The organism is Rhodococcus sp. MPR-R1B, from assembly GCF_058793255.1.
In genome coordinates this window covers 57,672-104,919 of record NZ_JBXAFO010000020.1, presented here as the reverse complement: position 1 = coordinate 104,919, position 47,248 = coordinate 57,672, and the positions used below count along the sequence as shown (strand labels likewise).

Below are 47,248 nucleotides of genomic sequence, written 5' to 3'. Positions count from 1 at the left end.
GGGCTCGGTGCGGTTGCTGCGGTGCAGTTGGCTGATCCGGCGGAGGCGTTGCCGTTTGTGAAGACGCTTCGTGAGCACGGTATTTCGGGTCGCGCGGCGGGTCAGGGTGCGATGCAGATTTCGCCGACGTTCGTCATGACCGATGATCAGGTCGCGGAGATGGCAGCAGGGATCCTCGCAGCCCTCGGCTGAAGTCAGCTGCGGCGCCGGAAGAATTTCTCGATTCGGCGCCGCACAGCGTTGGGTGCAGGTTCGAGTTCCAGAACCTCTTGTTCCGACTGCTTGGCGTACGCCTGGGTGTACCGCTCGTGTAGCACCGAGCGAATCTCGTCCGGAGAGTAGGCCCGACGCTGGCGTTCGCCGCGCGCAACGAGAACCCCGGTGGCGGCAACGCCCATTGCACCGGCGAGGCCGACCAGTTTCCAAACATGCGAGGCGCGCAGAGGAGTACGGAGTTTCATCCCTCTACGCTAGAGGCATGGACCGACGATTGCTTTCGCAGGTGAGTCTCGACGAGGCCGCCGCCGCCACCCGCACGGGCGACATCTGGATCTTTCGCGGAGAGTCGACGGCCGATCGAGCCATCCAGACGCTGACCAACAGCCCCGTCAACCACGTCGGAATGTCGGTCGTGATCGACGACCTCCCACCGCTGATGTGGCATGCGGAACTCGGTCACTCGCTGCAGGACATGTGGACCGGACGCTTCCAGCGTGGTGTCCAACTGCACGATCTGCGATCGGCCGTTCAGGTTTGGGGCGCCAAGTACGGGCAGCGTGGATGGTTGCGCCAGCTCGACCACGAAGTCACCCGGGAGCAGGAAGACGCTCTGCTCCAGACGATCGCGCGGCTGGACGGTACGCCTTTCCCGTCGACGGCCAAGCTTGCTTCGCGCTGGTTCGGCGGCCGAATCCCGAAGCTGCGCAAGAAGTCCGACGTATCGGCAGTGGCCGTCGAGAGCGCCTACTGCGCCGAAGTGGTTGCCAAGACCTATGAAGCGATGGGTCTGCTCGTCGGCAATCGTCGTGTCAACTGGTTCGACCCGGGCAAGTTCTGGAGTGGAGATCAGTTGCCCCTCGCGCCGGGAGTTGCGCTCGGTGACGAGATCTCGGTATCACTGAGTGCACGTGACCTCGAGGCCGGACGCAATCCCGCCGGGTACTCACAAGGTTCGTGACGGCTCGGCGACGACGCGGCCGCCGACTTCGAGCCAACCTTCCGGAGAGAAGGTCGTGTGAAGGACCGATCCGCGTCCCTGGGTGATGAGCAATGATTTCCTCAATCGGTCCGTGATGCGCAGCGCTGCAGATCCGGTCGCCTCGTCCTCGGCGATTCCCATCACCGGTGCGAACATGCGTGCGCGGATGGCAGCTTCGAGCTTGTCCTGCCATGCCCACAGATACGAATGATCCGCCTCGTAGTCGGACGGATCTGCGTCGATGACGTCGTCCACCGTGTCCATCGGATAGATCGCGAATTCCGGTGCCCATTCGGCACGCGCGCGTACCCACGTCAAAGCGCCGGATTGGCGGACGTCGACACTGCCGGCAGGAACGTCGAGGGCGCTCACGCGACGGCCCTGTTCGCCCAGCCACCACGTGGCACCGACGGTCGGGTGTCCGGCGAAGGGGAGTTCTGCTGCCGGAGTGAAGATCTGGACCCGCGCACGCGAGGCGCCGTCATCCGGAACGTCGATGAAGATGGTCTCGCTGTAGTCGAGTTCCTTCGCGACGGCTTGTCGATCCGATTCTGCAACCGTGGACGCGTCGACGATTCCCAACGGATTCCCGTGCTTGCCGTTCTCGTCCGTGAAGACCCGGACCACACTCACCTCGATACCCATCGGTCCACCCTAGCGCGCGAAAAGCCCTCCCCACCTTCACGGTGGGGAGGGCTCGTCGAACTGCACTCAGGTCCGAGTGATCAGACCTGTGCGGCAGAGAGGATCTCGTTGGCTTCGACAGCCTGTGCGACGCCCGCGACGATGGAACCGGCGCGGATCGCTTCGAAGATGACCTCGCGGTCGACACCTTCCTGGCGGAGGGTGTTCTCGTGAGCTTCGAGGCAGTGGTTGCAGCCGTTGATCGCGGACACTGCAAGCGACCACAATTCGAAGTCGGCCTTGTCGACGCCCGGGTTGCCGATGATGTTCATCCGCAGGCCGGCACGAAGGTCGTCGTACTTACCGTCGAGGTAGCCCTTGGTGCGGTAGAAGACGTTGTTCATGCCCATGATCGACGCTGCGCCGAGAGCGGCGTTGTATGCCTCTGCCGACAGGTTGTCGGCAGCCTCGGAAGCAATCTCCTTGAGCGTGGACGCAGACTTGGTGGCTGCGGCCGTTGCGAGGAGCGTTCCCCACAACTGCTGCTCGTTCAGGACCGTCGTGCGCGCAATGGAACTCAGGTTGAGCTTGAGGTCCTTCGCGTACTCCGGAAGCGAGTTCTTGAGGTTCTCGACGCTCATACTCAGACGCTCGCAGTCAGGAGCTCGCCGGCGTTGATGGTCGGGTCGCCCTTCTTCCAGTTGCATGCGCACAGCTCGTCGCTCTGGAGAGCGTCGAGGACGCGGAGAACCTCGTCGACGTTACGGCCGACGGAACCGGCTGTGACGGAGACGAACTGGATCTCGTTGTTGGGGTCGACGATGAACGTCGCGCGGTCTGCAACGCCGTCGGCGTTGAGGACGCCGGTGGCCTCGGCAAGCTCGCGCTTGAGGTCCGAGAGCATCGGGAAGGGGAGGGTCTTGAGCTCTTCGTGCTGTGCACGCCACTGGAAGTGCACGAACTCGTTGTCGACGGAAGCGCCGAGAACCTGAGCGTCACGGTCTGCGAACTCTTCGTTGAGCTTGCCGAATGCAGCAATCTCGGTGGGGCACACGAAGGTGAAGTCCTTGGGCCAGAAGAAGACGATGCGCCACTTGCCTGCGTAGTCGTCACTGGTGACGGTGGTGAAGTAGTCATCGGGCTGCTGGGCATCGACCTTGGACAGGTCGCCGCCGATGACAGCCGTGAGGTTGTAAGCGGGGAACTGGTCGCCGATTGTGAGCAGAGCCATGTGTCTCATTCTCCTACGTGTCTCGTGAACAGGAATTTCTTGCGCACACGATCCGGCTGTTCGGACTGTGACGGCCGAACGTGCTGGATCGAGAGGGTTTGTCACCGTCAGCGGGTCGGACGGTTTCGACTGGAGTGTCGAGGTTGTGACCGGCGCTTTTTGGTATGAGTCCATTCTGCATCAAACCGTTCAAAAGGTAAAGGTGATGGGTGGCACTACACTGATAGGCATGTCTGATCAGACTTATCAACCTTCCTTGTCACAGCTGCGTGCCTTCGTGTCGGTCGCCGAGTATCGGCATTTCGGTACTGCCGCAGCGCGTTCCGGTGTGAGCCAACCCACACTGTCGCAGGCGCTGGCAGCTCTCGAGGCGGGACTAGGGGTCAAACTGATCGAACGCAGTACGCGGCGCGTGCTCGTGACCGCGGACGGACAGCGCTTGCTCGGTCAGGCCAAGCAAATCCTCGAGGCTGCCGACGGTTTCGTCGCGAGCGCGGCCGGCTCCGGCGACTCTCTGACCGGACCGCTACGCATCGGGTTGATCCCGACCGTTGCGCCCTACATTCTTCCGGGGTTGTTGCCGGAGCTGCGCGAGAAGCTGCCGTCGTTGGCGCCGCAAATAGTCGAGGATCAAACGGCGCGCTTGCTTGATGCCCTGCGATCGGGAGCGCTCGACGTCGCGGTGTTGGCGCTTCCTGCCGGAACACCTGGCCTGGTGGAAGTTCCTGTGTACGAAGAGGATTTTGTGATGGTCGTGCCGAACGATCATTCCTTGGCGGGACGTGTCGATCTCACGGCGGACGTGCTCGACGCGCTGCCGTTGCTCTTGCTCGACGACGGCCACTGCCTGCGCGACCAGACGTTGGATCTGTGCCGTTCGGTAGACGCCCATCCGCTTGCCGGCGACACGCGGGCTACCTCTCTTGCGACAGTCGTGCAATGTGTGGCCGGGGGACTCGGGGTGACTTTGGTCCCGGAATCGGCTGTTGCAGTGGAGGTTCGACGCGGGGACTTGTCGACGGCGCGTTTCGCTTCGCCGGCTCCAGGTCGCACGATCGGCGTCGTGTTCCGCTCGTCGAGTGGCCGAGCAGAAGGATTCCGTCAGCTGGCCGAGCTGGTCCGTTCGGTCAGCCCGACGGTTCCTCGATGACGTGACTCGTTCGACGTCGACGTGAAAGCTAGTCGAGAGAGCCTTCTTTCACGGCAATGACGGCTCCGGGATTGAGAATCCCCAGCGGGTCGAGCGCATCCTTGACCTTGCGATTGAGGGCCATGACGTCTTCACCCAACTGTGACGGCAGCCAGTCGCGCTTGAGTCGACCCACCCCGTGTTCGCCGGTGATCGTGCCGCCGAGCGCGATGGCGAGATCCATCACCCGTCCGAATGCGATCTGTGCGCGTTCGGACATGTCCGGGTCTGCGGGGTCGAAGACGATGAGCGGGTGTGTGTTTCCGTCTCCGGCGTGCGCCACCGTGCAGATCAGGACGTCGAGGTCGTCGGCGATGGCTTCGACCCCGGTTACCAGCTGGGGGAGTGCGCGCATGGGAACGCCCACGTCTTCGAGAAGCAGACTTCCCATCGCGAGCACTGCGGGGAACACCGCTCGCCGTGCCGCCGCAAAAGCGTCACCTTCGGCCTGGTCATCGGTGGCGAATACTTCGGTGGCTCCGTTGTTTTCGCACGCCTGAACAATCGTCTCGATTTCCAGCACGCCTGCCGCGCCGGGTGCGTCGGACTGCGCGAGCAGTAGTGCGTGAGCCTTGCGGTTGAGACCCATGCGTACCGAATCCTCGACAGCATTGATACTGGCGTGATCCATGAACTCGAGCATCGCCGGACGCATGTTGCTGGTGATCGCCAAGACCGCGTCGGCAGCTTCTTGTACCGAGTCGAACGACGCGACGACGGTTGATGCGGGCGGCTGCGCGGGAATCAAACGCAACGTGATTTCCGTGATGATGCCGAGAGTGCCCTCGCTGCCCACGAACAGTTTGGTGAGTGAGAGTCCGGCGACGTCCTTGAGAAGGGGACCTCCGAGGCTGACAGCTGTACCGTCCGCCAGCACGACCCGGAGTCCGAGAACGTAGTCGGTGGTAACTCCGTACTTGACGCAGCAGAGTCCGCCGGCGTTGGTGGCTGCATTGCCGCCGATGGAACAGATCTCGAAGGACGACGGGTCAGGTGGGTACCAGAGTCCGTGCTCTGCGGCGGCTTTCTTGACCTCCGCATTCATCAAGCCGGGCTGAGTAACCGCCACCCGGGCGACCGGGTCGATCGTGATCTGTCGCATTCGCTCGGTGCTGACCACGATGCAACCGTCGACGGCGCTGGATCCACCGGAAAGGCCCGAGCCGGCACCTCTGGGAACCACCGGAACGCGGTGGGCGGTTGCCCATCGCATCACGGTTTGGATGTCTTCGGTGCACGTAGCGCGAACCACGGCAGCGGGATGGCCGGCGGTCGGGTCGGCGGCCCAGTCCTGGCGGTAGCCCGCGGTCACATCCGGATCCAGCAGGACGGCTCCCTCGGGGAGTGCCGCTACCAATTCGTCGAGGGCTGAAGAACTCGCGGGAGTCATACTCTCATCATGCTCGACGGAGTTCGACGATGCGCCAATTCGCGAGACCACAGCCCGAGTCTGTCGCGCCTGATCAGTTCAGCATTGTCCGGCAGCGATCCTCCGAGTTGCCAGTTGAAGCCCTAGCGGCCCTTCTGCTTTCCGGAGAACCGGCCACCCGAACTCTTGGTCCCACCGGACTTGCCGCTGCCTGATTTGCCGCCCGCCTTGGCCTTACCGGAACCGGCGTTGCGTCCGGATATGTTCTTTGCGGTGCCGGCGCCCTTAGCTTTCTGCCCGTTCTTGGCAGCTTCTGCGCGACGCTCGCGGGCCGCGATCTTGGCCTTGACGGAGCCCTTGATCTTCTCCGCCGGCTCACCGTTTCGGCCGCGGGAACTCTGCGCCGTTCGGCCCCGCACGATGCCGATCAGTTCCTCGACCAGATCTGTGGTCTTGGACTCCATCCATGCCAAAGCCACAGGAGCCTCGGGCGCACCGTCCACCGGACGGAAGGTCAGGTCCTTGCGATGGTGGAACCGCGCCAGCGAATGGGGAACCACGACAACTCCGACGCCGGCGGCCACCAACTCGATGGCGTCGGCGATGGTCGCGGGTCGCTCGGCGGCGGTCTTTCCGGGACGGGTCGGCCAGTCGAGTCTGTCGTCGAGAGGATCGAGCACTATCTCGTCGGCCAGATCGTCGACGGAAATCTGATCGACAGTAGTGAATACGTGATCTTTCGGTACCACCACCACCGGGGTTTCCGCGTACAGCGAGATGGCGCTGATGCCGGTCCGGTCGATCGGCAGTCGAACCAAACCTGCATCTGCTTCACCGGCGCGAAGTGCAGCTTCGAGTTCGAGAACCGGGAACTGAACAAGTTCCAGACGCACCTCGGGGAGCCGCTCGTGCCACACCCGGACCCACTTGGTGGGCGTCACCCCCGGGGCGTACGCGAGTCGAAAAATTGCCTGACTATCCGCGTCTGTCACCAGGCAAGGCTACCGCCTTGGTAAAAGCACCCGTATCGGCTGGTTACTCTTGTTGCATGACGTCGAACAAAACTCCCCAGACGATGAAGCCGACGACGGCTGCCAAGAAGCTGGGTGTGTACCTGGAAGCAACACCTGCGCAGTTCCAGGAAGGCGACGTGACTCGTGACGAGCTGACCGCTCTGCAGACCGATCCGCCGGAGTGGCTGCTGGAGCTGCGACGCACCGGACCGCATCCTCGCCCGGTCATCGCAGCCAAGCTGGGCGTATCGATCGCCGGGCTGGCCCGCGGCGGCGTCGAAGAAGCACTCACCACGGATCAGATCGCCGCACTCCTCGAAGAGAAGCCCGAATGGCTCGAAAAGGAACGCGCTGTTCAGGCCGAGGTGCGGGCCGAGAACGTTCGCATCAAGGAAAAGCGCGCTGCTCGCCGCAACCAGCCGCGGAAGGCTCGAAGGGGCTGACGCCCCCTGTGCGCCTTTTTGGTAGCGCCGACTACCAGAAAGGCGCACAGGCGCTAGCCTTCTACGACGCTCAGCTCGTCGAACACGATTTCACCCGCGGCATCCGATTCCGGGATGTCGACGACGGCAAGCAGTGCCCATCCGTGATCGCCCTCCGGATCCTCGAGCACCTGCCGCACCCGCCAGAACTCACCCTCTTCGGTGACCTGGAAGAGCGCCGGCCCGCGCGCCGATGGCCCGGTTCCGATTGTTGCGTACTCCTCGAAGTACGGGAGTAGTTGCTCCTCCCACTCGGCGGCGTCGATACCGTCCTCGAGGTTTTCCAGCTCGTTCCACTGCCGACGCGACGCGAGGTCGATGCGTCGGAACATCGCATTGCGCACCATGACGCGGAATGCGCGCGGGTTCGCCGAGATGGGACGGGGAATGTCGGCGCCGAACGCAACCTCTTCCGTGTCTGCCTCGGCTCCGGGGTCGGTGAGTGACTCCCATTCGTCGAGCAGGCTCGAGTCGACCTGACGGATCAGCTCGCCCAACCACTCGATGATGTCTTCGAGTTCCTCGGTGCGCGCTTCCGTCGGGACGGTCTGTCGCAGCGCGCGGTAGGCGTCGGCGAGGTAGCGCAGGACGAGGCCCTCGGACCGGGTGAGTCCGTAATGGCTGATCAACTCGGCAAACGTCATGGCGCGTTCGATCATGTCGCGCACCACGGACTTGGGGGAGAGGGCGAACTCGGTGATCCACGGGTGGCCACCCCGGTACATTTCGAAAGCCGGGAACAGCAAGTCCGACAACGGTTTCGGCCACGTAACCTCTTCGAGGAGTTCCATGCGCTCCTCGTACTCGATGCCGTCGGCCTTCATCTGCGCAACCGCTTCGCCACGAGCGAAGTGCTGCTGCGCCATCAGAACCTGACGCGGATCGTCGAGCGTCGACTCGATGATCGAGACGACATCGAGTGCGTAACTGTCGGATTCGACGTCGAGAAGTTCGAATGCCGCCAAGGCGAACGGTGAGAGTGGCTGGTTCAAGGCGAAGTCGCGTTGCAGGTCCATCGTCAACCGAGCCATGCGGCCGTACTCGTCGGGTTCGTCGAGGCGTTCCACGATGCCGGCGCTGAGCAATCCGCGATACAGCGAGATCGCTTTGAGGATGTGCTTGCGCTGCGCCGGACGCGATTCGTGGTTGTCCTCCAACAGGTGCCGCATCGCGTCGAAGCAGTTACCCGGGCGGGCAATGACATTGAGCAGCATCGAGTTGCTGACCGAGAATCGCGACACCAACGGTTCGGGCGATGCGGCGACCAAGCGATCGAACGTCGCTTCGCTCCAGGACACAAACCCCTCGGGAGCCTTCTTGCGTTGAATCTTCTTGATCTTCTTCGGATCGTCGCCGGCCTTGGCGACTGCCCGCAGATTCTCTACTTCGTGTTCGGGTGCCTGGACGACGACGGTGCCCATCGTGTCGTAGCCTGCACGACCCGCGCGACCGGCGATCTGATGGAACTCGCGGGCTTTCAGATGCCGAGTGCGGACGCCGTCGTACTTGGCCAGACCCGTGAGCAGCACCGTGCGGATCGGGACGTTGATGCCGACGCCGAGGGTGTCGGTACCACAAATCACCTTGAGAAGCCCGTCCTGTGCGAGAACTTCGATGAGCCGTCGGTACTTGGGCAGCATGCCCGCATGGTGAACGCCGATGCCGTGCCGGACCAGGCGGGAGAGTGTTTTTCCGAACCCGGTGGTGAAGCGGAAACCACCCAGCGCCTCGGCGATCGCTTCCTTCTCTTCTTTGGAACAGAAATTGACGCTCGTCAGTGCCTGGGCGCGTTCGAGGGCGGCGGCCTGCGTGAAATGCACGATGTAGACGGGGGACTGGTTGGTGGTCACCAGATCTTCGATGGTTTCGCCGACCGGCGTGGTCGCGTACGAGAACATCAAAGGCACGGGGCGTTCTGTGCCGGAGACGACGGTGGTGGGTTTCCCGGTACGGCGCGTCAGATCTTCGGAGAAGAAGTCGACCTCACCGAGAGTTGCCGACATCAACAGGAACTGGGCGTGCGGCAACTCGATGAGCGGAACCTGCCACGCCCAACCTCGATCGGGTTCGGAGTAGAAGTGGAACTCGTCCATCACGACCTGGCCGATATCGGAGTTCGGGCCCTCGCGCAGTGCAAGATTCGCGACGATTTCGGCCGTCGCACAAATGATCGGCGCCGACGAGTTCACGGCGGCGTCGCCAGTCATCATGCCGACGTTCTCGGCACCGAAGACCTCACACAGTGCAAAGAACTTCTCGCTCACCAAGGCCTTGATCGGCGCTGTGTAGTACGTGCGCTTGCCGAGCGACATCGCATAGAAATGCGCGCCGATCGCCACCATCGATTTGCCTGACCCGGTCGGCGTCGCAAGGATCACGTTTGCACCCGAGACCAACTCCATGACGGCCTCTTCTTGGGCCGGGTAGAGCGTCAAACCTCGTTCGATGGTCCACGAAGAGAAGGCGTCGAAAACGGAATCAGGATCCGCGTTGTCGGGGAGAAGTTCCGTCAGCAGCACTCGTACAGGCTAGCCGCAACCGTGGATCAGGTTGCGCTTCGCTCGTCCGAGCCCATGGCGTCGAGCACCGCCATGCGGGTGGACGACGTTCCGGTGATGGTGTTCTCGCCGACCCCGGAGATCAGCATGTGGCGCCAGCGAGCCTCGTCGAAGACGAGTGGTGCGGTGCTGGAAAGAAAATCTTCGACGATCTGCAGGAAACGCATCGGATCGTCGCGGAACGGGAAGTGGCCCGAGCCGCGGAAGACTTCGAGGCGTGAGTTCGGCATCGCCGCGTGCGCGAGATGAGCGTGGGAGACGGGAATGACGGAGTCGTCGTCGCCCCAGATCAGTTGAACCGGCAGATTCTCGGTCAGATAACAGCGGTCGAGCATCGTGACGACCTGTCCGCGCCAGTCCACGACGGCCCGCAGCGTACGAAGGTAGGCCTCGTAGGCAGTGGGGTCGGGGAGATCAGCGAGCACGCGAATCAGGTCCGGTGTGTCATGCAACATGGTGCCGGGACGCAGATTTGAACCGTGAACTACGCCGGCAAGGTTCCCGGCCATCCGGACGAGCGGCATCGCACCAGGTATCCGGAGCAGCTTTACCACCTCGTTGACCACCGGAACGGACATGAGGCGCAGCAGCGGATGGACGTCCTTGGTGACGCCACCGGCCGAGACCAGCACGAGGCGATCCACCATGTGTGGGAATTGGTAGGAGAACTGCATCGCTACGCCGCCGCCGAGCGAGTGCCCGATGACGGTGACGTGCTCGATGCCGAGCGTCGACAGAAGATCCCGCATGCCGTTGGCGTACGCGGCTACCGAGTAATCCGCGCGTGGCTTGTCGGAACGGCCGTGACCCAACAGGTCAGGTGCGATGACCGTGTACTTCTTGGCGAGGTGGGGAATGATCTCGGTCCACGTCGACGAGTTGTCGCCGATTCCGTGCAGGAGCAGTACTGCCGGACCCTCGCCGGCTATCCGAAATGCGCGTCGGTAGCCGTGAATCGTCCGGAACATCATCCGCGGTTCCTCGTCGGGGACCGGTCGGAGCTGACGGTTCCGTGGTCTGCTCATGTCGCCTCCTGGCTCGGCGTGTGACCACGTTGACTGTCTGCTCCAGTTGTTGAGCCGTCAACGAAAATCACACAGAGTTTGAGGCTATCCGACGGATGTGTCCTGAACAACAGCCCAGGTAACGGAGGGGTTGCGGAATGCGCACAATGTCGAATTATGCGCCCCGCCCGTCACATTTTCGTCAGTTGTCGCCTCGATCGAGGTCTCCAGCTGAGCCGAAGTCGTCATTTCCTGCCTGTTCGGCCAGGAACTTTTCGAACTCTGCGCCGATCTCGTCGCCGCTGGGAAGGTCGGCCTCGCCGGCCAGAAGGGACGACTGTTGTTCTTGAGCGGCGACAAAAGTGTCGTATTGACGCTCCAAAGCGTGGACTACAGTCTGAACTTCTTCGTTCCCGGCTATGTGCTCGTTAACCTGTTCCCGAACGCGCGCCGCGGCCTCACCCAGCGCAACCAAGGGCAACTCCAGATCCGAAACCTCGGAAACGTTTTCGAGCAAAGTTTCTGCGGCGCCCGGGTAGTCCGTTTGCGCGAGGTAGTGGGGGACATGCACCGAAAAGCCCATCGCCTCGTGCCCGTGCTGAGACATACGAAGCTCGAGCAGTGATGATGCGCTGCCGGGAACCTGCAGTTCACCTGACCAACGCTGATGGTCCTGGATCAGGTCCTTGTTGGTCGAATGTGCTGTCACACCCAGCGGTCGGGTGTGCGGGATTGCCATCGGAATGGCGTTGAGCCCGATGGTTCGACGCACTCCCAACTGTTCGGACAACAGACGAACGGCTGTGGTGAACCGCTCCCACTTGAGGTCCGGTTCCATCCCCGCGAGCAGCAGGAACGGCGTGCCGGCCGTATCGCGCAGTGCGTACAGATTGAGCGCCGGAGCGTCGTAATCGGAGAAATGATCGGCCTTGAACGTCATCGTCGGTCGACGCGAGCGGTAGTCGATCAGCTCGTCGACAGCAAACGACGCGACAAGCTCGGTCTCGAGGCTTTCGCGCAGATGCGTCGTCGCCAACTTCACGGCGTGACCGGCGTCGGAGTAACCCTCGAGTCCGTGAATCAGGATCGGTCCCTGGCCGTCGGCAGCCGCCAACTGGGGCGCCGGAAATTCCAGCTCGTACATCCTCGACTGTTCGTCCATCGCAGTCCCCTTCGCTCTTCGGTCTTGATCTCAAGTGTCCACTATCGGCGCACGCGCGACAGCATCGGAGTCAGGTGCCCGACAGCACTGGATCAGACGTTCATCGGTAAGAACACCGAGTCGGTGACCGATCATTCCCGATCCGACGAGACGGGCGTTCGCCGAGAGCGAAGCTGAGCGGTATCTTTCGACACTTGGCCTGGGCGTTCGTTAGATGTCGGGTGCGCGGCTTCGGACATGGCAGAGTGGAACACAAGGTCGGCACGGCCGATTTGTCCGAAATGGATTGGTCGATTGTCGGGATCGGTCGAGTGCGGAGGCTTACATGCGGGTGTGTCCACGATCGTCCAGGCGAGTGGCCGCATGCTCACTTGCTGCGGTGGCCGCCGTTGCATTACTCGCGGGCTGCTCCGGGTCTGTCCAAGGAGCACCCGTTCCGGACTCCGCGCCGGCGACTGCCGGTGCGACCGACAGCGGCACGGCGGCGCCGAGTACGACGGCTGCACCCAAATCCTCGACGCCGAAATCCACCTCTCCGAAAACGGCGGCACCGCTGTCCGAACTGCTGCTGACTCCCGAGGAATTCCCCGAGCCCTTCGGCGCTGTTGTGCTGCCCCCGCAAGCCGTTCCGATGGCAGCGCCGGATCTAGTCGGCGTCCCGCGCGGTGCTACCGTCGATCCGTCCGAATGTGAGCCACCGGAACAGGATTACGGTCCGAACGGGACCGTGATGGCGGTCGGGACCGACAACGCGACGAGGGCAACGATTTCGGTTGAACTCACGAAGGTCGATGCACCACTGGACGAGTTGGAAGCGCAAACTCGGCAGTGCCCGTCCATGACTGTCACTGCGAACGGCGTCACTACGACAGTGACGACGGAAATTCTTCCGCCGTCGCCGATCGATGCCGACAAGACGATGTCACTTCGCCGCACTGTCGTGTCCCCCAAGGCCACAGCCGGTGATCAGACGATGCTGACCTTGATCGCGCAGGTCGGCGACGTACGGGTGGCGACAACACTGATGACGTTCGGTTCTGCGACGCCCTCGACGGCACCGCTGGATCAAGCGTTCACCGCAGCCGTACAGAAGGTCAAAGCAGGCAAGTGATTTCGCAGCACACAGGTCCGACAAGTAGCGGAACTGCTCGGTGCGGCGCGGTACTTGGTCCCCAACAAATGCGGTAATCCACAGACGACTTGGACGCAGCTGTTTTCCCTGGTCGAGCAGACGGCCGGGTCAGGGTGATCAGCGACGGTGTGTGCATGACGACATCACCTCTTCCGGGAGAATTCGAATTCTCCGACGACGACCTTGCCGCCCTTCTCGGATGCGTCGAACGCGTCTCCGATCCAGGCGAATTGATCGCGGCAATACCCGCACTCCTGGGCTTCCATCCGTCCAACTCTGTGGTTGCGCTGTCTCTGATGGGCGCCTCCGCCTCGACGCTCGGACCAGTGATGCGGCACGACTACTTTCCCAGTGTCAGGGGGAAGCCCGCGAGGCAGATGAGCGCGGCGCTGCGCCAGTTCGCCGCCGTCTGTGACGGGGAAGGCGCGCGTGCGGTCGTTCTCGTGGTGATCACCGATTGCTCGGCAGCTGAAACTCTGATCGATGAAACCATCGAGCTGGCCGAGGTATTCGAAGACATGCTCGGCGGAACCTGCGTCGAGCTGGCCGACGTATTGTGCACGGCCGCAATAGAATCTGGCCAGCCGTGGACGAGCGTCATGCGTTCGATTCACCGCGGCACCCTGCCAGACCCGGCATCTTCGTCGGTTGCAGCAGCACAGGTGTTGGGCGGGAGGGTCATTCGCCGTTCGCGTGAGGAACTGGTCCGGTGGGTACACGGCGCCGCTCGCAATCACGACACGATTGCCCGACTGATCGCGAGCCGACGAGAGTCGAGCGCGCACAGAGGGGGACCGAGCGGTGAAACCGCAGTTCAGCGCCGGATCGATCTGGTGTTGGAACATGTCCGCCGTGTCGAGGCAGGCGCTCACCGCCCTGACCCGCAGGAATGCGCCGATCTGGTGGTCGCATTGACGGACGTACGCGTGCGCGACGTGGTGCTGGGATTGGCGATCACGTCCGTTGCGGCACATGCTGAGCAATTGTGGCTCGTGCTCACCCATGAAGTACCGTCGCCCGAACGAGCTTGGCCGGCAACACTTCTCGGCTTCTTTGCATACGTGCGTGGCGACGGCCCTCTGGCAGGCGTTGCGCTGTCGGCCGCACTGTCGGCCGATTCGGAACACACCTTGGCGGGATTGCTGGATCTATCGCTGCAATCCGGTGTGCGCCCCGACGGAATCCGTGACCTCGCGGCCGTCGGATTGTCCATCGGGGAATCGCTCGGAATCACCGGCTTGCCGCCGGCACTGCCGAGTGGAAGCTAGCGAGCAGCGTGTGAGCGGTCGCCCAGATCCTGGAGGAACTGCCATGCGTCGGCGACGATGACGTCGAGATCGGTACGCGTGGGCGTCCAACCTAGCTCGGCAATCGCCTTGTCGCTCGATGCGATCAGTACTGCCGGATCACCCAGCCGTCGTGACGCGTCCTCGACGTTGATCGGCAGGCCGGTGACCCGCGCACAGGCGGCGATCACCTCGCGCACGCTGAAGCCGGCACCGCTTCCGAGGTTGTAGATGCGGTGCTCGCCGGGAACCGAAGATTCGAGCGCCAGTAGATGTGCTTCGGCGAGGTCCAGCACGTGGATGTAGTCGCGTACCGCGGTTCCGTCCGGCGTGGGCCAGTCGGTTCCGAAGACCGAGATCTTGTCCCGCTGTTCGAGCGCGACCTGCAGGACGAGTGGAATCAGGTGGGTTTCGATCACCCGGTTCTCGCCGGCGGACTTGTACGCACCTGCGACGTTGAAGTAGCGCAAGCTCGTCGCACCGAGGCCGTGAGCGATCGAGTACGAGGTGATCGCATGATCGATCGCGAGCTTGGTCGCGCCGTACGGATTGGTGGGGCGGGTCGGAGCGGTCTCCACGATCGGGGACTGCTCCGGTTCGCCGTACGTTGCTGCGGTGGACGAGAACACGAGGCGCGGAGTACCGGAGACACGGATCGCCTCGAGCAACTCGATGGTCGTGACGACGTTTCCGCGCCAGTACTTTTCGGGGTGCAGCACCGATTCGCCGACTAGCGACTGCGCCGCGAAGTGAAGCACACCGTCGAAAATCGGTGAACCCGCACTGCCGAGGACGTCGGTGGCAAGCGCTCCCACGTCCCCTTCGATGAACTCGGCACCGGCAGGCACCGCGTCGGCATTTCCGGTGGAGAGGTCGTCGATGACGACAACCTCGTGTCCACGCTCGAGCAACACAGTGCTGCACACACTGCCGACGTAACCGGCGCCGCCGGTGACCAGGAGTTTCATCTACTTCCTCAGACCTGCTTGACCTGAACGGCGTGAGCCATTTCCTCGGACAGGTCGAACCCGCTGTGACCCGGCACGATGATCGTCACCGAGCCCGGACGGGTTTCGACCGTCACCCTGGCGTCGGGAACGACGCCGGCGTCACGCAGCTGCGCGATCACCTCGGGATCGGACTGCACGTGCTCGGCCAGTCGCCGAACGACCACAGCTGTCTGTGCGCCGTGCGGAATATCGGTCAGGCGCACCAATGTTTCGGTGGTGGCAACCGGGCCGTCGAGTCCCAACTGGTCCAAGCCCGGAATCGGGTTGCCGTAGGGCGACGTCGTGGGGTTGTTCAGAACGACGACGAGCCGACGCTCGACCTCCTCGCTCATCACGTGCTCCCAACGGCATGCCTCGGCATGTACGTCTTCCCATTTGAGACCGATGACGTCCACCAGCAGGCGCTCTGCCAACCGGTGCTTACGCATGACAGAGATCGCGAGATCGCGACCCTTGTCGGTGAGTTCCAGATGTCGATCGCCGGCGACCATCAGCAAGCCGTCACGCTCCATACGCGCAACAGTCTGGCTGACGGTGGGTCCGCTCTGTTCGAGCCGTTCGGCGATCCGCGCCCGGAGTGGGACTACGCCCTCTTCTTCCAAGTCGTAGATCGTCCGGAGATACATCTCCGTGGTGTCGACTAGATCCTTCACACTCAACCCCTTCGTCAGTTGATCATTCTACCGTTCAGTTCGTGGTTCCGGTGCCGCCTCCACCGCGGCGAGTCCAGCGCGTGTCCGAATTGGATTCGTGTCACTCGATCTCGGTCTCCGAAGCGGGCCACGAGTGTGGTGTGCAGCACGAAACGAGAAGGAAGTAGCGTGATCCCATGACCGCGTCGATCAGATCTGACGGGGACCCCGCGGCGTCTCGAGCGAATCGAGTCGTGGTGTGGAGTCCGGAGTACCTGAGCTATCGGTGGAGCGCCGATCACCCGATGAATCCCACTCGCCTCGATCTCACGATGGCACTCTCGCGAAGCCTCGGACTTCTCGAGGGCATCGAATTTCTCGAACCGAGTGCCGCGTCCGATGCCGACCTCCTCAGAATCCACACACCGGCATATCTTGCAGCGGTCAAAGACGCGGGTAACTCTGCGAACAACGGTGTGAGCGGCCAGGATGTTCCCCACGGGCTCGGTACCGAGGACAACCCGGTCTTCCCGCACATGCACGAAGCCAGTGCGATCCTCGCCGGCGGCTCGCTGGCCGCAGCGCAGGAAATCGCTTCGGGACGTACGAGGCGCGCGGTCAGCATCGGCGGCGGCATGCACCACGCGATGGCGGATTGGGCCTCTGGATTCTGCGTCTACAACGATGCGGCGGTTGCGATTTCGTGGCTGCTCGACAACGGCTACGACCGCATCGCCTACATCGACGTCGACGCTCACCACGGCGACGGAGTGCAACATGCGTTCCTCGGGGACCCTCGGGTGCTCACGGTCTCGCTGCATCAGCACCCGGCAACCTTGTGGCCGAACACCGGATGGTCGAGCGAAGTCGGCGACGGGGCCGCCGAAGGTACGGCGGTGAACATCCCGGTGCTGCCCGGAACCGTCGACGCGTTGTGGCTGCGTGCATTTCACGCCGTCGTCCCGGGAGCCATTGCAGCCTTCCGCCCGCAGATCATCATCAGCCAGTGCGGAGTCGACTCGCACCGCGAGGACCCGCTCGCGGATCTCGCCCTCACCGTCGACGGTCAGCGCGCCGCGTTTTTGGCGATGCGTGACCTCGCCGACCGCTACTCCGAGGGGCGGTGGCTGGCAGTCGGAGGCGGGGGATACGGACTGGTGCGCGTCGTGCCGAGGGCATGGACTCACTTGATCGCTGCAGCGCTCGATCGCGAGATCGACGTCGACATCGCTGTCCCCGAAGACTGGAAGGAATCGACGAAGCTGCGAGCGCCGAGCGTCGACCTCCCGCCGACCATGGGGGACGGCGGTGATGTCGCCTACACGCCGTGGGACGGCCCGGGTGGTACACCGGAGACAGGTGTCGCCTCGGTGGACCGTGCACTCACCCGCATCGACTCGGCGATCATCGCGACACGTCGCGCTTCGTTCCCGCTACTCGGACTCGACCCGGAGGATCCCCGTGACTGAACAGTCCGATACCGAAGCTGCAGGCGGCGAGGCGAGCGGCCAGGCGCCGAAGACCGACCCCGCTCACACCTATCCCCATTCCTGGGTAGTCGATGTTCTCGCCTCCGACGGCGGAGCGGTGGCGTTGCGACCCATCGTTCCCGAAGACGCGGACAAGCTCGTCGAATTCCACGGCAAACTCTCCGAGCGCACCCGGTATCTGCGCTACTTCGGCCCGTACCCCACGATGTCGGCGCGCGACGTCAAGAACTTCACGACGGTCGACCACCACAACCGTGTGGCGTTCGTGATGATGCTCGGCGACGAGATCATCGCGGTGGGTCGATACGAGCGACTGCTCGACGTCGGTGACGGAAAGTCTGCCGAGGTCGCCTTCGTCGTCGCCGACGCACACCAGGGGCGCGGCCTCGGCCCGATCCTGCTCGAGTACCTGGCAGCGGCAGCGGCCGAGAACGGTCTGACGATGTTCGTCGCCGAGGTCCTCTCCGAGAACCGCAACATGGTGACGGTGTTCCGTGAGGCGGGGTATCAGGTGAGCCGCTCTTTCGACGGTGGCGTGCTGAGACTCGAATTCGCGATCGACCCGACGGAAGCGCTTGTTTCAGTACGCAATTCGCGTGAGCGGGCAGCTGAGGCCCGCAGCATGGGAAACGTGCTCAGCCCGCGATCGGTGGCGGTGATCGGCGCATCAGCGGACCCGGCCAAAGTGGGTAACGCGGTGTTGACCAACCTGCTGCGCGGCGGATTCACCGGACCGGTCTATCCCGTCAACGCGGAGCATCGTTCGGTACACGGCGTTCGGGCATATCCGACGGTTCGTGACATCCCCGACGACGTCGATCTCGCCGTCGTGGCTGTACCTGCAGAATCGATCAATTCGGTACTCGACGACTGCCTCGACAAGGGCGTCAAAGCGCTGGTGGTCGTCTCGTCGGGCTTCAGTGAGAGTGGTCCGGACGGGCGCTCGTCCGAACGCAAACTGGTCCATGCAGCGCGCGCTCACGGTATGCGCCTCATCGGCCCGAATGCGCTGGGTGTCGCGAACAACGACCCGGCGATTTCGTTGAATGCGACGCTCGCGCCGGTCTTGCCGGTGGCAGGCAACGTCGGCTTCTTCTGTCAGTCCGGCGCGCTCGGTATCGCCATTCTCGACGAAGCCGCTCGCAGCCGAATCGGATTGTCCGCCTTCGTTTCCGCCGGTAACCGTGCGGACGTCTCGGGTAACGACCTTCTGCAGTACTGGGATTCCGACCAGTCCACCGAAGTGGTCCTTCTCTATCTGGAGAGCTTCGGCAACCCACGGAAGTTCTCTCGCATCGCGCGTCGAGTTGCGCGGAAGAAGCCGATCGTCGCGGTGAAGAGCGGTCGGCACGCGGTTCCGCCGGTGCTCGCCGCCACCGGAGTCGAGATCGACGATTCGATCGTCCGCGCCCTCTTCGAACAGGCGGGCGTCATTCAGGTCGGGTCCATTTCACAATTGTTCGACTGCGCCTTGCTCTTCGGATACCAACCGTTGCCCGCCGGCCCACGGCTTGCGGTCATCGGCAACTCGACCGCGCTCGGTGTCCTTGCTGCGGACGCGGCCCGCAGTGAAGGTCTGCAGGTCAGCGACCCGGTCGACCTCGGCGCCCAGGCGAGTCCGGAACTGTTCGCCACTGCCGTGCGCGACGCTTTGGCGTCGTTCGACGTCGATGCCGTCATCGCCGTCTTCGTTCCTCCGGTAGCCATTCCGGTCGAGCCGTTCGCGAAAGCACTCAAGGACGCCGTCGCAGGCTCGGACAAGCCGATTCTCACCACGTTCCTCGCAGCTGAGGGTGTGCCGGACGTCCTGGCAGTTCGTGACGAAGTCGGTAACCCGACCCGCGGTTCGGTGCCGTCCTACCCGGGGCCGGAGCGTGCCGCCCTGGCGTTGGCGAGGGCTTGGCGATATGCGGAGTGGCGCAGCAAGCCTGCGTCGAAGGTGGTTCGTCCCGTGGGTATCGACTCCGAGCGAGCCCAGAAGATGGTGGCAGATTGGCTTGAAAACTCTCCTGGCCGTTGGCTTTCAGATGTGGAAGCGGCGGCGCTGCTCGAGTGTTACGGGGTCGCCGTCGTCGAATTCCGTTCGGTCCTGAGCGAAGACGAAGCAGTAGAGGCAGCGGATGCTGTCGGCTACCCGGTCGCGGTCAAGGCAACCGGCGAAATGTGGCGACACCGACCGGATCTGGGCGGCGTCAGGCTGGATCTGAGTGGACCGGAATCGGTGCGCCTCGCTTACCGAGATCTTGCGGCCGCGTCGGGTGAACCGCTGCTGCACGTGCAGAAAATGGCAACCAAGGGCATCGGATGTGTGGTTGGTGTCCAAGACGACCCGTCGTTCGGTTCGCTGATCTCGTTCGGGCTTGCCGGCGTGATCTCCGATCTCCTCGGTGACCGTGCCTATCGCGTACTGCCTCTCACCGAGGACGCTGCTACGGAATTGATCGACGCGCCCAAGGCCGCGCCGCTTCTCTCCGGATACCGCAACGCCGTTCCGGTCAACAAGGGTGCGTTGGTTGATCTGGTCCAGCGCATCTCGGCGCTGGCCGACGACATTCCCGAAGTCCGCGAACTGGCCTGTGAGCCGGTACTCGCTTCGGCTACCGGCGCGGAGATCACCGATTCACGTGTCCGAATCGGACCTGAGCCGAGCGCAATCGACCTGGGGCCCAGGCGGCTGCGGTAGACACAGCGAACAACACCGGCCACCGCACATTCCCGAGGGGGAGGGAAGTAGCAGTGGCCGGTGCTTTGTGCGGTGCGTCAGCGCGAGTGGTGTGGCGCGCTGACGCACGTGCTGTGTTGTTTGATCAGCTCGCGTAGGACCGCAGTTTCTCGGCGCGATCACCGACGCGGAGCTTGCCCATGACCTCACGCTCGATCTGACGAACCCGCTCACGCGAGAGGCCGAAGAGCTTGCCGATCTGATCGAGGGTGCGGGGCTGGCCGTCGTCGAGACCGTAGCGAAGTCGGATGACCTGCTGCTCCCGCTCGTCGAGCGTCCCGAGCACGCTGCGCACATCGCTGTGCAGCAGACCGGCGATGACGGCGTTCTCGGCCGAGGTCGCCTCGGAGTCTTCGATGAAATCGCCCAAGGGCGCTTCTTCGTCGTTGCCCACAGGCATGTCCAGGCTTACCGGGTCGCGGCTGTGGTCGAGCAGGTCGGCAATCTTGTGCGCCGGGATGCCCGACTCTTCGGCCAACTCGTCGTCCGTGGCTTCTCGCCCGAGCTGCTGGTGCAGTTCGCGCTTGATGCGGGCGAGCTTGTTGACCTGCTCCACGAGGTGGACTGGGAGCCGGATGGTGCGGCTCTGATCAGCCATTCCGCGGGTGATCGCCTGACGGATCCACCAGGTGGCGTACGTCGAGAACTTGAAGCCCTTGGCGTAGTCGAACTTCTCCATCGCACGGATGAGTCCGAGGTTGCCTTCTTGAATCAGATCGAGGAGCGGCATGCCGCGGCCGGTGTAGCGCTTGGCCAGCGACACGACGAGTCGCAGGTTCGCTTCCAGGAGGTGGCTACGTGCCGACTGTCCCTCGCGAACGATCGTTGCGAGATCCCTCTTCTTGGCGACTGTCAGGCGCTTTCCCGTGGCAAGGACGTGGCTGGCGTACAGCCCCGCTTCGATTCGCTTCGCCAGTTCGACCTCGTCTGCTGCTGTCAGCAGTGCAGTACGACCGATCCCGTTCAGGTAGACGCGGACCAGGTCTGCGGCCGGGCTCTGGGCGTCCAGATCTGCGGCGCTCGGACGAATGCGAGTAGTGGTGCTGGGGCTTGTCATGACTTGCCTCCCTATCGGCGGTCTCTCACACAGTTCAACGTGTGAGAGTTCCGGGAAAGTTCCCGTGCCGATTTCCGCTAAATCGCCGTGACCTGCAGTTATTTCCCAGTCGTCCTGAGAAGTTGCTGAGAACACAAAATCTGCAACTCACCGGGAACTCAGTTCGTGACGGGAAGCACCAACCCGTGTCGAACCAGCGAGACCATCATTGTGACGACGGCCTCACGTAGCTGGTCCGGGTCTTCGCCGTTCGCCGCGGCAAGAAGTTCGATCAATTCGTCGACCACCAGTCCATCCGCTCGGAGTCCGGCCAACAGCGCAGCACCGAGCTCGTCGATCTCGTGCTGCCAGTGCGGTCCGTTGCCGCGGTGCACACGCGTGACCACTTGTTGCCATCCCTCGTCACCGGGGAGGTAGACGCGTTCGAGAGCCGTGTCCGGATCGAGGACGAAGCGTTCCTCGAGGACGTCGTGTTCACGCAACCAGGCAAGACGGTCGAAGTAAGCGAGCGCCTCGGCCCCGAGCGGGTCCGAGAAGCCGTGCATGAGGTCCTCGGCCATCAGGTCGGTGGGGGAGGAGGTGCGGCGAAGGAACACGAAACCGAAGCCGACGCCCTCGACATCGGATTCTTCGAGGTGATCCAGCCAGGCGTTTGCTCTCGATGCCGTTTCCGGATCTCGCGGATCCTGCCCGCCGTCCTTGAGCCACGTGCCGACGTACAGAGCCGGATCCGCGACATCGCGCTGGACCACCCAGGCATCGACGCCGTGGGCCGGCAGCCACGACGCGATCCGCGACCGCCAGTCCTGCCCTTCGACGTGCACCCAGGACGCCAACAGAGCTGCCGTGCCGCCGGGGTTCAGGTAGTCGATCGATTGCGAGATCATCAATTCGCTCGCACCGTCGAGATCGAGGCCGGAATCGCGGTACGTGTGATGGACGCGTGCCTCGCCGACGACAAACGGCGGATTGGCGACCACCTGGTCGAAGGTTCGACCCTCGACGGGTTCGAACCAGGACCCTTGAAGGAGTTCGACGTCCAGTCCGTTGAGGGCCATGGTTGCTGCCGTGAGGTCGACAGCGCGTTGATTGATGTCGGTTGCGGTGACCGAATCGGCGTACGTGTTTGCGTGCAGGGCTTGGATGCCGCATCCCGTACCGAGGTCGAGCACGCTGCCGACCCTCGCGGTGGGCGTGGCCTGCAGCAAGGACAGTGACGCATGCCCGACGCCCAGCACATGATCGGCCGTGGCCTTCTTGGGACGGATTCCGCCGTCGAGATCCGAGATCACCCAACGATCGCCGTCGCCGACGTCGATGGGGCGAAGATCCACCGCGGCCCGCACGAGCGGATTCTCACTGTCGAAGTTCTCACCTTCGAGCAGACCGGCGTCGACGCACTGCGCGATTGTCAGCGGAGCCAGCGCCGCGGCGACGTCGCCCGCCGGGCAGTCATCGGCGAGAAGGAACAGTCTGATGAGAACGCCCAGGTCCCCGAGTTCTCGGGTGGCGCGGCGCACGGGCACCGGCTCACTTCGACCGAGAGCAGCGTGAACTTCGGGACCCAACGCCTCGAGCATGGTTCCGGTGTCGAATCGATTGCGAAGCAGAGCCTCACGCAGCGCAGGGGTGATGGACAGGAGCGTTTCGCTTCTCACCCTGTCATTCTCGCAGGCGGAACTTGTCAGCCTTCGATGGTGTGGTGCGTCGCGGATTCGATCTCGCCTGCGGTCTTCTTTCGTCCGTCGTATCGACTCGGTTCGTCCTTGGTGCGCGGTGGTCGGTCGTTGGCGATCAGGACGGCGATCCAGGGAAGCGGAATGGATGCACCGATGATGAGCATCGAGATCCAGGCGTTGGCCCAGATGCCGTACGCGATCGCCGCGAGGATCAACGCCGGGAACCGGAAGGACATGATGATCATGTACTTGCGCACTCGGGCTTTGTGCTGTTCTTCGACGGACTGCTGCGCTTCGGTGATCAGTACGGGATTGTCGGGAGTCCCGGCCTCGTCGGACCTGCCGAACGCGCCATTTCGTGCCATGACTCCACTGTTCCACTCTCGGCCGACAATTGCACACGACCCGTGGGTCGCACCGCTGTGACGGAGACGGCATTATTGGAGGGGTGAGCACTCAAACCAAGGAACGTCCCGACGTCTCCACCGACGAAACGACCGACGACGACACCCCGAAGTTCTTCCACTACGTGAAGAAGAACAAGATCGCCGAGAGCGCCGTCATGGGAACCCATGTCGTCGCGCTGTGCGGTGAGGTGTTTCCCGTGACGAAGTCCGCCAAGCCGGGATCACCGGTGTGCCCGGACTGCAAGAAGATTTACGAAGGACTCCGTAAGGGCGACTGACCTCGGGTCAGGCGAGCGGGAGTACTTCCGGAGCTCGGCGGATCGACAGCCTCGACGCAGTCGGCCGCCGGGCTCTTCGCGTCTGCGTGCGGTTCATCGCAGGGATCTTGGTCGACGCACGAGTTCTGGCGCGACCCCGATTGTCTGCTCTCGGTTTGTCTGCTGCGGGGCCGCCCGTACGAGGGGACCGTGGCCGGGTCCGCTTTGTCGCCCGAGATGCGGATCGGGCTGGTGGCCAGGTGCCAGGTCAGGTTGGTGACCGGACCGGTCTTTTCGTCGGTGTTCTGAGCCGCAAGCCACTCTCGCATCTGCTCCATCCGAGTGGCACGAGCGGGCCAGAACTCCTGAACCGTCGCGTTGAACTCGGCGCCGAGGACGACGGCAAAACCGAGGAAGAACGTGAAGAGCAGAAACGCGATCGGCGTTGCCAGTGCGCCGTACGTGTAGCCGGTGCTGGTGACGAATCCCAGGTACCAGCGCAATCCGGTGCTGGCGGCCATGAAGAACACACCGGCGACCAGGGCGCCCGCGAGCAGCCGATGCCACGGCAGCGACTTCGGCAGAGCGACCTTGTAGAGCGTCGTGAGGCCGATGATCACCAGCAGACCGACAGCGGGGTAGTAGAACGTGTCGACCAGATTCGATCCGACCACGTACCAGGAGGCCGGCAGTACTCGCCCGACGAGCGTCGGCCCCAGAGCTACCAGCGGCAGGATGAACACCGCCATCACCAGGAACATCACGTAGAGCAGCAGGGCGAAGATGCGCTGCCAGATGGGATTGCGGGCATCCTGCTGCCCGTGTGCTTCCACGATCGAGTCGACGAACGTACTGATCGCCGATGATCCCGCCCACAGGGACAGCAGGAAGCCCACGGAGATGATCTCCGGGCGTCCGCGCTGAAGGACGTCCGTCACCGTCGGGCGGATGATCTGGTCGACGACGCTTTCGCTGAAGATCGTTCCGCTGAACGTGACGATCTTGGATTCGATGATCTCGACGGTGTTGGGTCCGAACCACCCACCGATGTAGCCGATCATTCCCAGAAGGCCGAGCAGCAGGGGAGCAAGCGACAGCGTTTGCCAGAACGCGGCCGTAGCCGCCTTTCCGAAGATGGAATCGTCCCAGGCCTTGCTCAGGGTTCGACCGATCAACTGCCCGGTGCGGCGTAGCGGATGCCATCTGCGGTGGTGCAGATCACTTCCGCTCGACTTCTCGCCTCGCGCTTCACTCATGATGTCTCCAGCATCCCTGACGACACACCCGGTTGCCCAACCATGGCGCCGACGTGTCGCACATTTCTGAGACAATTCGCGTGCAGGTCGGCAGGATGCGAGAGAAGCGAAACCTCGCCGGCCGGAGTGAGAACGGCCATGAGTACGCGCTTCGAGTGCGGCTTTCGTCGGTGGCGGCGGCTAGGCTCGTCGCCGGACATTGATGAAAATTCGAGGAGCGCGAGACAACAGTGCGATTCCAGTGGAGGCGCGGCCTATGACGTCTGAGACCGTGGCAGCCGAGTTCGGCAAGTCGCCCGAACCCGCCGGAGCTCAATCCGCGGGAACCCAACCTGGCGCCCCTACCGGTTCCCTTCGTGCATGGCAGCGCCGTGCACTGACCAAATACCTTTCCAGCAGTCCGCGTGACTTTCTGGCGGTCGCAACGCCGGGAGCAGGTAAGACCACCTTCGCTCTGCGGGTAGCTTCGGAATTGCTCCGTGACCGGACGGTCGACCAGATAACCGTCGTGGCGCCGACCGAGCACCTCAAGCACCAGTGGGCGGAGTCCGCTCAGCGCTCCGGCCTCGCATTGGACTCGCGGTTCTCCAACTCGACTGGCCAGACCTCGAGTGACTATCACGGCGTCGTGCTGACCTACGCCCAGGTTGCCTCGCACCCGTCGAAGCATCGTGTGCGCACCGAGGGCCGCAAGACGCTGGTCATCCTCGACGAGATCCACCACGGCGGCGACGCCAAGAGCTGGGGCGACGCCATTCGTGAAGCTTTCGGCGACGCGACCAGGCGTCTCGCACTGACCGGAACCCCGTTCCGCAGTGACGACAGTGCCATTCCTTTTGTCGAGTACGAGCCGGACAAGGAAGGTCTGCTCCGCTCGAAAGCCGACCACTCCTACGGATATTCGGATGCCCTCAAGGACGGCGTGGTTCGCCCCGTCGTGTTTCTCGCCTACTCGGGCGAGGCACGGTGGCGAAACAACGCCGGCGAGGAATTCACCGCTCGACTCGGCGAGCCGCTGAGCGCCGAGCAGACGACTCGGGCCTGGCGTACGGCCTTGGACCCTGCCGGCGACTGGATTCCTGCCGTGCTGCAAGCAGCAGACACCCGTTTGGCGCAGCTGCGCAGTACCGGTATGCCCGATGCCGGCGGACTTGTCATCGCGACGGACCAGACAGTGGCCCGCGAGTACGCGAAGGCCCTGACCGCGATCACCGGCGAACAGCCGGCTGTCGTGCTGTCCGACGACCCCACCGCGTCCAAGCGAATCGCCGAATTCGGTGCGAGCGACCAGAAATGGATGGTCGCGGTCCGCATGGTGTCCGAGGGCGTCGACGTTCCCCGTCTGGCGGTCGGTGTGTACGCGACCAGCGCGTCGACTCCGCTGTACTTCGCTCAGGCGATCGGGCGCTTCGTACGTTCGCGTCGTAAGGGCGAAACTGCCAGCGTCTTCCTACCGTCGGTGCCGGTGCTTCTCGACCTTGCTGCACAGCTCGAGGCTCAGCGTGACCACGTACTCGGCAAGCCGCACCGTGAGAAGGACGGCCTCGAAGACGACCTGCTCGCCGATGCGAACAAGCAGAAGGACGAGCTGGGCGAGGAGGAGAAGGCGTTCACGTCCCTGGGCGCCGATGCCGAACTCGACCAGGTGATCTACGACGGATCATCCTTCGGTACCGCGACATTCGCCGGAAGTGACGAGGAAGCCGACTACCTCGGTCTCCCCGGTCTACTCGACGCCGATCAGATGCGGGCATTGCTGCGTCAACGCCAGCAGACACAGGTCGAGGCCAACTCGGCCAAGGCCGCCGCACCGCAACCCACGGCGGCAGTGGTATCCGATCGAGCGGCCACGGCAGATCAGCTCGGTGCGCTCCGCAAGGAGCTGAACGGGTTGGTGGCGATGAACGTTCACCGCACCGGCAAACCACACGGCATCATTCACGCGGAACTGCGCCGGGTGTGCGGCGGTCCGCCGACGGCCATCGCTACTGTCGATCAGCTGACCGAACGCATCGCGATTCTCCGCAGCTGGTAGCAGCCGATACCGGTCCCGCACGCTTCGCGTGCTTGCGGCCCCGGAACGGCAGAACGGGCGATCACAGTGACTGTGATCGCCCGTTCTGGCGTTCATGGCGCGCCTCGTGAAGAGGCCACCCCCGGCTGACAGGTCAGATTGCGGGTTCGCTTTCGGAGACGACGGCATTCATCTCGCGAAGTCGATCCGCGTGTTCGGTTGCGTGGTGTCCGCAGAAGAGAAGCTCGCCGCCGGTGGGAAGCACGGCGCGTACGCGTGCTCCGGCACCGCACCGGTCGCACCGGTCGGCAGCGGTCAACTGTGGGCTGGTCAGTGTTCCGGGCATGACTCCTCCGTACTGGCTTTGCGGCATTCGGGCCGCGTGCCTGGGGCCTGGTCCGCCGCGTCGGAATGGCGCGGTAGATCCACTCTTACAGACGTTTGGGGTTTACGGGTTGTTCCCGAAGGCGTTTCTTAGTGTTGTGTCTCACTGGAAATGCGCTGGGCAGGCATTCTCGGGTGAAGATTGTTCGCTGACAGCTGATTCGGATCGCCGACCTCAGCCCGATATTCTGGGCGGATGAACCCGGGACGCGAACCACTTGTCGACGAGAGCGTCGAGTTGCTCCACATGTGCACGCGCGAGGAGTGGGCGCGGGCACAACAGCTCGGTGAACGTATCCCCGACGGATTCGAGGCGGAGGGATTTGTCCACATGTCGACTCCGGCGCAAGTTCATCTCCCGGCCAATCGGATCTTTGCCGGCCGTGACGACATAGTCCTTCTGGCTATCGATCCGGCCTTGCTCGGCGGTCAGGTCAAGTACGAACCGGGTGTCCCCTCGGACCCGGAATCGATGCGATTCCCGCATCTGTACGCCCCGATTCCCGTCGCAGCCGTCACCGCTGTCGTCGAGTATTTTCCGGGCGAGAACGGCGTGTTTTCGCCGGTTCGGTAGGTCGCCGGTTGGCCGGTCGTGAACTGTGCCCCGCGGATTACGGCCCTCCCGCGATGCAGGTCACCGATCGGCGCTACCGTTGGTCTATGAACGTAGAAGTCACCCCACTACCGGGGATCGGGACGCGCAAGGATTTTGTTCTGTCTTCCGGTCGTCGCGTGGGTGTCGTCACCCATCGGGACGGTCATACCGACCTCATCGTTTCCAAGGCAGACGACCCTGACGCGTGTGCTGCCTCGCTGCCTCTGACCACCGAGGAAGCGGCAGCGCTCAGCAATCTCCTGGGTGCCCCACAGCTCGTTGCTCAGCTCGAGGAAGAGCACCGTGACCTTCCGGGCATTCGAACCAAACAGCTCTACATCAAGGACGGTTCTCGCTACGACGGACAGACCCTCGGGGACACCGGCATGCGCACGCGCACCGGAGTGTCCATCGTCGCCGTCATGCGCGCAGGACAGGTGAGCCCGTCTCCGAACCCCGACTTCACGTTCACCGGGGGAGACCTTCTCGTGGCAGTCGGAACGCCGGACGGTTTGGCTGCAGCGGCAAAAATCTTGGCCAACGGCTGACTGGCGCGTGGACACAACCACCCTCGCACTGATCGAACTCGGCGCGGTCTTCTTCGCGCTCGGACTGCTCGGACGGCTCGCTGCTCGCGTCGGCATGTCGCCCATCCCGTTCTACCTGATCGGCGGCCTGTGCTTCGGACAGGGCGGTTTCATCCAGCTCGGCGACATCGGCGAGTTCTCCCATCTGGCAAGTGAGATCGGGATCGTCCTGCTCTTGCTGCTGTTGGGGCTCGAATACACTGCGGCCGAGCTCGTCACCGGTCTCAAACGCTCGCGGGTAGCCGGCATCGTCGACATCGTCCTCAACGCCACCCCTGGCGCGGTTGTCGGCTTGATGCTCGGCTGGGGCGTCGTGGGGGCGACGGTCATGGCCGGCGTCACTTACATCTCGTCTTCGGGAATCATCGCCAAGGTGCTCAGCGACCTGGGGCGCCTCGGTAACCGCGAGACACCGGTCGTGCTGTCGATTCTGGTGTTCGAAGACCTGGCGATGGCGCTGTACCTGCCGATTCTGACCGCGATGCTCGCGGGCGTGAGCTTCATGGGCGGGCTCGAAGCGGTCGGGATCTCGTTGTTGGTCATCACCGTGGTTCTTGTCGTGGCCCTCCGATACGGACGGTACGTCTCCGCCCTCCTCGACAGTCCCGACAGTGAGACGCTCCTGCTCAAGCTGCTCGGTGCCGCACTGTTGGTCGCCGGCATCAGTTCGGCGATGCAGGTGTCGGCGGCTGTGGGCGCATTCCTCCTCGGAATCGCGATCTCGGGGTCGACGGCGCACAATGCCAGTCGCGTGCTCGAGCCCCTTCGAGATCTGTTCGCCGCAATGTTCTTCGTGGTCTTCGGTCTCAACACCGATCCCAGTTCCATTCCGCCAGTCCTCGGATGGGCCGCGATCCTGGCAGTGGTCACGGCGATCACGAAGCTGGTAACCGGCGCTTGGGCGGCCAGACGTCAGGGTGTCGCGCGAATGGGTCAGGCGCGCGCCGGTGCCGCTCTGATCGCCCGCGGTGAGTTCTCCATCATCATCGCAGGCCTCGCGGTGTCCGCAGGCGCCGTCGACGCCGAACTTGCCGCATTGGCAACTGCTTACGTGCTCCTGATGGCGGTCATCGGCCCGGTGGCGGCAAGAGTTATCGAACCGGTCGCCTCGTTGTACATCAAGGTTCGTACGAAGTCCTGATTGCGGTCCTATTCTGTCCGGATGTCGAACAGAATCGCCCGTCCCGCCGCGACCGCTCTGTGTGCGCTGATCATCTCGTGTGCACCGGTCCCGGCGCTCGCCGGTGGAATTCCCGCTCTCGACCACGCCGGACCCACAGCTGCGCAGGTTGCCGCGGATCGATCGCTACACCTCGAGGGTGCGTCGAACGCGCGTGACATCGGTGGCTACGACGCCGCGGACGGGCAGACCGTTCGGTGGGGGAAGGTATTTCGCTCGAATGCCCTCGACAAGCTGACACCGTCGGATCTCGCGTCGTTGAGCGAACGCGGAGTGGAATCGGTCGACGACTTCCGTACGGTCGTCGAACGAACGCTCTCGCAGGATCGCCTTCCGAACGGGGCGCGAAGCAACTGGTTCGACGTCATCGGAACCAACCCCGCCAACCTCCCGGCGCTGGTGGACATGCCGACGATGTACGCGTTGATGGTGACCGATCCGGGGGCGAGCCGCGCATTCCACGACGCGCTGGTGAACGTCGCGAACACCGACGGTTCAGTCCTCTACCACTGCTCGGCGGGCAAGGACCGTACCGGTTGGATGACCGCAGTTCTCCTGACCGTCCTCGGCGTGAGTCGCACCGACGTGAACGCCGATTACATGCTCAGCAATCAGTACCTCACCGGACCCCGCACGGGGAGCGCGTTCATCGACGGCGTCGAACAGTCTTGGCTGGACACGTCTTTCGCCACGGTGGATCGGGTGTACGGCAACTTCGACAACTACGTCCGGGACGGCCTTCAGTTGAGCGAGGACGATGTCGCACAACTCCGGGACACACTCTTGGTCTGAGGCGGCAAACGCACAAGAGCCGCTCTCCGGCGATCCGGAGAGCGGCTCTTGTGTGCATAGCTGGTGTGACTAGTCGAGGTAGTCGCGCAGAACCTGCGAACGCGACGGGTGGCGCAGCTTCGACATCGTCTTCGATTCGATCTGGCGGATACGCTCACGCGTGACGCCGTAGACCTGTCCGATTTCGTCTAAAGTCCTCGGCTGACCGTCGGTGAGACCGAAGCGGAGGCGAACCACGCCGGCTTCGCGCTCGGACAGCGTCTCGAGTACCGACTGCAGCTGATCCTGCAGCAAGGTGAACGAGACGGCATCGACTGCGACAACAGCTTCGGAGTCCTCGATGAAGTCACCGAGCTGGCTGTCGCCCTCGTCGCCGATGGTCTGGTCGAGAGAGATCGGCTCACGCGCGTACTGCTGGATTTCCAGCACCTTCTCCGGCGTGATGTCCATTTCCTTGGCGAGCTCTTCCGGCGTGGGCTCACGGCCCAGGTCCTGGAGCAGCTCACGCTGGATACGGCCGAGCTTGTTGATGACCTCGACCATGTGCACCGGGATACGGATGGTGCGAGCCTGGTCGGCCATTGCGCGGGTGATGGCCTGACGGATCCACCACGTGGCGTAGGTCGAGAACTTGTAACCCTTGGTGTAGTCGAACTTCTCGACTGCACGGATCAGACCGAGGTTGCCTTCCTGGATGAGGTCCAGGAACGCCATGCCGCGGCCCGTGTAGCGCTTGGCCAGCGAGACGACCAGGCGGAGGTTGGCCTCGAGGAGGTGGTTCTTGGCGCGGTTGCCGTCGCGGCAGATCCAGCTCATGTCGCGTCGCTGAGCCGCAGGCAACTTCTCGCCCTTGTCAGCGAGGTCCTGCATGATCTGCACGGCGTAGAGGCCGGCCTCGATGCGCTTGGCCAGTTCGACTTCCTCTTCGGCGTTGAGGAGTGCGACCTTGCCGATCTGCTTGAGGTAGGCGCGAACCGAGTCGGCGGACGCCGTCAGTTCGGCATCCTTGCGTGCCTGACGGAGAGCCTCGGACTCTTCCTCGTCCCAGACGAAGTCGCCGGAAGCCTTGTCCTTCTCGGACGGCTCTGCAGCGGTCTCTTCGTCTTCGCCGACTGCTACGACCTCGACGACATCGGACTCGACCTCGGCAAGGTCGCCGTCCGTGATGTCGATGTCTTCCAACTCGACATCGCCGTCTTCGGCGTCAGGATCGCCGGCCTTCTTGGGGCTGGCCTTCTTAGCTGCTGCCTTCTTGGCCGGAGCTTTCTTGGCCGGAGCTTTCTTTGCTGCTGCCTTCTTGGCGGGGGCCTTTTTCGCCGGAGCCTTCTTGGCTGCCGGAGCGGTGACGGTGGCCGCCTCCACGGCTGGAGATTGTGGCTCTGACTCTGATGGAGAATCAGCAGTCTGACGTGTATCGGTGGCTGCCACGTACGCCCTTTCGTGACGGTGTCGTGCGGCGTCACGCCAGAGTGGTGATCCGGCGGAGAGGTCAATGGTTGTTGGCCGGCGCGCAGCCGGACTTCACCATTGTAACGACTCTCAGGAAACTCTTACGTCACGGCGGGCCGTAACAGGTAGATTTTCCGCTTTTCACGTGCGGGTATTCTCATCCGGCGACGGAGGCCGGCCTAGCCAGTCCGACCGATGCGAGCGCAGCTCCGGCAATTCCGGCGGTGTTGAGAAGGGTGGCGGGGACGACCTTGGTGCGGTTGGTCAGATGCGGAATCCACTTCTCGTGCTTGCGGCTGATACCGCCTCCGGCGATGAAGAGATCTGGCCAGAGCAGGTTCTCGAAGGTGGTCAGAACTCGCGAGACCTCGACCGCCCACTCCTTGTAGCTCCAGTCCTTCTTCTCCTTCACCGACGACGCCGCCCGGTGCTCGGCTTCCTTGCCGTCGACCTCGAGGTGGCCGAACTCGGTGTTGGGCAACAGAACTCCGTTGTGCAGCACGGCAGATCCGATTCCGGTGCCGAAGGTCAACAAGATCACGACGCCGGAGGTGTCCTTGCCCGCTCCGAACGAGTCCTCGGCGATTCCGGCAGCGTCGGCGTCGTTGAGGACGGTGACCTCGCGCCCGCCCAGCGCCTTGCCGAACAGGGCGGCGGCGTCGGTGTCGATCCAGGACTTGTCGATGTTCGCGGCGCTTCGCGCGACGCCGCCGGTCACGACAGCGGGCAAGGTGATGCCGACCGGACCGGTCCACTTGGCCTGCTCGACGATCTCGGCGACAGTGCCCGCGATCGCATCGGGTGTGGACGGCTGCGGGGTCAGGATCTTGATGCGGTCACCGATCATTTCCCCGGTGCTCAGGTCGATCGTGCCGCCCTTGACGCCGCTGCCGCCGACGTCGATCCCGAAACCTGTGGTTGTCATCGTCCTGCGCTCCTGAGTGTCGAATTCGAGGTCACGATCTACCGTTGCAAACACTAACCCGAACGAGGACCCGGGCGCGTCCTCTCGAACCGCCCGCCTCGAGACGTTCGAGTGGTGCCCCTCGGTAGAGATGTGTTGCGATGGTCCGGTGCGCCCTTCAGAAAGAACGTTGCCCGACTTTTCCGCCGATTCTCTGGACCCCGCACAGTTGCGGGAAGTAGCCGTAGCCGTCGCCGAACGCGCAGCCGAACACGTCCGCTTGCGTCGGCCCGAGGTATTCGGCCTGGTGGGTTCCGGTGCCGCCGAGGGTGGTTCGGTTGCGGCGAAGAGCACGCCCACCGATCCCGTCACGGTTGTCGATACCGAAACCGAACAGGTGATTCGCGACCTTCTGGCGCAATGGCGGCCTGCAGATTCGATCCTGGGTGAGGAAGGTGGCGGAGACACCGACGATTCCGCGGGAGTTCGGTGGGTTGTCGATCCCATCGACGGCACGGTGAATTTTCTCTACGGAATCCCCGCGTTCGCCATCTCGGTGGCCGTACAGATCGACGGGGTCTCGGTAGCCGGGGCTGTCGTCGACGTGTCGTTGGAAACCACGTACGCCGCGCATCGGGGCGGCGGTGCAACCATGACCACGGCCGACGGCGTCGTCAGCGACCTGCAAGCCAATGAGGTGACCGAGCTGTCAATGGCGCTGTTGGCCACCGGCTTCGGTTACGGAGCGGATCGCCGGAAGGTGCAGGGCACGTTGATCGGGCAGATCCTGCCGCAGGTTCGCGACATCCGACGCATCGGTTCGGCGGCTTTGGATCTGTGCATGGTTGCCACCGGCCGGGTCGACGCTCACTTCGAACACGGACTGAGTCCATGGGACTGGGCAGCCGGCTCCTTGATCGCTTCCGAAGCGGGCGCCGTCATCAACGTCCCGGCGCCCAATTCCACGTCGGCCGACGGCGATGTCGTTTACGCAGTCGCTCCGGCGATCGCCGAGCAGTTCGCGCACATGCTCAGTTCGATCGGCGCAGATCAGCCGATTCCGAGCTGAGGCCTGTCAGCATCGCGCCGTGCGCGCTGCTTTGAGCAGTGCGATGTCCATCGGAGCGACTTCGGCGTTTGCGGGCTGCTCGGCCAGAGCATGCAGGATCGCGGTAGCGTCGGTGTTGGGGGTCAGGGCGCCCTTGTTGTAGGTGCCGAGAGCCAGGTCGACGGTGTCGTCGCCGCGGCCGTCCTGGACCAGTTCGGCGCAGGGGGCGACCAGCCAGACGGAACTGGCGGCGGCGAGGCCGTTCGCTCCGAATCGGATCTGACCCTGGCACTCCATGTTCTGGTCGACGTAGACGGGGTCGTTTCCGACCTGGACGTCCGGCGCGCTGGAGAAGCCGAACTCGCTCAGTTGCGCTGCCACCTGGGCCGCCTGACCGTGTTCACCGTTGGCGTTGAACACACGAACCTTGGTGGCGGCGAGGGGAGCGGGATCCACGTCGAGCAGCTTCGAGCGGTCGACGACGGTTCCCAGCGGTAGTGGCGCCGCTGCCGAAGGATCGGACGAAGGTTGCGGCAGGTTGCAGGCGACGGTGTCACTGACTTCCGCCTCGGCGCTCAGGATGCGGACCCACAAGACACTGCCGATCAATGCGAGTACCGCGAACACGGCGATCACCGGCCACGCGCGCCGACGGCGGAACGGACGTCCCTGGTCATCGGTAGAGCTGCCTTCGGTGATCAGAGAAACCACGGTATCCCTCGACTTTCTTGACGAAACTTCTACTTCGCCATCGGGCCGAGCGGCGCCGGCATGACGTTCGGTGCCTACCTTAGAGGGCCTGTGTGACGAGACAGCCGAAGCGAGGCTCGACGCGTCGAGTCCTTGTCGATTGCGAAACGGCAGTTGGCCGATTACCGGCCTGTTTCTACCCGGATTCGGCCCGAAAACATCGTGGAAAGGTCACAGCTTGCTCTTGCCTTGGTGACAATTCGCAGTCATTTTTCGGAAATTTCCGATTCGGTTACTACTTTCGTGCTCACGTCGGCTACTGTCTGGCGGCCCAGGTCGTTCAACTGGGCATCGGCCGGACGCCGAAATGACAACCAAATGAGGCGCAGATCACGTTCTCGGAAGGAACTTCCGGGCACTAATTCCAGTCCTGCAGCGTTATGCAGCGACAGGGAATGATCTGGATGCCACGGCGGTTTCCATGCGCATCAAGGATCTACCGGATTCTCGGCGCACACGGGACCGGGATACACGAAGAGGATGGGGTAGACGAGATGGCAACTGACTACGACGCACCGAGGCGTACAGAGTCCGACGAGGTTTCGGAGGACTCGCTCGAGGAGCTGAAGGCGCGACGCAACGAAGCGCAGTCAGCCGTCGTCGACATCGACGAGACGGACACCGCGGAGTCCTTCGAGCTGCCGGGTGCCGACCTTTCCGGCGAGGAACTCTCGGTTCGAGTTGTTCCGAAGCAGGCAGACGAGTTCACGTGTTCGAGCTGCTTCCTGGTTCATCACCGCAGCCGCCTGGCCAGTGATGCCAACGGACAGCTCGTATGCATGGACTGCGCTGCCTGATCTCCCTTCCCGGTGGTCGACCCGTCAGCGCGAGGGTCGACCAAGGGTCGGGAAGTACTGCTTTGCTGTGACCGCGCTGGTCAGAGATCCAGCGCAGCCAGCAGATCAGCGGGACGACGTGTGCTCACCAACCAGTACGGCGTGGGATCCTCCGGGTCGTCGAGCACGATCAACACCATTGTCTTGACCCATGGGCGATGCTGGACGAACGCCGACGGATCGAGTTGGCGCCCCATCGCAGCACTCTTCGCGGAAGCCGGCACTGCTGCCGCCCGTGAAATCAATTCGACCGGCAGGTGGGCTCTACCCACGTGCAGTTCCTTCACCCCTGCTGTCTCCACTACCTCGACGCGCATCCGGCTGAGCCAGAATGCCGCCCAGATCGGGATCGGGAGTAGTACGACGTACGCCAGGTACGAGAGAAGCCCCGGGCGGCCCATGTGGACCTCGGCCGCGAGGAGTCCGGCTACGGCCAACCCGGCGATCCACCACCAGATCGGCACCCACAGGCGCTCGGAGTACAGCGTCGTGGACGGGGGCGTTGTGGTGGCGACGTCAGGTCGAGATGTTTCGGGCACCTGTCAAGGATAGTCCGTCGCTACGAGTAGTCTTGGCCCACGTGAGCGACCATCTCTCCATCGCCTTGAAGCGACTGGATCCAGACCTGCCCGTTCCACAGCGTGCGCATCCCGGAGATGCGGGTGTGGATCTGTGCTCCACCAGCGACGTCACCATCGAACCCGGCCACCGAACACTGGTCGGAACGGGGATCGCGATCGCTTTGCCGGTGGGCACCGTCGGGTTGATCCATCCGCGTTCCGGACTCGCCGCCAAATCGGGACTGTCGATCGTGAATGCGCCCGGAACCGTGGACGCGGGATACCGGGGCGAACTCAAGGTCTGCTTGATCAATCTCGATCCGGCCACAGCCATCGACATCCGCCGCGGTGACCGAATCGCTCAGCTCGTGGTTCAACGAGTCGAACTTCCGGTTTTCGAGGAAGTCGAATCGCTGGACGACACGACCAGAGGAACCGGAGGCTACGGTTCCAGCGGCGGGCACGCGATACTCGATACCGATGCGCCTGGCGCGGTAGTCGGAGAGGGAGTCTGAATCATGTTCGGACGCAAGAAGAAGACAGATGTCGACGAGGAAACCACCAGCTTCTTCGGTGACGAGGACGACGAGTCGGTGGAGATCGACGAGGTCGAAGACGATCTCGAAGTCACCGGCGACGAGTTCGGTGACGAATCGGAAGGCCCTTACGACATCTCGGAGATCGATTCCGACGATCCGACGGCAGGCCGTGACGGTCAGCGTCTTGATCTCGGTTCCGTTCTGGTGCCGATGCCGACCGGCGGGCAGTTGCAGGTCGAGATGGCGCCCAACGGTTCGCCGCAGGCCGTGCATCTGGTCACCGAGCACGGCCGCATCACGGTTGCTGCCTACGCCGCCCCGAAATCGCCCGGTCAGTGGCGTGAGGTCGTTGCCGAGCTCGCGCAGTCGCTTCGCGACGACAATTCCGCGGTGAGCGTCGAGAACGGCCCGTGGGGCCGTGAACTGGCTGCTGTGACGGCCAACATGGACCTGCGGTTCATCGGCGTCGACGGTCCCCGGTGGATGGTGCGCTGCGTGGTCGCGGGTCCGAGTGGATCCACCGCCGCGAACGCCCCTCTGGTGGCAATCGCACGGGACATCTTGCGTGACACCGTCGTCAACCGAGGATCAGAGCCGCATCCGGTGCGGACACCGCTGCCCGTGGTGCTCCCGCAGGTGCTCGCCGAGCAGTTGGCGGCCGCACACGAGCAGCAGTTGGCGGCAGCGCAGCAGCAACAGGTCGCCGCCCAGCAGCAACAGCAGTCAGCACCGCCCGCTCCGCCGGCACCTCCAGCACGGCCGACCCCGCCGCCTCGTAGCGGCGAATCCGGTTCTGCCATGCAGCAATTGGGTCAGTAACAGGATTTTCTTCAGGCGCTCGCGGTGGTATCGGATTCGATCGCCGCGAGCGCTTTGATGCAGGTGGACCCGAGAACCGCGGGGTCGCGCCCGATCATGTCGAGCGTCGTCGTGGCGACTGCGCCGCGGGGGAGTGAAGCCGCCCAGGCCTGCGCCACTGACGCGGGATGAACCGGATCGTCCACCGCCGACGCAATGCCGACCGGAACGCCTACCGCGCGTAGCGCGCTCTCGCCGAGTGAGTGGTACGACGCCGCCTCGTCGAGCGCAGCCGGGAGATCGGGCCACTGAGAGCGCCAGGAGCGCTCGAGTTCGGCTCCGAGCCACGCCGGACTCGACGCGAGCATCGCAGCGATCACCGACTCCAAGCCTTCGGAGCGCAGTTGCCCGGCGGTGAACCGCGCGCTCGCTGCTGCGGGGGCGTCGTCGGCCGAGCCCGTCCAGGCCGGAAGCGCTGCCAACACACTCACGGTTCGATCGGGATTGTCGGCGGCCCACTGGAGTGCAACGGCCGCTCCGATCGAGACCCCTCCGACGATGATTCGGCCGTGCGTGTCCGCGGCTCTGTCCATCGCGTCCAGATAGCCGTCCACGACACGCCGAGGGTCCGGTTCAATTGCGACGATGCGCACACCCAGAGCCTCCAGCGGCGCCCGGAATGCTCGGTCCGCGAAGTGGGCGTCAGAGCCTGTACCTGGGAGAACGACGGCAACGGTCGCCAATTCCGAGTTCTGCATCTCTTGATCTTGCCCGGTGCCCCCGAGACGCGGACTGACCGGTGTGGTTACACGCTCGTAATGGGTCTACAGTGGCGATCACACAGCCCTTCACGTGACGCGAAACCCTTGCGTCACACATGTTCGCAGGAGCGCGCAATGGCACCCGCCGCCGCAGGATATTTTCGTCGACTGACCCAGCGTCTGACCGAGGACGTCGACCAGTTGGACGCCCAGGAGATGGCCGAGTCCAACAAGGCTTCCGGAGGTCAGAAGGCATGCGATTGTCGTCGCGGTGAAGAAGTCACGATGGTGGGCCGACTCCGCAGCGTCGACGCGTGTCCCAAGTCGGGAAATGCCAGTATCGAGGCCGAGTTCTTCGATGGCACCGAGGTGATCAATCTCGTCTGGATCGGGCGTCGCCGGATCCCGGGAATCGAGACCGGTAAGACCCTGCTGATCCGCGGTCGTGTGGGCGAGCGCGACGGTCGCAAGGCGATCTTCAACCCTTACTACGAACTGCGCGGCGAATAGGCGCGTTTCCCGCATTTACCGTGCAACTCGGTGACTGTGGCACCCTCGACAGGTGACTGAAACACAACAGCGATCGGTAATCGACCAACTCGGCGGGCTGAGTGGTCTGATCTATTCGTCTTTGCCGATTCTGATTTTTGTCCCGGTCAACAGCATCTGGAATCTCACCGCGGCAATCTGGGCCGCATTGGGCGTCGCTGTCGCTATCGCGGCCTGGCGCCTCTTCCGCAAGGATTCACTCCAACCCGCTATTTCCGGTTTTCTCGGAGTCGGAGTTTCCGCATTCATCGCCTACCGCACCGGCGACGCCAAAGGATATTTCCTCTTCGGTATCTACACGAGCCTCGCCTACGGTGCGGTCTTCCTGATTTCGATCCTCGTACGCTGGCCCCTCGTCGGAATCATCTGGGGTTATCTCAACGGGCACGGCAATCTCTGGCGCAAGCACAGCTCCGCCGTCCGGCTCTACGACGTCGCGACGGCAGCGTGGGCGTTGGTCTTCGGTGCGCGGTATCTCGTTCAGTCACAGCTCTACGACACCGACCACACCGGATGGCTCGCAGTCGCGCGTATCGGCATGGGTTGGCCGTTGACCGGTTTGGTGCTGCTCGTGACGGTCTGGGCTGTGCGTAAGGCCGATCGCATCGTCGAGCCTGAACCGGTTGTGGAGCCCGAAAGCAGCGAGCCCACCGCCACGGACGCAGGGTCCGAAGAGGTGGGCTCGGTGAATCTGACGAAGCCGCGCGAAGACCGAGATCTCAGCTGATCAGGTCCTGGTACTCGGGGTGCTTGTCGAGGAACTTCACGACGTACGGGCACACCGGATGAACCTTGAGGCCGCGTGCTCGTAGGTCGTCCAGAGCCTGGCGGACGAGAACCCCGGCCAACCCGAAACCTTCGAAGGCGGGATAGATCTCGGTGTGGTTGAACGAGACGACGTCACCGGAGGTGGTGTAGTCCTCGATCCCGGCGAGGTCGCCGTCGGCATGGATCTCGTACCGGCTCTGGGCCGGATTGTCGGTGACTACGGTGTTTTCGGGCGCTTGTGCCATGTGATTCCCTTTCGTCGTCAGTGTGTTCGTCGGTCAATTCTCCAGGCGGAGTGCAACGCGCAACTGATCCTCGGCGTCGACGGCCGCAACGAAGAGCAGTTCGTCCCCGCCTTCGATGGGATCGTCCATCTGCGGGACGATCACGCGTCCGCCACGCAGGATGGTGACCAGTGCGCAGTCTCGCGGAAGTTCGAGTTTCTTGACGGCTTTTCCGGCAAGAGGTGTGTTGTCGGGCAACGTGATCTCGACGAGGTTGGCCTGTCCCTGCCGCAGTGTCATCAGTTTGACCAGGTCACCGACCGAGACGGCCTCTTCGACGAGCGAAGCGAGCATCCGCGGTGTCGAGACGGCGACGTCCACGCCCCAGGACTCGTCGAAGAGCCACTCGTTGCGGGGATCGTTGACGCGGGCGACAACTCGGCGAACACCGAACTCGGTTTTCGCGAGCAGACTGAGGACCAGGTTTGCCTTGTCGTCTCCGGTCGCGGCAATCACGACCTCGTACGACTCCATCGACGCGTCCTCAAGTCTGCTGAGTTCGCAGGCGTCCGCGTGCACCCACTTCGCCTCGGGCACCGACTCCGGTTCGATGTGATCGAGTTTGCGTTCGATCAGCATGACATCATGTGAGCTTCGAATCAGCTCTCGCGCAATGGAACGGCCTACGGCGCCGGCTCCGGCGATGGCGACCTTCATCGAGAACTTCCAATCACGTTGTAGTGCAACACAGTCGCAGTCTTGTTGTGGGGGGCGGCGTACGGATCAGTCATCTGCGGCCTCCCTCAGTCGTCGCTCGGCGGCGGGTTGCCGGCCAGTGCGACAGCTTCGGCGACGGTTCCCGACACGGCGGCGATGTAGACCTGATCGTCGGCCTGGATGACAGTCTTGCGGTCGGGGAGAATGCCGGTCCCGAAGCGGATGATGAAGGCGACTCTCGAACTGGTCGCGCCCTCGAGGAGTGCGATCGGCTTGCCCGCCCAATCCTCGTGCAGGGCAAGTTCGGTGATGGCGACAGTGCCCGAAGGATCGCGCCACTTCGCAGTCTGACTTTCCTTGGTCAACGTGTGCAGGAAACGATCCGTCGACCACGGCACGGTGGCGACCGTGGGAATGCCGAGTCGCTCGTAAACAGCGGCACGCTTGGCGTCGTAAATACGTGCGACGACGCGTTCGACGCCGAAAGTCTCGCGTGCGACTCGCGCTGCGATGATGTTGGAATTGTCTCCCGAGGACACCGCGGCAAAGGCGTCGGCCCGCTCGATTCCCGCCCGGACCAGCACGTCACGGTCGAACCCCATTCCCAGAACCTTGGTTCCCGGGAAGTCGAGATCGAGACGCAGAAACGCACTCTGATCGCGGTCGATGACGGCGACCTCATGTCCGATCCTGGTCAGAGACGCGGCGAGGGAAGAACCCACTCGACCGCACCCCATGATGACGACATACACGCCCTACTCCGTTCATGGACCCTCATGGCGCGATTGCACGCCGAATCGAACGGTACAGCCCCTCACGGGAAGAGCAAGTACAACGGTCGCTCGCGTGCCGGTTGTCACGACAAAAGGTGAAGTTGGGGCTCTGATGACTCCGAATCGGGCGAGACGGCTTACGCTTTGCACGTGTCTAAGCTCTCGACCGCTACCAAGCGGCTCCTGCTCGGTCGGCCGTTCCGAAGCGACAAACTCGGGCACACGCTGCTACCCAAGCGAATTGCACTACCGGTCTTCGCGTCCGACGCGATGTCGTCCGTCGCGTATGCCCCCGAAGAAATCTTCCTGGTTCTCTCCGTCGCGGGTATTTCCGCGTATGCGTACACCCCGTGGATCGGATTGTCCGTCGCCATCGTCATGGCTGTGGTGGTGGCGAGCTACCGCCAGAACGTCCACGCATACCCCTCCGGTGGCGGCGACTACGAGGTCGCGACGGTCAACCTCGGCCCGACCGCCGGTCTGACCGTCGGTAGTGCGCTGATGGTCGACTACGTGCTGACGGTCGCCGTGTCGATCTCGTCGGCGGCGTCGAACATCGGCTCGGCTCTGCCGTTCGTCGCGCAGCACAAGGTGTTGTTCGCGGTTGCGGCGATCGTGTTGCTGACCGCGGTCAACCTTCGCGGTATCCGTGAATCGGGGACCGCGTTCGCAATTCCGACCTACGCATTCATCGTCGGCATGTTCCTGATGCTCGGGTGGGGATTCTTCCGGATCTACGTCCTCGGTGAGGATGTGCACGCGGAATCGTCGTCGTTCACGCTCAACGCCGAGGATTCGCATCTGTACGGAATTGCCTTCGCGTTCCTGATCGCCCGCGCATTCTCCTCGGGCTGTGCCGCACTGACCGGCGTCGAGGCCATCAGCAACGGCGTACCGGCGTTCCAGAAGCCGAAGTCGCGCAACGCTGCCACGACCTTGCTGCTGCTCGGGTCGATCGCCATCGTCCTGCTGATGGGCATCATCATCCTGGCTCAGAAGATCGGCATCGTCTACGCACACAATCCGCAGGAACAGCTGGTCGGAGCGCCGGAGGGCTACCATCAGAAGACCTTGATCGCGCAGATCGCCGAAGCCGTGTTCAGTGGTTTCCCGATCGGTTTCTTCTTCATGGCGATCGTCACGGCACTGATCCTGGTTCTGGCCGCGAACACCGCGTTCAACGGCTTTCCGGTACTCGGATCGATCCTGGCGCAGGATCGGTACCTACCGCGTCAGCTGCACACGCGCGGCGACCGACTGGCATTCAGCAACGGAATCCTCTTCCTCTCCGGTGCTGCCATCGCATTCGTCGTGGTGTTCGGCGCCGAGGTCACCAAGCTCATCCAGTTGTACATCGTCGGCGTCTTCGTCTCGTTCGTGCTCAGCCAGACGGGCATGATCAAGCACTGGACTCGGCATCTGAAGTCCGAGACCGACAAGGCGCAGCGGGCCCGTATGCAGCGCTCGCGAGTGATCAATTCGATCGGTCTGGCAATGACCGCCACCGTCTTGATCATCGTTCTGATCACCAAGTTCGCTGCCGGCGCATGGATCGCCATCGTCGCGATGGTCGCGATCTTCATCGTGATGAAGATGATCCGCAAGCACTACGACAGCGTCGCAGCCGAGCTCGAGGAGCAGGAGTGGGACGGCGTACTGCCCAGCCGCACGCACTCGATCGTGCTCGTCTCGAAGTTGCACATGCCGACGATGCGAGCTCTCGCCTACGCGCGAGCAACGCGACCGGACACCCTCGAAGCCATCACGGTCAACGTCGACGAGCCCGACACCCGTGCACTCGTGCGTGAGTGGGAGAAGAGCGACGTGACGGTTCCGCTCAAGGTGATCGAGTCGCCGTACCGCGAAATCACCAAGCCGGTTCTCGATTACGTCAAGCGTGTACGACGCGATGCTCCGCGTGACGTCGTCACCGTCTTCATTCCCGAGTACGTCGTCGGACACTGGTGGGAGCAGATCCTGCACAATCAGAGCGCGCTTCGTCTGAAGAGTCGTCTGCTTTTCCAGCCCGGCGTGATGGTGACCAGCGTTCCGTGGCAGCTGAGTTCGTCGGCAAAGGCAAAGCCGCTCGACATCGAGAAGACCGCAGGTGCGACGCGTCGTGGTTACGACACCGGCGAGAAATGATCACCGGCGAAAAATGATCGGCAACATCGAAATGGCAGGCGTAGTTCGTTGAGTGAGAATTGGACCGGACAGACCTTCGAGGTCGATCTGGGCAACCCCGGTCACGGCGGGTTCGTCGTCGCCCGGCACGAGGGGCGGGTCGTGTTCGTCCGTCACGGTTTGCCAGGGGAGCGGGCGCTGGTCCGGGTGACCGAGGACAAGGGCGGATCGTTCTGCCGCGCCGACGCGATCACCGTTCTCGACGCTTCTCCGCATCGGATCGATCCGACATGCCCGATCTCCGGCCCGGGCGGGGCGGGCTGCTGCGACTACTCGCACGCGGATCTGAGCGTCCAACGTGAGATGAAGACCTCGGTCGTGCGGGAGCAGCTTCTGCGACTGGCTCGTGTCGAATCGGACGTCGAGGTAGAGGAACTGCCCGGAACCGGAGGCGGAACGGGTTGGCGCACGCGAGTCCGGTTGGCGGTGGACGGGCACGGTGTCGCCGGATACCACGCGTACCGCAGCAACCGGATCGTCACAGACCTGCGGTGCACCCAGATCGATCAGAGCGCGTACGACGGTCTCGGCGGTGCGCAGTGGGCGCCAGGTAGCGAGCTGCAGGTCGTTCTCGACGCTGCGGGCGAGCGGCACGTCGTGGAAATCGCGGCACCCGCGGTGTCCAAGACGGGACGGCGGACGCCCGGGCGACGCGGCGCGATGGCACGCCGAGCGGCAAGCGGCGGCCCGCGAAAGACCCGAGTTGCCATCGGATCGGACACAGTGACCGAGCGCGTCGGCAGTCGAGAATGGGCGCTGGCCGCGACCGGTTTCTGGCAGGCCCATCGCGGCGCTGCGGCCGCGTACTCACAGGTGGTCGGGGAGTGGGCCGGAGCCGCTACCGCGGACACGGCCTGGGATCTCTACGGCGGTGTCGGCGTGTTCGCAGCTGTGCTCGCCGAGCTTGTCGGGCCGTCCGGCGTGGTGGAGTCCGTCGAATCTTCGGCGCGTGCAGTCGCGGACGGGCAGGCAGCGCTGTCCGATCTCGGTCAGGTGCGCTTCCACAGCGCCCGCGTCGAGAACATCATCGCGGATCTGGAGCGTTCGCCTGCTGTCGTCGTGCTCGACCCGCCACGTGCGGGGGCCGGCCGTCCGGTCGTGGAAGCTCTCGCCTCAACGGGCGCTGAGCGGATAGTCCACATCGGGTGCGACCCGGCGTCGTTCGGTCGCGATATCGGCCTCTACCTGGAGCAGGGCTTCAGAATCGGTGGCCTCCGGGCGTTCGACGCGTTCCCCCAGACTCACCACATGGAGTGCATCGCGCTCCTCGAACGCTGAGACGTCCCGAAATCTTTCCCTGAAACGGTGTGACGCTTCTCGCGTTCACAACAGTTGCTTGCATTACGCAACTAATCGTATAGTTTCGTTCTGCAAGTAGTTTTCCGTTTTCAAGTCACGGCTCGTTCGGGCCACTCGAATTCAGGGGTAGGCAATGTCGGTACAGCCGGAGACGGCCCAAGCGCTCGTCGACACGATCTTCATGTTCGGCAGATCGCTGCGAGCCGCGGTCACCACCGGTGCAGACAGCCTGCTGCCGCCTGCGCTGGTCAGTGTGTTGTTCATGCTGGCGGCGCGTGGGGAGTGCCGACAGAACGAATTGGCCGTCGATCTGTGTGTCAGTCAGTCGTCGCTCAGCCGACAAATGTCGGATCTGGTCGACGCTGGGTATGTCGAGAGAAATCCCGATCCGGCTGACAAGCGGGCGTTCCGCATCCGAGTATCGGAAGAGGGACACGACGTTTTACGGAGAACCACGCAGCGGCGTGCGGCGCGTTTGCGCAACATGCTCGAAGACTGGAGCCAGGAAGAGGCCATGGCCGCAGTGACATCGCTGCAACGTCTCAACGAGACGTTCGGCGCATCGAATCGGCAGGCCTCACCGGCAGTTCCGCACACGGGCGTAGAAAGTATTGGGAGATAAGGCACATGGCAGCAACAGTAGGAGAAACCCGGGCAAGTACCGGAGGTGACGGATCGGCTCGCGAAGCGGGCGCGATGACTCACCGCGAAATTCTCGAAGCACTCACCGGACTCATCGCAGCGCTGTTCACCGCGCTGCTCAGTAGCACCATCGTTTCCACAGCGCTTCCCACGATCATCGGTGAACTGCACGGAACTCAGACGCAGTACGCCTGGATTATCACGACAGCGTTGCTCGCCACCGCGGCGTCGACGCCGATCTGGGGCAAGCTTGCCGACCTCTACAACAAGAAGGTCCTGGTCCAGACCGCGATCGTCATCTTCGTGATCGGCTCGGTCATCGCCGGCGCGGCGCACAACGTTCCGTTGCTGCTCGGTGCGCGTGTCATCCAGGGCATCGGTATGGGCGGTCTGACCGCTCTCGTCGTAGCCATCATCGGCACGATCATCCCGCCGCGAGATCGCGGTCGCTACTCCGGATACATGGGTGCGGCCATGGCCGTCTCGATGTCCGGTGGACCGATCCTCGGCGGCGTCCTCGTGGACACTGCCGGCTGGCGCTGGTGCTTCTACGTATGTGTTCCGCTGGCAGTCATCGCATTGTTCCTGCTTCAGCGCACACTGCACGTCGAGACCGTGAAGAAGGACAACGTCTCCATCGACTGGATGGGCGCCACCTTGCTCACCGCCGGTGTCAGCGTCCTACTGATCTGGGTTTCGTTTGCCGGTCAGGACGACTACTACGCCTGGTTCTCGAAGGAGTCGGCCTTCTTCGTCATCGGTGGTCTGGCCCTGCTCGGCCTGACGATGTTCGTCGAATCCAAGGTCAAGGATCCGATCCTGCCGATCAAGATCATCACCGAGCGCACCACGGCTCTCGCGATCATCGCCTCGATCGCAGTTGGTGTCGGCCTCTTCGGCGCGACGACGTTCCTGACGCAGTACTTCCAGACCGCACGCGGATTCGATCCCACCGAAGCCGGATTGCTCACCATTCCGATGGTCGCAGGCATGCTCGTCGCCTCGGTCGGCTCGGGCCAGCTGATCACCAAGTTCGGTCAGTGGAAGCCCTTCATCGTCGCCGGCGCAGTTCTGCTGCTGGTCGGTTTCGGGCTGCTGTCGACGATCGACCACGCAACCAGCCTCTGGACCATCGGAATCTTCATCGCCATCGTGGGTCTCGGTACCGGCATGCTGATGCAGAACATCGTGCTCGCCGTGCAGAACACGGTCAGCGTCGAGAACATCGGCGCGGCCAGCAGTATCGTGGCGTTCTTCCGCACCTTCGGCGGCGCGATCGGCGTGTCGGTGCTCGGTTCGATTCTTGCGACCCGCGTCAAGACACTGACAGTCGATTCGGTCTCCACCTTGCCGCCCGAGCAGCAGGCAGTAGCTGGCAAGAGCCTCCAGGACGGCCTCGACCTGAGCAATATGCCTGACTTCGTCTCGCAGATCGTTCGGTTCGCCTACGGCGACGCAACAGGACGGATCTTCCTGGTCGCAGCGGTCGTCGCCGTGGTCACGCTCGTGTCGGTCATCTTCATCCCGAACCGTCCGTTGCGCACCACCATCGACATGGCAACCCCCGACGCCGAGCAGAAGTTCGAAGAAGAACGCGAAGAGAAGAACGAGGAGAAGAACCTCACTCGCTGATCCGCAAGCCCGGCTGGTCTACTGCCGGCCGCGTCTTCTGAATTACTGTTGTCACGCCATAGCCCATCGAACGCGGACCGAGATCGATTCTTCGATCTCTCCGCGTTCGACGGCTATCGGGGCCGAATCCGCTTTCATCGCCGCGACACGTCCGCGCATCGGCACGATCTGGTCGAAGTCCTCGAGCACCTCGAGGACTTCGACCAGATCTTTGTCTGCCAGGTCTGCGAACTGTCTGGCCTTCGATTCGGCTGCCGTCCAGGCCAATTCGCGTGCTCTTGTCGCCAGATCGCTGCGGTCGTCGAGATCGAACTCCAGTCCGTCGAGCCGAATCGCGTCGCCACCCACCGATACACATGCCGCGATGACGGCAGCGGGGGAGTTCGCCGCTTCCGGCTCCAGCTCTCGCAGTACGACTCGGAAAGTTGTCGATGCCGTGAATCCTGTTGTCTCCTGGCGGCCTCCGTCGCTCCACTGAGTCTGCGGATGGACGCTCAGCCCGGCG

Annotated in this window: 48 protein-coding genes and 1 pseudogene (1 of these 49 running past the window's edge); 24 read left to right on the top strand and 25 right to left on the bottom strand. The window is 63.4% G+C overall.

The window, feature by feature from the left end; genetic code table 11:
- A pseudogene (locus AC1Q61_RS24250) lies at nucleotides 1–192 on the top strand (aspartate aminotransferase family protein); the annotation flags it as partial.
- Between the two features lie 2 nt (nucleotides 193–194).
- Here the strand turns inward: AC1Q61_RS24250 and AC1Q61_RS24245 are convergent.
- On the bottom strand, nucleotides 195–461 hold the full coding sequence (locus AC1Q61_RS24245; RefSeq protein WP_042919958.1) for a hypothetical protein: 267 nt from the start codon (nucleotides 459–461) through the stop codon (nucleotides 195–197).
- Between the two features lie 17 nt (nucleotides 462–478).
- On the opposite strand from AC1Q61_RS24245, the gene AC1Q61_RS24240 reads away from it, so the two are divergent.
- Nucleotides 479–1,177, top strand: coding sequence for a hypothetical protein (locus AC1Q61_RS24240; RefSeq protein WP_042919956.1), 699 nt, complete (start codon nucleotides 479–481; stop codon nucleotides 1,175–1,177).
- Here AC1Q61_RS24240 and AC1Q61_RS24235 read toward each other — a convergent pair.
- The 3 genes from AC1Q61_RS24235 to AC1Q61_RS24225 all read right to left on the bottom strand — a co-directional run bounded on the left by AC1Q61_RS24235 (nucleotide 1,163) and on the right by AC1Q61_RS24225 (nucleotide 3,053).
- The gene (locus AC1Q61_RS24235) at nucleotides 1,163–1,843 is read right to left on the bottom strand and encodes a PhzF family phenazine biosynthesis protein (protein ID WP_003942237.1); all 681 of its coding nucleotides are present in this window, start codon (nucleotides 1,841–1,843) and stop codon (nucleotides 1,163–1,165) included. The two genes, AC1Q61_RS24240 and AC1Q61_RS24235, sit on opposite strands and share 15 nt — an antisense overlap.
- Before the next feature lie 80 nt (nucleotides 1,844–1,923).
- Nucleotides 1,924–2,463: an alkylhydroperoxidase, AhpD family gene (gene ahpD / locus AC1Q61_RS24230; protein WP_003942122.1), complete on the bottom strand. Its 540-nt coding sequence runs from the start codon at nucleotides 2,461–2,463 to the stop codon at nucleotides 1,924–1,926.
- A gap of 2 nt (nucleotides 2,464–2,465) precedes the next feature.
- Nucleotides 2,466–3,053 carry a peroxiredoxin gene (locus AC1Q61_RS24225; protein ID WP_003942119.1) on the bottom strand — a complete coding sequence of 196 codons (588 nt, stop codon included), beginning with the start codon at nucleotides 3,051–3,053 and terminating at the stop codon, nucleotides 2,466–2,468.
- Nucleotides 3,054–3,282: 229 nt separating this feature from the next.
- Here AC1Q61_RS24225 and AC1Q61_RS24220 point away from each other — a divergent pair, with 229 nt between their 5' ends.
- Complete coding sequence (locus tag AC1Q61_RS24220) at nucleotides 3,283–4,203, top strand: hydrogen peroxide-inducible genes activator (protein ID WP_042920013.1); 921 nt, start codon at nucleotides 3,283–3,285, stop codon at nucleotides 4,201–4,203.
- A 28-nt stretch (nucleotides 4,204–4,231) separates the two neighbouring features.
- On the opposite strand, the gene AC1Q61_RS24215 is transcribed toward AC1Q61_RS24220, so the two are convergent.
- Both AC1Q61_RS24215 and AC1Q61_RS24210 read right to left on the bottom strand, forming a co-directional pair.
- Entirely contained in the window at nucleotides 4,232–5,632 is a 1,401-nt protein-coding gene (locus AC1Q61_RS24215; protein ID WP_075833054.1) for an FAD-binding oxidoreductase, read from the bottom strand.
- Between the two features lie 122 nt (nucleotides 5,633–5,754).
- The gene (locus AC1Q61_RS24210; protein WP_003942255.1) at nucleotides 5,755–6,603 is read right to left on the bottom strand and encodes a LysR substrate-binding domain-containing protein; all 849 of its coding nucleotides are present in this window, start codon (nucleotides 6,601–6,603) and stop codon (nucleotides 5,755–5,757) included.
- A 56-nt stretch (nucleotides 6,604–6,659) separates the two neighbouring features.
- Here AC1Q61_RS24210 and AC1Q61_RS24205 point away from each other — a divergent pair, with 56 nt between their 5' ends.
- Nucleotides 6,660–7,067, top strand: coding sequence for a DUF5997 family protein (locus AC1Q61_RS24205; protein WP_007732807.1), 408 nt, complete (start codon nucleotides 6,660–6,662; stop codon nucleotides 7,065–7,067).
- A gap of 53 nt (nucleotides 7,068–7,120) precedes the next feature.
- Here AC1Q61_RS24205 and AC1Q61_RS24200 read toward each other — a convergent pair whose 3' ends face one another.
- The 3 genes from AC1Q61_RS24200 to AC1Q61_RS24190 all read right to left on the bottom strand — a co-directional run bounded on the left by AC1Q61_RS24200 (nucleotide 7,121) and on the right by AC1Q61_RS24190 (nucleotide 11,830).
- Complete coding sequence (locus AC1Q61_RS24200; RefSeq protein ID WP_003942173.1) at nucleotides 7,121–9,625, bottom strand: DEAD/DEAH box helicase; 2,505 nt, start codon at nucleotides 9,623–9,625, stop codon at nucleotides 7,121–7,123.
- Between the two features lie 26 nt (nucleotides 9,626–9,651).
- Complete coding sequence (locus AC1Q61_RS24195) at nucleotides 9,652–10,689, bottom strand: alpha/beta fold hydrolase (RefSeq protein ID WP_007732813.1); 1,038 nt, start codon at nucleotides 10,687–10,689, stop codon at nucleotides 9,652–9,654.
- Between the two features lie 181 nt (nucleotides 10,690–10,870).
- On the bottom strand, nucleotides 10,871–11,830 hold the full coding sequence (locus AC1Q61_RS24190; RefSeq protein ID WP_003942198.1) for a proteasome assembly chaperone family protein: 960 nt from the start codon (nucleotides 11,828–11,830) through the stop codon (nucleotides 10,871–10,873).
- Between the two features lie 355 nt (nucleotides 11,831–12,185).
- Between AC1Q61_RS24190 and AC1Q61_RS24185 the strand changes: the two genes are divergently transcribed.
- Together AC1Q61_RS24185 and AC1Q61_RS24180 are read left to right on the top strand one after the other, a co-directional pair.
- Complete coding sequence (locus AC1Q61_RS24185; protein ID WP_042919947.1) at nucleotides 12,186–12,941, top strand: sensor domain-containing protein; 756 nt, start codon at nucleotides 12,186–12,188, stop codon at nucleotides 12,939–12,941.
- Nucleotides 12,942–13,096: 155 nt separating this feature from the next.
- The gene (locus tag AC1Q61_RS24180; RefSeq protein WP_037126687.1) at nucleotides 13,097–14,230 is read left to right on the top strand and encodes a DUF4192 domain-containing protein; all 1,134 of its coding nucleotides are present in this window, start codon (nucleotides 13,097–13,099) and stop codon (nucleotides 14,228–14,230) included.
- Here AC1Q61_RS24180 and galE read toward each other — a convergent pair.
- On the bottom strand, nucleotides 14,227–15,216 hold the full coding sequence (gene galE, locus AC1Q61_RS24175) for a UDP-glucose 4-epimerase GalE (protein WP_215515881.1): 990 nt from the start codon (nucleotides 15,214–15,216) through the stop codon (nucleotides 14,227–14,229). The genes AC1Q61_RS24180 and galE overlap by 4 nt on opposite strands.
- A gap of 8 nt (nucleotides 15,217–15,224) precedes the next feature.
- The gene (locus tag AC1Q61_RS24170; RefSeq protein WP_003942150.1) at nucleotides 15,225–15,911 is read right to left on the bottom strand and encodes an iron-dependent transcriptional repressor DtxR; all 687 of its coding nucleotides are present in this window, start codon (nucleotides 15,909–15,911) and stop codon (nucleotides 15,225–15,227) included.
- A gap of 176 nt (nucleotides 15,912–16,087) precedes the next feature.
- Between AC1Q61_RS24170 and AC1Q61_RS24165 the strand changes: the two genes are divergently transcribed.
- Both AC1Q61_RS24165 and AC1Q61_RS24160 read left to right on the top strand, forming a co-directional pair.
- On the top strand, nucleotides 16,088–17,359 hold the full coding sequence (locus AC1Q61_RS24165) for an acetoin utilization protein AcuC (protein ID WP_042919945.1): 1,272 nt from the start codon (nucleotides 16,088–16,090) through the stop codon (nucleotides 17,357–17,359).
- The gene (locus tag AC1Q61_RS24160; RefSeq protein ID WP_030536893.1) at nucleotides 17,352–20,063 is read left to right on the top strand and encodes a bifunctional acetate--CoA ligase family protein/GNAT family N-acetyltransferase; all 2,712 of its coding nucleotides are present in this window, start codon (nucleotides 17,352–17,354) and stop codon (nucleotides 20,061–20,063) included. The genes AC1Q61_RS24165 and AC1Q61_RS24160 overlap by 8 nt, the downstream gene beginning before the upstream one ends.
- 124 nt (nucleotides 20,064–20,187) lie before the next feature.
- Here AC1Q61_RS24160 and AC1Q61_RS24155 read toward each other — a convergent pair whose 3' ends face one another.
- The 3 genes from AC1Q61_RS24155 to AC1Q61_RS24145 all read right to left on the bottom strand — a co-directional run bounded on the left by AC1Q61_RS24155 (nucleotide 20,188) and on the right by AC1Q61_RS24145 (nucleotide 23,203).
- Nucleotides 20,188–21,159: a sigma-70 family RNA polymerase sigma factor gene (locus AC1Q61_RS24155; protein ID WP_003942639.1), complete on the bottom strand. Its 972-nt coding sequence runs from the start codon at nucleotides 21,157–21,159 to the stop codon at nucleotides 20,188–20,190.
- A 158-nt stretch (nucleotides 21,160–21,317) separates the two neighbouring features.
- A complete protein-coding gene (locus tag AC1Q61_RS24150; protein ID WP_042919942.1) occupies nucleotides 21,318–22,817 on the bottom strand; it encodes a N5-glutamine methyltransferase family protein in 1,500 nt (499 codons plus the stop codon).
- A 26-nt stretch (nucleotides 22,818–22,843) separates the two neighbouring features.
- Nucleotides 22,844–23,203: a DUF3099 domain-containing protein gene (locus AC1Q61_RS24145; protein ID WP_003942638.1), complete on the bottom strand. Its 360-nt coding sequence runs from the start codon at nucleotides 23,201–23,203 to the stop codon at nucleotides 22,844–22,846.
- Nucleotides 23,204–23,286: 83 nt separating this feature from the next.
- Between AC1Q61_RS24145 and AC1Q61_RS24140 the strand changes: the two genes are divergently transcribed.
- Nucleotides 23,287–23,523, top strand: a complete 237-nt coding sequence (locus tag AC1Q61_RS24140) for a DUF3039 domain-containing protein (RefSeq protein WP_003942602.1) — start codon at nucleotides 23,287–23,289, stop codon at nucleotides 23,521–23,523.
- On the opposite strand, the gene AC1Q61_RS24135 is transcribed toward AC1Q61_RS24140, so the two are convergent.
- Nucleotides 23,496–24,758: a YihY/virulence factor BrkB family protein gene (locus tag AC1Q61_RS24135; protein ID WP_042919940.1), complete on the bottom strand. Its 1,263-nt coding sequence runs from the start codon at nucleotides 24,756–24,758 to the stop codon at nucleotides 23,496–23,498. The genes AC1Q61_RS24140 and AC1Q61_RS24135 overlap by 28 nt on opposite strands.
- A gap of 256 nt (nucleotides 24,759–25,014) precedes the next feature.
- Between AC1Q61_RS24135 and AC1Q61_RS24130 the strand changes: the two genes are divergently transcribed.
- A complete protein-coding gene (locus AC1Q61_RS24130; protein ID WP_003942642.1) occupies nucleotides 25,015–26,793 on the top strand; it encodes a DEAD/DEAH box helicase in 1,779 nt (592 codons plus the stop codon).
- A 133-nt stretch (nucleotides 26,794–26,926) separates the two neighbouring features.
- On the opposite strand, the gene AC1Q61_RS24125 is transcribed toward AC1Q61_RS24130, so the two are convergent.
- Nucleotides 26,927–27,118, bottom strand: coding sequence for a DUF7455 domain-containing protein (locus AC1Q61_RS24125; RefSeq protein ID WP_003942643.1), 192 nt, complete (start codon nucleotides 27,116–27,118; stop codon nucleotides 26,927–26,929).
- Between the two features lie 234 nt (nucleotides 27,119–27,352).
- Here AC1Q61_RS24125 and AC1Q61_RS24120 point away from each other — a divergent pair, with 234 nt between their 5' ends.
- The 4 genes from AC1Q61_RS24120 (at nucleotide 27,353) to AC1Q61_RS24105 (ending at nucleotide 30,310) form a co-directional block, all read left to right on the top strand.
- Complete coding sequence (locus AC1Q61_RS24120; protein ID WP_007732832.1) at nucleotides 27,353–27,730, top strand: DUF952 domain-containing protein; 378 nt, start codon at nucleotides 27,353–27,355, stop codon at nucleotides 27,728–27,730.
- Nucleotides 27,731–27,816: 86 nt separating this feature from the next.
- The gene (locus AC1Q61_RS24115) at nucleotides 27,817–28,299 is read left to right on the top strand and encodes a cation:proton antiporter regulatory subunit (protein ID WP_021344116.1); all 483 of its coding nucleotides are present in this window, start codon (nucleotides 27,817–27,819) and stop codon (nucleotides 28,297–28,299) included.
- A 7-nt stretch (nucleotides 28,300–28,306) separates the two neighbouring features.
- Complete coding sequence (locus tag AC1Q61_RS24110; RefSeq protein WP_003942634.1) at nucleotides 28,307–29,479, top strand: cation:proton antiporter; 1,173 nt, start codon at nucleotides 28,307–28,309, stop codon at nucleotides 29,477–29,479.
- A 21-nt stretch (nucleotides 29,480–29,500) separates the two neighbouring features.
- Entirely contained in the window at nucleotides 29,501–30,310 is an 810-nt protein-coding gene (locus AC1Q61_RS24105) for a tyrosine-protein phosphatase (protein ID WP_030536889.1), read from the top strand.
- Between the two features lie 69 nt (nucleotides 30,311–30,379).
- On the opposite strand, the gene AC1Q61_RS24100 is transcribed toward AC1Q61_RS24105, so the two are convergent.
- Both AC1Q61_RS24100 and ppgK read right to left on the bottom strand, forming a co-directional pair.
- A complete protein-coding gene (locus AC1Q61_RS24100; RefSeq protein WP_370333980.1) occupies nucleotides 30,380–31,804 on the bottom strand; it encodes an RNA polymerase sigma factor in 1,425 nt (474 codons plus the stop codon).
- Nucleotides 31,805–31,916: 112 nt separating this feature from the next.
- Nucleotides 31,917–32,684 carry a polyphosphate--glucose phosphotransferase gene (gene ppgK, locus AC1Q61_RS24095; protein WP_042920010.1) on the bottom strand — a complete coding sequence of 256 codons (768 nt, stop codon included), beginning with the start codon at nucleotides 32,682–32,684 and terminating at the stop codon, nucleotides 31,917–31,919.
- A 169-nt stretch (nucleotides 32,685–32,853) separates the two neighbouring features.
- On the opposite strand from ppgK, the gene AC1Q61_RS24090 reads away from it, so the two are divergent.
- Nucleotides 32,854–33,732, top strand: coding sequence for an inositol monophosphatase family protein (locus AC1Q61_RS24090; RefSeq protein WP_042920008.1), 879 nt, complete (start codon nucleotides 32,854–32,856; stop codon nucleotides 33,730–33,732).
- Nucleotides 33,733–33,738: 6 nt separating this feature from the next.
- On the opposite strand, the gene cei is transcribed toward AC1Q61_RS24090, so the two are convergent.
- Nucleotides 33,739–34,422: an envelope integrity protein Cei gene (gene cei / locus AC1Q61_RS24085; RefSeq protein WP_003942618.1), complete on the bottom strand. Its 684-nt coding sequence runs from the start codon at nucleotides 34,420–34,422 to the stop codon at nucleotides 33,739–33,741.
- 533 nt (nucleotides 34,423–34,955) lie between these two features.
- Here cei and AC1Q61_RS24080 point away from each other — a divergent pair.
- Complete coding sequence (locus tag AC1Q61_RS24080; protein ID WP_003942593.1) at nucleotides 34,956–35,258, top strand: DUF4193 domain-containing protein; 303 nt, start codon at nucleotides 34,956–34,958, stop codon at nucleotides 35,256–35,258.
- Nucleotides 35,259–35,338: 80 nt separating this feature from the next.
- Here AC1Q61_RS24080 and AC1Q61_RS24075 read toward each other — a convergent pair whose 3' ends face one another.
- Nucleotides 35,339–35,836, bottom strand: coding sequence for a DUF3093 domain-containing protein (locus AC1Q61_RS24075; protein WP_003942596.1), 498 nt, complete (start codon nucleotides 35,834–35,836; stop codon nucleotides 35,339–35,341).
- A 41-nt stretch (nucleotides 35,837–35,877) separates the two neighbouring features.
- Between AC1Q61_RS24075 and dut the strand changes: the two genes are divergently transcribed.
- Both dut and AC1Q61_RS24065 read left to right on the top strand, forming a co-directional pair.
- Nucleotides 35,878–36,372, top strand: coding sequence for a dUTP diphosphatase (gene dut, locus AC1Q61_RS24070; protein ID WP_003942635.1), 495 nt, complete (start codon nucleotides 35,878–35,880; stop codon nucleotides 36,370–36,372).
- A 3-nt stretch (nucleotides 36,373–36,375) separates the two neighbouring features.
- Nucleotides 36,376–37,215 (top strand): DUF3710 domain-containing protein, encoded by an 840-nt coding sequence (locus tag AC1Q61_RS24065; RefSeq protein ID WP_042919933.1) that lies wholly within the window; start codon nucleotides 36,376–36,378, stop codon nucleotides 37,213–37,215.
- Between the two features lie 11 nt (nucleotides 37,216–37,226).
- Here the strand turns inward: AC1Q61_RS24065 and AC1Q61_RS24060 are convergent, their stop codons facing one another.
- Nucleotides 37,227–37,952 carry an alpha/beta fold hydrolase gene (locus AC1Q61_RS24060; protein ID WP_030536884.1) on the bottom strand — a complete coding sequence of 242 codons (726 nt, stop codon included), beginning with the start codon at nucleotides 37,950–37,952 and terminating at the stop codon, nucleotides 37,227–37,229.
- Between the two features lie 138 nt (nucleotides 37,953–38,090).
- On the opposite strand from AC1Q61_RS24060, the gene AC1Q61_RS24055 reads away from it, so the two are divergent.
- Both AC1Q61_RS24055 and AC1Q61_RS24050 read left to right on the top strand, forming a co-directional pair.
- A complete protein-coding gene (locus AC1Q61_RS24055) occupies nucleotides 38,091–38,465 on the top strand; it encodes an OB-fold nucleic acid binding domain-containing protein (protein WP_003942613.1) in 375 nt (124 codons plus the stop codon).
- Nucleotides 38,466–38,517: 52 nt separating this feature from the next.
- Nucleotides 38,518–39,231: a DUF3159 domain-containing protein gene (locus AC1Q61_RS24050; RefSeq protein ID WP_003942611.1), complete on the top strand. Its 714-nt coding sequence runs from the start codon at nucleotides 38,518–38,520 to the stop codon at nucleotides 39,229–39,231.
- Here AC1Q61_RS24050 and AC1Q61_RS24045 read toward each other — a convergent pair.
- From AC1Q61_RS24045 to AC1Q61_RS24035, 3 genes are all read right to left on the bottom strand, one after another.
- On the bottom strand, nucleotides 39,224–39,517 hold the full coding sequence (locus AC1Q61_RS24045; protein WP_003942641.1) for a GNAT family N-acetyltransferase: 294 nt from the start codon (nucleotides 39,515–39,517) through the stop codon (nucleotides 39,224–39,226). The genes AC1Q61_RS24050 and AC1Q61_RS24045 overlap by 8 nt on opposite strands.
- Nucleotides 39,518–39,550: 33 nt before the next feature.
- Entirely contained in the window at nucleotides 39,551–40,213 is a 663-nt protein-coding gene (locus tag AC1Q61_RS24040) for a potassium channel family protein (protein WP_003942632.1), read from the bottom strand.
- A gap of 86 nt (nucleotides 40,214–40,299) precedes the next feature.
- Nucleotides 40,300–40,965 carry a potassium channel family protein gene (locus tag AC1Q61_RS24035; RefSeq protein ID WP_003942587.1) on the bottom strand — a complete coding sequence of 222 codons (666 nt, stop codon included), beginning with the start codon at nucleotides 40,963–40,965 and terminating at the stop codon, nucleotides 40,300–40,302.
- 171 nt (nucleotides 40,966–41,136) lie between these two features.
- On the opposite strand from AC1Q61_RS24035, the gene AC1Q61_RS24030 reads away from it, so the two are divergent.
- The 4 genes from AC1Q61_RS24030 to AC1Q61_RS24015 all read left to right on the top strand — a co-directional run bounded on the left by AC1Q61_RS24030 (nucleotide 41,137) and on the right by AC1Q61_RS24015 (nucleotide 46,743).
- Nucleotides 41,137–43,131 carry an APC family permease gene (locus AC1Q61_RS24030; protein WP_007732857.1) on the top strand — a complete coding sequence of 665 codons (1,995 nt, stop codon included), beginning with the start codon at nucleotides 41,137–41,139 and terminating at the stop codon, nucleotides 43,129–43,131.
- 48 nt (nucleotides 43,132–43,179) lie between these two features.
- Entirely contained in the window at nucleotides 43,180–44,448 is a 1,269-nt protein-coding gene (locus tag AC1Q61_RS24025) for a class I SAM-dependent RNA methyltransferase (RefSeq protein WP_050656625.1), read from the top strand.
- Nucleotides 44,449–44,602: 154 nt separating this feature from the next.
- Nucleotides 44,603–45,091 (top strand): MarR family winged helix-turn-helix transcriptional regulator, encoded by a 489-nt coding sequence (locus AC1Q61_RS24020; protein ID WP_003942624.1) that lies wholly within the window; start codon nucleotides 44,603–44,605, stop codon nucleotides 45,089–45,091.
- A 5-nt stretch (nucleotides 45,092–45,096) separates the two neighbouring features.
- The gene (locus AC1Q61_RS24015; RefSeq protein ID WP_007732863.1) at nucleotides 45,097–46,743 is read left to right on the top strand and encodes an MDR family MFS transporter; all 1,647 of its coding nucleotides are present in this window, start codon (nucleotides 45,097–45,099) and stop codon (nucleotides 46,741–46,743) included.
- Nucleotides 46,744–46,794: 51 nt separating this feature from the next.
- Here the strand turns inward: AC1Q61_RS24015 and AC1Q61_RS24010 are convergent, their stop codons facing one another.
- On the bottom strand, nucleotides 46,795–47,248 hold the 3' portion of the coding sequence (locus AC1Q61_RS24010) for an SIMPL domain-containing protein (RefSeq protein ID WP_003942616.1). 212 nt of this gene lie beyond the right edge of the window; only the last 454 of its 666 coding nucleotides appear in the window; its start codon lies off the right edge, out of view; the stop codon is at nucleotides 46,795–46,797.

Bases quoted from the DNA above. Each gene is read 5' to 3' on its own strand.
- AC1Q61_RS24105 (WP_030536889.1), top strand. From the start codon at position 29,501: ATGTCGAACAGAATCGCCCGTCCCGCCGCGACCGCTCTGTGTGCGCTG.
- ahpD (WP_003942122.1), bottom strand. From the start codon at position 2,463: ATGAGCGTCGAGAACCTCAAGAACTCGCTTCCGGAGTACGCGAAGGAC.
- AC1Q61_RS24190 (WP_003942198.1), bottom strand. From the start codon at position 11,830: ATGGACGAACAGTCGAGGATGTACGAGCTGGAATTTCCGGCGCCCCAG.
- AC1Q61_RS24245 (WP_042919958.1), bottom strand. From the start codon at position 461: ATGAAACTCCGTACTCCTCTGCGCGCCTCGCATGTTTGGAAACTGGTC.
- AC1Q61_RS24015 (WP_007732863.1), top strand. From the start codon at position 45,097: ATGGCAGCAACAGTAGGAGAAACCCGGGCAAGTACCGGAGGTGACGGA.
- AC1Q61_RS24135 (WP_042919940.1), bottom strand. From the start codon at position 24,758: ATGAGTGAAGCGCGAGGCGAGAAGTCGAGCGGAAGTGATCTGCACCAC.
- AC1Q61_RS24165 (WP_042919945.1), top strand. From the start codon at position 16,088: ATGACCGCGTCGATCAGATCTGACGGGGACCCCGCGGCGTCTCGAGCG.
- AC1Q61_RS24180 (WP_037126687.1), top strand. From the start codon at position 13,097: ATGACGACATCACCTCTTCCGGGAGAATTCGAATTCTCCGACGACGAC.
- AC1Q61_RS24055 (WP_003942613.1), top strand. From the start codon at position 38,091: ATGGCACCCGCCGCCGCAGGATATTTTCGTCGACTGACCCAGCGTCTG.
- AC1Q61_RS24130 (WP_003942642.1), top strand. From the start codon at position 25,015: ATGACGTCTGAGACCGTGGCAGCCGAGTTCGGCAAGTCGCCCGAACCC.
- AC1Q61_RS24225 (WP_003942119.1), bottom strand. From the start codon at position 3,053: ATGGCTCTGCTCACAATCGGCGACCAGTTCCCCGCTTACAACCTCACG.
- AC1Q61_RS24155 (WP_003942639.1), bottom strand. From the start codon at position 21,159: ATGACAAGCCCCAGCACCACTACTCGCATTCGTCCGAGCGCCGCAGAT.
- AC1Q61_RS24045 (WP_003942641.1), bottom strand. From the start codon at position 39,517: ATGGCACAAGCGCCCGAAAACACCGTAGTCACCGACAATCCGGCCCAG.
- AC1Q61_RS24205 (WP_007732807.1), top strand. From the start codon at position 6,660: ATGACGTCGAACAAAACTCCCCAGACGATGAAGCCGACGACGGCTGCC.
- galE (WP_215515881.1), bottom strand. From the start codon at position 15,216: ATGAAACTCCTGGTCACCGGCGGCGCCGGTTACGTCGGCAGTGTGTGC.
- AC1Q61_RS24020 (WP_003942624.1), top strand. From the start codon at position 44,603: ATGTCGGTACAGCCGGAGACGGCCCAAGCGCTCGTCGACACGATCTTC.
- AC1Q61_RS24235 (WP_003942237.1), bottom strand. From the start codon at position 1,843: ATGGGTATCGAGGTGAGTGTGGTCCGGGTCTTCACGGACGAGAACGGC.
- AC1Q61_RS24065 (WP_042919933.1), top strand. From the start codon at position 36,376: ATGTTCGGACGCAAGAAGAAGACAGATGTCGACGAGGAAACCACCAGC.
- AC1Q61_RS24115 (WP_021344116.1), top strand. From the start codon at position 27,817: ATGAACGTAGAAGTCACCCCACTACCGGGGATCGGGACGCGCAAGGAT.
- AC1Q61_RS24125 (WP_003942643.1), bottom strand. From the start codon at position 27,118: ATGCCCGGAACACTGACCAGCCCACAGTTGACCGCTGCCGACCGGTGC.
- AC1Q61_RS24220 (WP_042920013.1), top strand. From the start codon at position 3,283: ATGTCTGATCAGACTTATCAACCTTCCTTGTCACAGCTGCGTGCCTTC.
- AC1Q61_RS24215 (WP_075833054.1), bottom strand. From the start codon at position 5,632: ATGACTCCCGCGAGTTCTTCAGCCCTCGACGAATTGGTAGCGGCACTC.
- AC1Q61_RS24145 (WP_003942638.1), bottom strand. From the start codon at position 23,203: ATGGCACGAAATGGCGCGTTCGGCAGGTCCGACGAGGCCGGGACTCCC.
- AC1Q61_RS24080 (WP_003942593.1), top strand. From the start codon at position 34,956: ATGGCAACTGACTACGACGCACCGAGGCGTACAGAGTCCGACGAGGTT.
- ppgK (WP_042920010.1), bottom strand. From the start codon at position 32,684: ATGACAACCACAGGTTTCGGGATCGACGTCGGCGGCAGCGGCGTCAAG.
- AC1Q61_RS24195 (WP_007732813.1), bottom strand. From the start codon at position 10,689: ATGAGCAGACCACGGAACCGTCAGCTCCGACCGGTCCCCGACGAGGAA.
- AC1Q61_RS24120 (WP_007732832.1), top strand. From the start codon at position 27,353: ATGAACCCGGGACGCGAACCACTTGTCGACGAGAGCGTCGAGTTGCTC.
- AC1Q61_RS24040 (WP_003942632.1), bottom strand. From the start codon at position 40,213: ATGAAGGTCGCCATCGCCGGAGCCGGCGCCGTAGGCCGTTCCATTGCG.
- AC1Q61_RS24060 (WP_030536884.1), bottom strand. From the start codon at position 37,952: ATGCAGAACTCGGAATTGGCGACCGTTGCCGTCGTTCTCCCAGGTACA.
- AC1Q61_RS24240 (WP_042919956.1), top strand. From the start codon at position 479: ATGGACCGACGATTGCTTTCGCAGGTGAGTCTCGACGAGGCCGCCGCC.